Here is a 56741-nt window from a genome sequence, read left to right on the forward strand (position 1 = left end):
AGCCATGAACGCCTCCGCATCGTCGTCGCCGGCTCCGCGGAGGGCGGGGCCGATCCGTATCGCCATCACCACCGGCGAGCCGGCCGGCGTCGGCCCCGAGTTGACCGCCGCCGCGCTGGCGGGCGCCTCGGCGCACTGGCCCGACGCGCAGTTCGTCGTGCTCGGCGACAGCGCGCTGCTCGAGGCGCGTGCGACGGCCGCGAGCGTCGACTGGAGTGCCGTGCTGGCCAACCAGCCCGTGCAGGTCGAGCATGTGGCACTGGCCACGCCTGCGAAGCCCGGCAAGCTCGACGCTACGAACGGCCGCTATGTGCTGGCGCTGCTCGACCGCGCCATCGACGGCGCGCTGGCGGGCGAATTCGACGCGATCGTCACCGCGCCGCTGCAAAAGAGCACCATCAACGACGCCGGCGTGCCCTTCACTGGCCACACCGAATACCTCGCCGAGCGTACGCACACGCCGCGCGTGGTCATGATGCTGGCAGGCACCGGCGCGCGCCCGTTGCGCGTGGCGCTCGCCACGACGCATTTGCCGCTCAAGGACGTCTCCGCGGCGCTCACGGTGGAGAGCCTGGTCGAGACTCTGCGCATCATCGACCATGACCTGCGCCATCATTTCGGCGTGCCGCTTCCGCGCATCCTCGTGACCGGCCTCAACCCGCATGCGGGTGAGAATGGCTACCTGGGGCGCGAGGAGATCGACACGATTTCGCCGGCGCTGGCCGCCGCCGCCGCGCAAGGCATCGACGCGCGCGGCCCGTATCCCGCCGACACGCTGTTCCAGCCACGCTACCTCAAGGACGCGGACTGCGTGCTGGCGATGTTCCACGACCAGGGCCTGCCGGTCCTGAAATACGCGACGTTCGGCGAAGGCATCAACATCACGCTCGGCTTGCCGATCGTGCGCACCTCGGTCGATCATGGCACCGCGCTCGATCTCGCCGGCACAGGCCGCGCGGACGCAGGCAGCCTGATCGCCGCCCTCGACACCGCCGTTTCGATGGCGCGCCACCGGCGCGCTATCTGATTGATTCCAGAGAAGATGTCCAATAGCAGCAGACAGCACCAGGGCCACTTCGCGCGCAAGCGCTTCGGCCAGAACTTCCTCGTCGACACGGGCGTGATCGACTCGATCGTCGACGTCATCCGCCCGCAGCGCGGCGAGCGCATGGTCGAGATCGGGCCGGGTCTCGGCGCGCTCACCGAGCCGCTCATCGAGCGCCTCGCCACACCCGAATCGCCGCTGCATGCGGTCGAACTGGACCGCGACCTGATCGCGCGTCTCACGAAGAAGTTCGGCCCGCTGCTCGAACTCCATGCGGGCGACGCTCTCAAGTTCGACTTCGGCTCGCTTGCGGCGCCCGGCGAAAAGCCCACGCTGCGCATTGTCGGCAACCTGCCGTACAACATTTCAAGCCCGCTGCTGTTTCATCTCGCCACGTTCGCCGACCGTGTGATCGACCAGCACTTCATGCTGCAGAACGAAGTGGTCGAACGCATGGTGGCGGAGCCGGGCAGCAAGGACTTTAGCCGCCTCACGGTGATGCTTCAGTATCGCTATGTGATGGACAAGATGCTCGACGTGCCGCCCGAATCGTTCCAGCCGCCACCCAAGGTGGACTCGGCGATCGTGCGCATGATTCCCTACGCACCGCACGAACTGCCGAAGGTGAACGACGCCTTGCTCGGCGAACTCGTGACGGCCGCCTTCTCGCAGCGCCGCAAGATGCTGCGCAATACGCTCAGCGATTACCGCGAGCGCCTCGACTTCGACGCGCTTGGCTTCGATCTGGCGCGCCGCGCCGAGGAAGTGCCCGTCGAGGAATATGTGGGCCTTGCGCAGGCGCTGGAAGGAGCAGGCGGCGCTTGATATGCGTGTGGCGCGCCGCCTTGCCGGTGCGTTGTTAGCCGCCGCTCAGGCCCCCTCGCCGCGCTGCGCCTCGTAGGCCTTGAGCTGGCTGTAGACGACGCGCAGCACCGAAAGCTCGTTCGATGCGTGCTGCGCCGCGCCACCGCGCTTGATCAGATCGCCGAGCACGTGATCGGCCTCGATGCGCGAACCGTTCTGCACGTCGCGCAACATCGAGGCGGTGAGCGACGAACCCTTGGCGAACAGCATCCCTCGCGAACGTTCGAGGAAACTGTCGCGCACGGCGTGACCGTGTTCGGCGGCGATCGCACGGCATTCGGCGAACAGACGCTCGATGACTGCGGCGCCGTCGGGCGTGGCGAGAATCACGCCGATGGGCGCGCGGAAAAGACATGTGCTGCCCGCGAGCGACGCGAGAAACACCCACTTCTCCCACATCTCCTGAAGGATGTGATCGCTTGCCTTCACGTGGAAGCCGGCATTGCCGAACTGATCCGCCACGGCTTGCGCGCGCGCCGAGACGCCACCGCCGAGTTCGCCGAACGTGATCGCCTGCACGTCGTTCAGATGCACGATCTCGCGCTTCGCATTGAGCGTGGACGCGATCAGGCAGACGCCGCCCAGCACCGCCTGCGTGCCGAAGCGCGCCTGCAGGATTTCCAGATGGCGCATGCCGTTGAGCAACGGCAGGATCAACGTGTTTGGGCCGACAGCTGCGGCGAACGAATCGATGGCGTTGTCGAGGTCGTAGGCCTTGCAACTGAGCAGCACGAGATCGAACGGCCGGTCGCCTTGCGACTCGAGCGATTCGCGCGTGACCGTTTTGACGTCGCGCAGCGTGAGATCGCCCGCCGGACTGCGGATCACGAGACCGTCTGCCTGCAGTTGCGCGGCGCGCGCCTCGCGCACCAGAAACGTCACGTCACGGTCCGCGGCGGCGAGCCGGCCGCCGAAATAGCCGCCCGTCGCACCCGCACCGACTACCAGAATTCGCATGTCTACTCCTCGTTGCTTGCGTTCATTGCTTACGCGCTTTGCTTACGCTTAGCTGGCGAAATTGCCGCGGCAATTTCGGGATGGCGTCCATGCTAGATCAAATCGGCGCATCTTGCCGGCGCCGGCAGGGCTGGCGGGTTTTTGGTACAGTCCGTTTTTTGACGACGGCAAAACGGAGTACACAATGCGCCTGCTGCACACGATGATCCGGGTCGGCGACCTCGATCGCTCGATCAAGTTCTATACCGAATTGCTCGGAATGAAACTGCTGCGCCGCGAGGACTACCCCGATGGCAAGTTCACGCTGGCCTTCGTCGGGTACACGGACGAGCGCGACGGCACCGTGATCGAGCTCACGCATAACTGGGATACGGCTTCTTATGATCTTGGCGCGGGGTTTGGGCATCTGGCGGTTGAGGTCGAGGACGCCTATGCCGCTTGCGCGAAGATCAAGGAGCAGGGCGGGACGGTGGTGCGTGAAGCTGGTCCGATGAAGCATGGGACGACAGTGATCGCGTTCGTGACCGATCCGGATGGGTACAAGATCGAGTTCATTCAGAAGAAGTAAGGTTGTTCCTGGGGTGGTGCCAGAGGATTCTGATGCCACCTCTTGAAGTTCATTGAGCTTTAAGTCGAATTAACAAACGTCCGAAAATTAAAAAGAAAATACTGGGCGATTTGTGGGAATTTAAATATTCCGCTATCTGTATCTCGTTCTGGATATTGGTGCGGCTATTTTTCGATTGCGTAAATCATTTCCATCGATGATCGATTTCACGCGTCGTCGCAAGTCCGTAATGCTCTGAAACAAATAGTTTGTACTGCAAATTATGAGATATCGCGGAACGGGAAATAGCTTGTTAAGGTGCCTGCTTTCAGTGAATTCGAGATATCTGGGGTAGTCTGGGTGCCATCTATTACGAGTCCATTTCGGACTCTTCCTATATACGAAAAAGTATCAGCGGACGAAACTTTCTCCGCTGTCTTCAGACAGGAAACGGATTCGGCAAGACGCCCCCACGCGAAAGTTGACGCATGAGGTATCCACCTTCAGGTCGGCACATAGAGGGTGTGCGTATCCGCGCGAGCGACATCGAACTCATTGAACGAGTGCAGCGTGCAGGCAAGCATCCAATCTTCGCGTAAATCGTCTCTTATTGTTGGCGGATCCACGACGTGGCTGGCTATTTCAAGAATAAATCTGCAGTAACCGGAGGCAATTGGCGTGCGCCAGCGGCGACGAACCACGTCTACAGGGACGCGGCTATCAATCCATTCGTGGATAACCTAATGCATCTGCCAACTCAAGGAAACCGCATTACATCAAGGCGCCGCTCCAGCCCGTTAATGCGTTTGCTGGACATTGTTGTGATCGTAGTGTGCGCGTACTTTGCCTTGCGGTTAGAGACGACGGCGGCCCAGCCCGGCTATGACAACGCACTTGTCGCGTTCGCGCTCCTGGCGGCGGTCTTCCTCTTCCCGCTCTTTGGCCTGTATCGGACCATTCGTAGCCACATCTTCTGGTGCTGCGTTTGCGCGCCGGTAGTCGCTTTGGTGCTCGCGCTCGCTGTCGCATTGCTGGTCGCAATCATTCTGCTCGATCCCTATCGTCCGGCGGGCGAATGGTTCGCGCGATGGATGTGTCTCTCCGGTCTGGGCCTCGTAATTTGCAGGATCGTCGAACGCAGCCTTTGTCTGCGCCGCGAGGAGCAGGGCGCACGCACACGCCCCGTCGCAATCGTAGGCAGCGGTGCGCATTGCCGCCACCTGCTGCGCAAGGTCGAAACAACGCCAAACTCAATCTACGCCGCGTCGACCATCTTCGACACCGGCCCTGAAAATTCCACAGCGCCGGGCGTCGTACCGGCGTTTCGTGACCGGGCAGGGTTTGCCGAATTCGTGCGCCGTTATCACGTCGCGGAAGTCTGGCTTGCGTTGCCGCTCTCGGAAGAGAACACGATTCGCGAATTCATCGACCTGTTTCGCAACGACCTCGTGAACATCCGGTTCGTTCCCGATGTCAGTGGCCTGGCGCTTTTCGAAGGCGAAATGGTCAACCTCGATGGTACGTCGGCGATCAACCTCGTGGGCTCGCCGCTTTCGTCGGACGCCCTCGTCTCGAAGGACATTTTCGACCGCGTGTTTGCGTTGCTGGCTGTCATCGGGCTTTCTCCGGCGCTCCTGGCAGTCGCGCTCGCCGTGAAACTCTCATCGCCGGGGCCGGTGCTCTTCACGCAGCGCCGTAAGGGGGCAAACGGCAAGGTCTTCAACATATACAAGTTCCGCAGCATGCGAGCGCATGAAACGGTGCACGGCGTCGTCAAGCAGGCGACCCGTAACGATCCCCGCATTACGCGCGTTGGTGCTTTCCTGCGCCGCACGAGTCTTGACGAGCTACCGCAATTCCTCAACGTCCTGCGAGGCGAAATGTCGGTAGTCGGGCCGCGCCCGCATGCCATCGAACATGATGCGCTCTATCAAAACATCGTGGACGACTATGTCCACCGCTATCGCATCAAGCCGGGAATTACCGGCTGGGCGCAGGTGAACGGCTTTCGCGGCGAAACGGATTCGGTCGACAAAATGCGGGGCCGCGTCGAACACGATCTCTATTACCTCAGCAACTGGTCCTTCTGGTTCGACATGCGCATCGTCGTCGCAACGATCTTCAAGGGACTGGTACATCGCAACGCGTATTGAATAGCCGGAATGTAGACGTGCTGAAACGAATCAATCAATCCTCAGGTCGCGGCGCTCGCAGGCAGTGGCACGACACCGCCGCCCGGCTTGCGAGTGGCGGCATCGCATTCGCCCTTTGCATTGCACTAGGCGCGTGTGCCGTAGCGCCGGGCATGCGCATGTCGGTTTCGCGGGGAACGACGCAGGCCGCGCCGAACGACGTCACTGACGCAGATGCTGAGACGACCTCCGCTGAGGGAACTGCGGCCGGTAGTTCGGGGGCACAAGTGGTCAATGCTAGCTCCGCCACGCCCGAAGTGCCCATCACGGAACTCAATGTCGATACCGTGAAACGCTTCCAGGAAGCGCGACTGAAGTGGCAGCAACAGCAGATCGATTTGCTTTCGGCGGTTCCTCAGCCCTACACGATCGGCGCTGGCGACGTGTTGCAGATCGTCGTGTGGGACCACCCCGAACTTGCCGCGGCGCTTGGGAGCGCGCAATGGCAGGGATCCACGCGTCCCGGTGATCCCAACGCCGGCTTCGTTGTCGATCAGTCGGGTGACCTCACGTTTCCCTACGCGGGCACGACGCGCGTCGCAGGACTTCGCGCGGAGGACGTGCAGCGACGCCTGACCGCTGCGCTCGGCCGCTATTTCATCAAGCCGCAAGTCACGGTGCGGATGGCTTCCTACCGCGCCCACGAAGTCTATGTGGACGGCGAGGTGCGCAGCCCTGGCGTGGTCGCGGTGAACGACGTCCCGATGTCGCTGTACGAAGCGGTCGCGCGCTCTGGTGGCTTCTCGGACACCGCCGATCAAAGCGACCTCGTGCTCGTGCGTGAAGGCAAATCTCACCGCATCAATCTTACGCAAATGGTCGCGAGCGGCCTCAGTCCGTCGCGCCTGTATCTCAAGCCGGGCGACATGCTGCGCGTCGTCGCTCGCGACGAGAACGACGTCTACGTGATGGGCGAAGTCAACAAGCCGATCTCGGCCATTCCGCGTCGCACCGGTCGCATCACGCTAGCCGATGCCATCGCTCAGGCTGGCAGTGTGAACTCGTCCACCGCCGACGCGGCGCAAATGTTTGTGATTCGTGGCGCGTTGAACGGCAAACCTGAGGTCTTCCATCTGGATGGTCGTTCGCCAGTGGCCATGCTGGTTGCCAAGGAATTCGATCTTCAGCCGAAAGACGTCGTGTATGTGGATGGCAATGGCCTCGTTCGCTTCAATCGCGTCCTGACGTTGTTGATTCCCGCGATCAACGCGGGCTTGACCGCTGGTTTGGTGGCGAAATGATCGAGAGCGTTCTGGTTGTTTGCGAAGGCAACATCTGCCGCAGTCCGTTGGCGTGCGCGATGCTCGCGCGTTCGCTGCCTGCTATCGGATTTAGTTCGGCGGGTACGCATGCGTTAGTTGGCGAGGGGGCGGACTCGCTCATCGTCGAGCTGGCGCGCGATCGTGGCGTGGTGCTCGAGAATCATGTGGCGACACAGCTCACCGATGCGCGCGTCCGCCATGCCGACTTGATTCTCACCATGACGAAGGTGCAGCGGGAGCAGATCGAGCGCGCCTGGCCATTCACGCGCGGCAAGGTGTTTCGATTGATCGAAACGGAAGGTCTTGACGTTGTCGACCCTTATCGCCGGCATCGTGCAGCGTTCGACCTGGCGGTCGCGCAGATCGAACATGGCGTCGCGCACTGGCGTGGCGTCCTCGCAGGACAGCAGGTTCATTGAATCATGACTCTTCTTAAGAAAAACTCGTCGGCCAATACAGCGGACGACGATGAAATTGATCTCTCCGAGCTCTTCGCCGTTCTTCGGGAGAACGTCACCCTGATTGGTATTGTCACGGCGGCCGTGTTCGTCCTGGGGGCGTTCTATGCGTTTCTCGGCACGCCCGTGTATCGCGCCGACGCCGTGATTCAGGTGGATGACGACTCCGGTGTGGGATCGATCAACGACAAGCTTGGCGACCTGGCTTCGCTCTTCCAGTCGAAGGCGACGGCTGACGCCGAGATTGAGTTGATCCGGTCGCGCATGGTGGTTGGGGAGACGGTTGACCGCCTCCATGTGGATATCGACGTTCGGCCCCACTATTTCCCGCTCATTGGTGCTCCCATTGCGCGTAGTCGCTTGCGGAACAGCGACGGACTGTTGCCACCGGTGCTCGGGATGAGCAAGTACGCCTGGGGCGGTGAGCGCATCAGCGTCGCACAGTTCGATGTACCACGGGAGCTATATCAAAAGAAGTTCAAATTGACGGCGCTCGACGCCGAGCGGTTTGAACTTGAGGATCCCGCTGGCGACGTCGTGACCCAAGGGCGCGTGGGGACCGTTGCACGCGGAGAAACCCAATACGGCCCGGTCACGTTAAAGGTGACGTCGCTACTCGCACACCCTGGCGTGCGCTTCGATTTGAAGCGATTGTCGACTCAACTGACCGTCGCCGAGCTCCAAAAGAAGCTTGATATTGCAGAGAAGACGAAGCAGTCGGGGATCATTGGTGTGAAGCTGAACGGAGTCGATCCGCAGCGTATAACGGCAATCGTCAACACGATCGCCAGCCTCTACGTGCAGCGCAACGTCGATCGAAAGTCTGCGCAGGCTCAGCAAATGCTCGGCTTCCTCGGCGAGCAGTTGCCGCAACTTCGCGCTGACCTCGACCAGTCGGAAGCACGCTATAACGCATTTCGGGCGAAGTCCGGCGCAATCGATCTCGATGCGCAGGGCAAGCTTCTCCTGCAAACGGTCGTCGACACGCAAACGCGTTTGACTGAGCTTCAGCAGCAGCGCGCCGATCTCGTCCAGCGATATACCTCATCGCATCCCGCGGTCGCGGCTGTGGATGCGCGGATTGCCGAACTCGAGCATCAGCAGACGCAATACGAGAAGCAAGTGACCGCGTTGCCCGACACGCAGCAGCAGGCGTTGCGGCTTATGCGTGATGTGAAGGTCAACACTGATCTTTACATGAAGCTGCTCGACAGCACGCAGCAACTGCGCGTGCTGAAGGCGGGGCAGCTCGGTAACGTACGGACCGTCGACTACGCAGTTGTGCCTGAAGAACCGGTTCGTCCGTTGAAACTACTGGTCTTGCCGCTTGCCCTGGTCCTTGGCCTGTTGCTCGGGTGCGGGATTGCACTTGCACGCCGCATGTTCAACGGTGGGCTCGAAACACCTTCGGAAATCGAGCACGCGGTCGATATTCCAGTGCACGCGATCATCTCGCACAGCGAGAAGGAGCTGACACTTCGGGAGTCCGTTCGCCGTCATCCGACGCGGCCTGCCGTCCTTGCAGCCGTCTATCCGGATGACGTGGCGGTGGAAGGCCTGCGCAGTCTGCGTACCGCTATGCAGTTCGGCGTGCTCAAGCCGGAGAACAATATCGTGATGCTTACAGGGCCGCGTCCGGGTGTCGGCAAATCGTTTGTTTCCGTGAATCTTGCCACGGTGCTGGCGGCAACTGGCAAACGGATTCTGCTCATCGATGCCGACATGCGTCGCGGTGACATTCACTCGTACTTCTCTATCAATCGCAAGCCCGGGTTCTCCGATCTCCTGATTGGTCGTGAACCTAAAGAAGTCATTCATCGCGAAGCGCTGCCGAACCTTGACGTGATCATGTCGGGCGCAATACCCGACCGTCCGGCGGAGCTCCTCGTTCGGGATCGGCTCGGAGAAATGCTGAATGCGTTGGCGTCGTCTTACGACATGGTCATCATCGATTCGCCGCCGGTCCTCGCGGTTACCGACGCGGTGCTGATAGGTAAGCATGCGGGTGCGACTTTGATGGTCGTGCGGCACGGTCGCCATTCCGCCGCGGAACTGCGTGAATGCACGCGCCAACTCGCGAGTGCGGGAGTCGATGTGGATGGTTTGCTGTTGACCGATGTGCCGGAACGTGGCGCGTCCTACGGAGCTTATTCGAACTACAGCAAGAGGTCAGACTGAGGCCGTATGAGATCCCTGCAGGGCACATTTTGCACAGAGCGGTGTAAATGAAAAAAAATGTACTACTAACCTTTGGAACGAGGCCAGAAGCAATCAAGATGGCCCCGCTTGTCACGCGTCTTCAAAAGGAACAGGGAATTCGATGCCGGGTGTGCGTGACTGGGCAGCATCGAGAGATGCTCGATCAGGTGCTCAAACTGTTCGCGATCCAGCCTGATTTCGACTTGAACATCATGAAGCGAGGTCAGGACCTCTACGACGTAACAACGTCCATTTTGACTGGCATGCGTGATGTGCTTGCGCGGGACAAACCTGATCTGGTGCTCGTACACGGCGATACGACCACGACGATGGCGGCCACGCTAGCCTCGTTCTACAGCCGCACGCCGGTCGCGCACGTCGAAGCCGGTTTGCGGACCGGGAACCTGCTCTCACCATGGCCGGAAGAGGCGAACCGCAAACTGACCGGCGCGCTCGCGTCGCTCCACTTCGCGCCCACCGCAACGGCGCGGGAGAACCTGCTGCGTGAGGGCGTACCGCCGCATTCAATTGTCGTCACGGGCAATACGGTCATCGACGCGCTGCTGCACGTAAGGGGCCGCTTCGCGACGGACACAGAACTGCGTGAGCAAGCGCAAAGTGTGCTGCCGCAACTCGACCCCTCACGCCGGCTGATTCTGGTGACAGGCCACAGACGAGAGAGCTTCGGCGATGGATTCGAGCGCATCTGCACCGCGCTCGCGCACATCGCGCGTGCCCGGCCGGACGTGTACATCGTCTATCCGGTGCATCTGAATCCAAGTGTGCGTGAACCGGTCAATCGCCTTCTGACCGCAATCGGAAACGTGCATTTGATTGAGCCGCTCGACTATCTCCCCTTCGTTAGCCTCATGGACCGCGCTCATTTGATCTTGACGGATTCGGGCGGAATTCAGGAAGAGGCCCCCTCGCTGCGCAAGCCTGTGCTCGTGATGCGGGAAACGACCGAGCGGCAAGAAGCCATCGAGGCAGGAGTAGTGCGGCTCGTCGGCACAGACGTTGACGCGATTGTGCAGGGCGTGACGCATTTGCTTGACGACGACGCTGCATATGCAGCGATGAGCCGCGGCGAAAACCCCTACGGCGACGGGCAAGCGTGCGACCGCATTGCAAGCGCGCTGAACGGCTGGTGGGGCACCGCGGCTCGCGCGGCATGAGGATATCGAGAATAAAGGCTTGGCTACTATGAACTTCGAAACTATCTCGGTTGTTGGACTGGGTTATATCGGACTCCCTACGGCAGCGGCATTCGCCGCGCGCCGCAAGAAAGTGATTGGCGTTGATGTCAACCAGCACGCAGTCGATACCATCAACCGAGGCGCTATCCATATCGTCGAGCCGGAACTGGACATGCTGGTCCACGCAGCGGTATCGCAGGGGTACCTGCGCGCGACGACGAGCCCGGAACCGGCGGACGCATTTCTTATCGCCGTTCCCACTCCGTTTTCGGAAGGGCACAAGCCCGACTTGTCGTATATCGAAGCAGCGAGTCGCGCCGTTGCGCCGGTGTTGAAGAAGGGCGACCTCGTGGTGCTTGAGTCGACCTCGCCGGTTGGGGCGACCGGGAAAATGTCCGAATGGATGGCTGAGTTGCGGCCAGACCTGACCTTTCCACAGCAAATGGGAGACGCGTCCGATGTTCGCGTTGCACACTGCCCTGAGCGTGTGCTTCCCGGACACGTGATTCGAGAACTCGTCGAGAACGATCGGGTGATTGGTGGCATGACAGCGCGTTGCAGTGACGCGGCGCGCGAACTCTACCAGGTGTTCGTGCGTGGCGATTGCATCATTACCGACGCTCGAACCGCCGAGATGTGCAAGCTCACCGAGAACTCGTTCCGCGATGTGAATATCGCGTTCGCGAATGAGCTTTCGCTGATCTGTGACCGACTGGACATCAATGTGTGGGAGCTCATCAAGCTGGCTAACCGGCATCCGCGCGTGAATATTCTCCAGCCGGGGCCGGGAGTGGGTGGGCATTGCATCGCCGTGGATCCCTGGTTCATCGTCGATTCAGCGCCTGAGCAGGCGCGACTCATTCGTGCCGCGCGCACGGTGAATGACGACAAGCCCCATTGGGTTATCGAGCGTGTGGAGCGCGCTGCGAAGCGCTTCAGGGAGCCGCTTATCGCGTGCCTTGGTCTTGCGTTCAAGGCCAATATCGATGACTTGCGCGAAAGCCCGGCGGTAGAAATCGCCAAAGAACTGGCCGACCGTTTCCCTGGCCAGGTTGTTGCGGTGGAGCCAAATATTCGCAAGCTTCCGGATGAGCTTGATGGGCGTATTGGGCTTTGTGATCTGCGTACCGCAATGGCCGAGGCGGACGTAATCGTGATTCTTGTCGATCACGCGCAGTTCAAGCAGGTCGATCCGATTCGCTTGCAGGCGAAGGTCGTGATTGATACGCGTGGGGTTTTGGCGTGATCGGTGCGGCTGCACTTTCACTGCGCAATTGGGTTGCAAATGGATAGGGCTGAAAGCTCGATGCGAATCCTGGGTGCGGCGAGACGGATGCCGCGCGCGCCGCGCCTCGGCCGCAACCTGTTTGCGATGGTCGCGTGGCAGGTCGGCAATTACCTCGTACCGTTGGCGACGTTCCCGTATCTCACTCGTATTCTTGGGCCGACGAATTTCGGCATCCTCGGCTTTGCGTCAGCCATTGCTGTCTACGGTGTGCTATGGACGGACTGGGGCTTTAACCTCAGTGGGCCACGCGCGATCGTCGAATGCCACGGCAACAAGGTCGCGATCAACCATCTCATCTGGTCGACGATTTTCGCGAAGGCGCTGCTTTGTCTTGTTTCACTGCTCGTGCTGGGCGTCGCGATGCGCTTCGACAGGCACGCGGCCGCTGCGCTACCGGTCGTGCTGATGTCGTGGATCGCTGTCGTGAGCAACGTGTTCACGCTCAACTGGGTGCTGCAAGGGTTGGAGCGATTCTCGCTGTTCGCGGCCGTGTCGCTGGTGGGACGCTTCGCGACACTGCCGCTGATCTTCGTGTTCGTCAAATCAGCTGACGACATCGCGATCGCTGCAGCGATCCAGGCGTTTGCGCCTTGCCTGACGGGTCTCTTCTCGCTTTTGATGGTACGCAGTCTCGGCTTGCTGGGTCCGCCGGGGCGAGCATGGCGCTCGGCGCTGCGACGCCTCGTTCAGGGTGCCGACATGTTCCTGTCGACGATCTCGGTCAGCCTGTTTGGGGTGACCAATACCGTGCTACTCGCAACGCTCAACGGTCCCTACCAGGTGGGGCTCTATGCGGCCGCCGATCGCATCAAGACCGTGGGAAACATGGTGCCTGCCCAGATCAATACCGTGCTGTATCCGCGGGTGTCGGCGCTGATGCTGGATAGACCGAGCTCTGCGGCGAAGCTCACGGCGCTCGGCGCTGCCGCAACGCTCGCCATCACGGGCGTGGGCGTACTTGCAGTCATCGCTCTCTCCGGCTACGTGACGAGCGTAATTCTAGGGCGCGGCTTCGCGGAGGCGGCACCGGTGCTGACGTTGCTGTGTCTTGCGACGATGTTTGGAAATCTGGCATATCTGCTCGGCCTCCAGGTGCTGGTGCCGTTCGCTCACAGCAAGTTGAGGTCGATCGTCATGCTGCTCGCGGGCATCCTCAATATTGGATTGTCGTTCGCGCTGATTCCCCGTTTCGGCGCCCGCGGTGCCGCGTGGGCGTTCCTGATCGCCGAGGCGGTGATCTTCGCCGTGTTCGTTCTCGTAATCGCGAGATCGAGCCGAATGCGGGCACATTTCACACAATTGCTGAGGGCATGAATGGCGGCAGGATTTTCGGTCATGATTGTTTCGCTCGCGCGCTCGGGGCGTCGTGAACGCATCGCGGAAGTGATGTCGATGCACGGCGTAGATTTTTCCTTTGTAGACGCGATCGATGCGCAGCGCTTCGAGAGCGGCGAACTCGCCTGTCTGTACGACGACTCGGCGGCGCGCTCGCGTTACGGGTGGTCGTTGACTAGGGGCGAGGTAGCGTGCTTCCTGAGTCATCAGCTGCTTTGGCAGCGCGTCGTGAGTAGTGGCAGGAGCGTGATCGTGCTCGAAGACGACGCCCTGCTGGATCCCGCGTTTTTTTCCAAGGTTCTGACCTGGCGCGAAGACGCGCTTGCGCGCTTGGCTGACATCGTGCTGCTGGGGCAGTCGAAGCTGAGCCGCTCGCGCGCGGCGCGGGAGTACCTCTACGAGCCGCTCAAACGCTCCAGTCGCATCGACGGCATGCGCGTTGGAACGCCCTTCAAGCAATGGACGTCGGGTGCGGTCGGCTACTGGATTTCCCCGCGTGGCGCGATGCTTGCACTGGCCCATACGGAAGGGCCAGTGCGGGCGCTGCTCGACGACTGGCCGTGGCATCGTGACGACGGTGGAATGATCATCAAGGAACTGCGGCCCTACGTGGTGTGGGAGGCGTTCGAATCCATGGCGAGCGACCTTGAAGGCGAGCGCAGCCAACTCGCACCAGCGAGAGTGCGGTGGCGCGATTGCCTGCTGGAGCCCATTCGCGTTGGACGGCTCGTCGCGCGCTGGAGCGTCGCGGCCGCGATTCGCGTTGCAGAGTTGATCGGTAGAGCCGGCGAGAAACAGGACTGTGCGAGATGAGTGACTCGGCAATCTGGGAGCGCGAATCACCTACGCGCACATGGGACAGTTCGGCGAGAGCGATGATCTGGCTCGTCCTCTTCGTTGGTATCGCGCTGTCGCCGCTTGCCGACTTCCTCTCCGTTTATGCGCTCAAAGGCCAGGTAGGCGGCGATATGGGCGCCCGCTATTCGCTCTTCGTGCGAGGTGCGATGGTTGCTGGTCTGATTGCCGCAATGTTGCTCAGTGGACGGGCTCGACTCTCGAACTGGCGCATCTGTCTGCTTGCGTTGGTGGCCGTCATCATGTCTTGCGCGTCGCTCGCGTTCGACGGAATGAGCAGCGGTGAATTCCTCGAGGAAGTTATCGCGATTGCGAAGGTCTTTTCCCTCTTCGTCTATGTCGCGGCATTCTCCGAACTGAGGGACGCTCAACTGGAGAAGGTCGAAGCCCTGATGCGCGTGACGTTGCTGGTATATGCACTCGCGATTCTCGCTGGCGCCGTGTTCTCGATCGACATCTTCCGCAGCTATCGGGGCGACACACAGATCCGCGCAGGCTACAAAGGCATCATCTATGCGCAGAATGAGGCGTCGGCGTTGCTGCTCTCGGGCTTAGCACTGGCATACCTCCACGTCGTCCGGTACGGCTGGCGCGCGAGGTACGTTGTGCTGGTCGGGACGCTATTCATGGCGGCGCTCCTGCTGGGTACGAAGGGCGCGCTGGCTGCCGGTTTCAGCGTCATCTCGGCGTACTCCTATGCGCGATATGGTGTCGTCAAGGCGAGTGTCCGGCTCGGCGCCGTCGTCGTGGTGATATTGCTAGTTGCGCTCGCAGTCTATTTCCTCGCGCCGTCCGTGCACCAGGCGGTCGATCTCAGCATCCAGTACTTCAGCTACCAAGGCGATCGTGCGGGCAGCGAGAAGTTCGCCACGGTACTCATGTCTGGCCGCAACGTGAAATTCTCGAACGTGTGGGACGAACTCACCAATCGTGACTTCCTGCCTCTGCTGATAGGCGGCTACCCGACCGTTCGTTACCCTGTCGAAATGGACGGGCCCGACCTCACGTTGATCATGGGGATCCCGGTGTTTTGCCTCTACTTGCGAGATCTCTTCAGGCTGTACGCGCGACCCGGAAACGGGCGTATCGTGCACTACGGTAAATATTTCTTCGTCGTGCTACTGATAATTGCCTGTTCTGCGGGTCACGTGCTGACGTCTGCGATCGTCGCGCCCTATCTCGCAGTGATCTCGGTTCTCGTGCACCGGTGGGCCGACGAGGAGCGCAGGCCGAATCAGAGCGGGCAATAAGGTTATGAAATACGAGTGTCAGCGTTATGAGTAAAGCAATGTGCGTACTTCACGTGGGTCCGGGATTCGGCCAGCGAGGCGGCGTTGCCTCCGTGCTCGACGAATTGCGAACTGCAAATGCGTTGTTCGAGAAGAGCGCGGTTCGGCTCGAATTCTTCGAAACGCGCGGCTTCAAGACAATGAAGGACAGGCTGCTCTTCTTCGTGCTGGATCTGCCACGATTCTTCCTGCGTGTGTTGAATGGCGTTGACGTCATCCACTTCCATGTTTCGGCGCGCGGATCGGCGCTCAGGAAACTGATGCTCTATCGCGCCACACGCATGCTGCGGCGAAAGGTGATCTTTCACTGGCACTCGAATAATCTTGCCGATTGCGTCGAGCAGCGAAACAGATGGGTCAAGGCGGCCTTGCGGGAGTTTATCGAGTCGTCCAGTGACGCGATTGGTGTATCAACCGAAATGGCTGTGGACATCAGCCGATTCAGGAGAGGGGGGGGCGTTCGCGTGATCGGGAACTGCGCGCTCAAGGCGGAGCGAATCGCGTCGCTCGGGCCGGCGAAGGCCATGAGCGCGCGTGCTCCCGAGCCGTATGTCGCGTTCTCGGGGCGGTTCGTCGAAGAGAAGGGGTTGTCCGAGTTGTTTGCTGCAGTCGCAATCCTCAAGAAGAAACAACGTCACGTTCACGTAAAGCTTGCTGGTACGGGTCAAACGGACCGGTGGATCGAACTTGCTGGGCAGTTCGACATAGAGGATTGCATAACGTTTGCCGGCTGGCTGCGTGGCGACGAACTGATGGACTTCTACCGCAACGCCCAGGCGTTCTGCTTGCCCAGTTATCGAGAGCCATTCGGCATCGCGACACTCGAAGCAATGTTTTGCGGCGTTGCGGTCGTCGGTACGAGGAAGGGGGGATTTCTCGATCTCGTCAAAGAAGGAGAAACGGGATATTTGGTCGACTCGCGCAATGCCGCACAGCTCGCCGATGCAATCGAGCAGGTTTGCGGTGATAGGGGTGTGGCCTGGCGGATGGGCGAGGCGGGGCGTCGGTACGCACTCGAGCGTTACTCGGTTAAGAGCGTGTGTGATGAATACGTTCTGTGTTATCGCGAACTGCAATCGTGATTGATCTGTACGGGATATCAAATAGATCTGGGATGCGTATGAAATCTGTGTCGTTGAGATTGTCGCTTTCCAGCATACGCCGGGTGATGCTGCTCGCGTGCGCGCTGCTGGCGCCGGCTCTGTCGACCGCCGATCCACTGGCGGTACCATCGGACGATTCGGTCTGGACTCGCATGGCTCAGGTGGATTGGCGCGATGGATTGAGCAGCGCAGTGTCGCCGCAGGCAAATCCTGGAGATATCGAGTTCGTGCCCGACCCTGACGATTCGTCGCACCAGGTCCTCGAGGCAACGATCGCGCGGCGCGAAGACTATACGCATGTCGCGAATGGTGTGCCGCGAGCCGAGGTGCTGTTCCGCGAGCCGGCGACGTTCGCACAGGGTTCCGATTACCTCGTGCGATGGAGCACCTATATTCCGCGCGATTTCGAGTTCGACGGCAAGCAAATGGTGATCATTTCGCAGATTCTTACGTCGGCCAAGGTGAGGGGGCATGGGCCGACGGTCGCGCTGACTTTGCTGGGGACGAACTACTACATCTCGACGCGCGGCGGAATGCAGGTCCAGAAAACTAGCGCTGGCGCGAAGCTGTGCTGCGCCGATAGCGACAAAGGAACGTGGGTCCACTGGACGCTTCGCTATATCCCGGACGACTCCGGCCAGCATTCGCTTACGCAGCTCTGGAAGAACGGCGAATCGGTTTTTCGTTCTGAGCACGTGCCCAATGCGTATCTCGGCGATCAGCATGCTTATTTGAAGATCGGCCTATATAAAGCCGGGTGGGAGAAGGAGCCATCCGACGCGGAAGTGCAAACTTTGCTTTTTGGTCGTATGTCGATTTTCAAACGACAAGCGAGTTTAATTCGCAATCCATAGCATATGGGTGGTCACATCGAGGAATTAAATCCGAGAAAATCGCGGGGCGGTTCGAGGTAAATTACTTGACATGGACTCAGGTATGGATCTTTTGCGCCTGAGTCCTAACGGCGCCGACGTAAAGCGGCGCGTGCGAGATGCGCTTTGAAGAGAATAGAGTTGTTTTCCTGTCCGATGGACGTGGCGACCGGCCGCGAGACGGTAGAACTGATCAGAAGCCGGGTCGAGGCCAGGCAGTTTACCCAGCACGTCGTTGTCAACGTAGCAAAGGTCGTGCATATGCAGCGCGATAGCGCGCTCGCGGCGTCGATTTGTGCATGCGACATCATCAATATCGATGGCATGGGCGTAGTCTGGGCCGCGCGCTTGCTTGGCGTAGACGTGCCGGAGCGAGTCGCTGGGGTCGATCTTTTTGACGACCTGCTCGCGATGGCAGCCGAGCGCGGCTTTCCGGTCTTTCTACTTGGCGCTACGCCCGAGATAGTGCAAGCGACTGCTGAGAGCGTTGGCCAGCGTCATCCCAGTCTGATCGTGGCGGGCTATCACCACGGCTACTTCTGGGACGACGAGCCCACGATCGTCGAGAAGATCAGCGCGTCCGGCGCACGGCTTTTGTTTGTCGCGATTACGTCGCCGAAGAAAGAGAACTTCATCAATCGCTGGCGTGCGCAACTTGGCGTGGATTTCGTCATGGGAGTGGGCGGTACGTTCGATGTCGTCGCGGGGAAAGTGCGCAGGGCTCCGGTATGGATGCAGCGTTGGGGTCTCGAATGGCTCTTTCGTGTCATTCAGGAGCCAGGTCGCATGTGGCGTAGATACCTGACTACGAATCTGCAATTCGTCGGCCTGCTACTCAAGAGCATCCTGCGCACGTCGCGCAGCCAGGCACATTAATCAGGGATTCCTGTAATGCGATGTCCGGTCGGTCGCGGACGCCGCAACCCGAGCGCGCTTTCGACGCGCGGAGCGGGCATTTTGATATTTGATTAACGTGACTTAGGGAACGTATGCTTTATTTCTATAGACTTTCAAGGTTCTTCTACCTGCTTCATATTCCGCTTTTGCCGTGGATCATCAAGGTTTTGAATCGAATTCTTTTCTCAGTATCAATTCCGCCTTCAGTCAAGGTCGGGAGGAACGTGACATTCGGTTACCAGGGCTTGGGTATCGTGGTGCATCGCCACGCAGTCATCGGTGACAACGTCATAATTTCACCGAATGTCGTCATCGGTGGACGGAGTGGCAAAGCTGGCGCTCCATTCATCGAAGACGATGTGTTGATTGGGGCGGGTGCTTCTGTGCTGGGGCCGATTCATATCGGACGTGGCGCCAAAATAGGGGCGAACGCGGTTGTTTTGGCTGATGTCCCGGCTGATTCAATTGCTGTCGGCGTCCCGGCGCGGATTTGCAATCGCCACGATTAACTTTGCCCCCTCACACCTCCGGCATCATCTCCGGCGGATGCTGCTTCAACTGCTTCCTGGCCTCGCGAAACTCCGGAAAAATCGACTCCACGGTCTGCCAGAACCTCGGACTATGATTCATCTCGCGCAAATGCGCGAGCTCATGCGCAACCACATAGTCCACTACGGAGAGGGGAAAATGAATCAACCGCCAGTTCAAGCGAATCCTCCCTTCGCTTGAACAGCTTCCCCACCTTGTAGCGGCCGAAGAAAGCGCATAAGACCGAAACGAAACCCCAAGTTTCTCGGCATACACCTCAAGCCGCTCACCGAAAACCCGCGTCGCTTCACCCTGAAGCCACCCCGTCACGCGGTCCTTGATCTGCTGCGCCTCAGCATGCGGCGGCAGTGGCAGCGCGAGCACGCGAGTCGCTTCGTCAAAGGCAAGCACAGAAGCCCCAAGCTTTACCGTAATCGGTTTGCCAAGAAACGGCAGTTCAGCCCCATCACGCCATTCCACGCGCGGCAACGCGCGCTGCTCCGTGCGCGTTTGCCACTCAGCAATCTTCGCGAAGATCCAACGCTGCTTCTCGGCAATAGCGGCTTCGATATCGGCGATGGTGACCCACCTGGGCGCAGTGATGCTAAGCCCAGTCCCGTCGATCACGAACCCAATCGATTTGCGCGACGAGCGCTTGAGCCGGTAATGCAGTGTGCGCGCGCCAAGCACGACGGTGCGCAGCCGCGTGCCATCCGGTGCAAGCGGTGCCTTGCCGGGCGCCTCCGGCGAGGGCGAAGGCGCAGGCTGCGGTGTGAGGGAGGGGGAGGTCGCATCAGGCGCCACGAGCGGTGCCGCTTCAGCAAAGAGCGGCAGGTCGAGTTGCCGGTTGTCGAGTGCCGCGTTTGGGCGCGGCGTGGGGGACTTCTGCATCGTCAGGCCTGGTGCGGATGGGCGTGCGCGGCGTGGGCGTGTGCCGTTTTTCGCGGGGCGTTTGCGTGGGGCTTTTGGCGCAGTGTTGCGCGGCGCGCTCAACCGTGCGGCAAGGAGCGCCAACACTCGCGCGCCAATCCTGCGCGCAACGCGAGCCAGCGCTTCAAACACCGGCGCCTCAAATCCGCGCTGCTTTCGCCGCTGCGCCATCCGTTTCGCGATATGCCTCAGGATCGATTCGGCGCATTTCCGTTTCGATCCACTGTTCCACGCGCGTGTTCACTTCGTCGGGCGTGAGTCCGGTCGTCTCGATCGGCTTGCCGATCGACACCGTGACTATACCCGGATATTTAATGAACGAGTTTCGGGGCCAGACGTGGCCCGCATTGTGCGCGATCGGCACCACGGGCGCGCCCGTTTCGATGGCGAAGCGCGGTCCGCCGGTCTTGTACTTGCCCGTCTTGCCCACCGGTATGCGCGTGCCTTCGGGGAACATGATTACCCATGCGCCTTCGGCCATGCGCAGCTTGCCCTGGCGTATCACCGAAGTGAACGCGTTCTTGCCTTCCTTGCGGTTGATGTGAACCATCTTCAGCATGCCGAGCGCCCAGCCGAAGAACGGCACGAACATCAGCTCGCGCTTGAACACGTAACACAGCGGCCGCGGCATGAGCGCGGGAAAGGCCAGCGTCTCCCATGCGGACTGGTGCTTCGAGAGCAGCACGGCCGGCCCGTTGGGCAGGTTCTCCATGCCCTCGATGCGGTAGCGAATGCCATTGAGGTAGCGTGCAACAAAGAGCGTGGAGCGGCACCAGCCCACGGCCATCCAGTAGCGTCGCGTCGCGTTCATGAACGGGAACGCGATAAAGCACGCCGTTGCATACGGCATCGTGTAGACGATGAAGTAGATGAACAGCAGCAGGGAACGGAGAAAGCGCATCGGTCGAGCCGGTTTAATGTTCGCGTGAACCGCCTGCGCCTTCACGCAGGGGCATTCGAGAGAAAGTCGAGCGCGAAAGCGCGCAGGTCGTCGTGGATCAACGTGCCTTCGGGCAAGCCGCCCGCGGCAAGCGTTTTCTCGCCCTTGCCCGAGCGCACGAGGTGCGTGCGAAAGCCGAGCGTCGCACCCGCTTGCAGGTCGCGCAGCGAGTCGCCCACCACCGGGGTATCGGCGGGTTCGATCTCGAAGCGTTCGGCGATCATCTTGAGCATGCCCGGCTGCGGCTTGCGGCACTCGCAATGATCCTGCGCCGTGTGCGGGCAGAAGAACACGGCGTCGATGCGCCCGCCCACGGCTGCCGCCTGGCGGTGCATCTTCGCGTGCATGGCGTTGAGCGCGGCCATGTCGAACAGTCCGCGCCCGATGCCCGACTGGTTCGACGCCACCGCGACGCGATAGCCCGCCTGGTTCAGGCGCGCAATCGCTTCGAGGCTGCCGGGTATCGCGACCCATTCGTCCGGCGACTTGATGAACGCGTCGGAGTCGACGTTGATCACGCCGTCGCGGTCGAGGATCACGAGTTTTCTGGTGGTGCTGTTCGGCATGGCGTCTCGCTCAGTTCAGCTTAAGCGGCGAGCCGCGAGATGTCCGCGACGCTGTTCATCTGGCGATGCAGCGCCTTGAGCAGCGCGAGGCGGTTCGCACGCAGCGCCGGGTCTTCGGCGTTGACCATCACGTCGTTGAAGAACGTGTCCACCGTTTCGCGCAGGGCCGCGAGCGCGGTCAGCGCGCCCGTGTACTCGCGTGCGGCGAGTTGCGTTTCCACGCGCGGCGCGACCTGTTCGAGCTGCGCGTAGAGCGCCTTCTCGGCCGCTTCGACGAAAAGGGCGATCTGCACGCCGGCGTCTTCGGCACCCTCGGACTTCTTGAGGATGTTCGAAATGCGCTTGTTGGCCGCCGCGAGCGAGGCCGCTTCCGCGAGCGCCGCGAATTCGCGCACGGCGTCCAGACGGGAGACGATGTCGTCGAAGCGCGTGGGGTTCAGCGCGAGCACCGCGTCCACTTCGGTGGCCGCAAAGCCGCGTTCGCGCAGCATGCCGCGCAGGCGGTCCATGCAGAACTCGTAGATGGCCTGAGTCGATTCCGTCACGGCCTCGATGCCTGCGAATTGCGCGTAGGTGGCGCGCAGCAGCTCGACGAGATCGAGCGGCAGTTGCTTCTCGACGAGAATGCGCAGCACGCCCAGCGCGTGACGGCGCAGCGCGAACGGGTCCTTTTCGCCCGTGGGCGCGAGGCCGATGCCCCAAATGCCGACGAGCGTTTCCAGCTTGTCCGCAAGCGCGACGATCGTGCCCGTCGTGGTGGCGGGCAGGGCGTCGCCGGAGAAGCGCGGCTGGTAGTGCTCGGAGCAGGCAATCGCGACTTCTTCTGGCTCGCCGTCGTGGCGAGCGTAGTAGGTGCCCATCGTGCCCTGCAGCTCGGGGAACTCGCCCACCATGTCGGTGAGCAGGTCGGCCTTCGCAAGGCGCGCGCCGCGTTCCGCGAGCGCGATATTGGCGCTGCACATCAAGGCGATCTGGCCGGCGAGCGCTTCGAGTCGCTCCACGCGTTGCAGCGTCGAGCCGAGCTTGTTGTGATAAACCACGTTCGCGAGCAGCGGCACACGGTCGGCCAGCGGCTTCTTCTTGTCCTGCTCGAAGAAGAACTTCGCGTCGGCCAGACGCGGGCGCACCACGCGCTCGTTGCCTTCGACGATCTCGTCGGGCGTTTGCGTCGCGATATTCGAGACGATCAGGAAGCGCGAGCGCAGGCGGCCGTGGTCGTCGGTGAGCGCGAAGTACTTCTGGTTCGTCTGCATCGTGAGGATCAGGCACTCCTGCGGCACTTGCAGGAATTCGTCCTCGAACTTGCACGCGTACACGACCGGCCATTCGACGAGCGAATTCACTTCGTCGAGCAGCGACTCGGGCATCACGACCTTGTCGCTGCCAGCCTGTTCGATGAGCTGCGCGCGGATCGACTCGCGGCGGTCGGCGTAGCTCGCGATCACGAAGCCCTTGTGCTGGAGCGTGTGCGCGTACTCGTCGGCGTGCTGGATGGCGATCAGGCCTTCGGAGAGGAAACGGTGGCCGCGCGTGGTGTCGTCGGCGTCGACGCCGAATGCCGTGACAGGCACGATCTGCTCGCCGTGCAGCACCGTGAGGCGATGCACCGGGCGCACGAACTGCACGTTGCTGCCGTCCGGGCGCTGGTAGGTCATGACCTTCGGGATCGGCAGTTTGCCGAGCGCTTCGTCGAGCACGGCTTGCAGGCCGTCGGCGAGCGTGGCGCCAGGCGCCGAGTAACGCAGGAAGAACGCTTCGTTCTTGCCGTCGCTCGCGCGTTCGAGGTCGCTAACCGGAAAGTCGGGGAAACCGAGCGCCGCGAGCTTTTTCGCGAGCGGCGCGGTGGGCTGGCCATTGGCGTCGAGCGCGACCGAAACGGGCAGCACTTTTTCGCGCACCTGCTTTTCGGGCGCAACGCTGCGCACGTTCTTGATCGTGACGGCGAGGCGTCGCGGCGTGGCGTAACGTTCGAACGAGAGATCGCCTTCGATCAGGTCGCGCGCGGCGAGGCGCTGCGCGATGCCTTCGGCGAACGCGTCGCCCAGGCGCGCGAGGGCCTTCGGCGGCAGTTCCTCGGTCAGCAGTTCGACGAGGAGAGTGGCGTGATGAGCTTGCGTCATTGTTCTTGAGATCCGGTCATGCCTCGTCGAACTTGCGTTCGACCTTCAGCGGCGGCGCCCAGGCGGGCATCGCGGCGTCCTGTTCGTCGGTGGTGAGGCCGGGCACGCCGTGCACGGGGTTGCCGAGCATCGGGAAGCCGAGCTTTTCGCGCGACTCGTAGTACGACTTCGCCACATCGCGCGAGAGCGCGCGGATGCGGCCGATATACGCCGCGCGTTCCGTGACGGAGATCGCGCCGCGCGCGTCGAGCAGGTTGAACGTGTGGCCGGCCTTGAGCACGAGTTCGTACGCGGGCAGCGCGAGCTGAAGCTCGATCATGCGCTTCGCTTCGCTTTCGTACGCGTTGAAGAACGTGAACAGCAGGTCGACGTTCGCGTGCTCGAAGTTGTACGTCGATTGCTCGACTTCGTTCTGGTGGTAGACGTCGCCGTAGCTGAGGCGGCGGATCTCGGGGCCGTTCGGGCCTTGCTCTTCCCACTCGGTCCAGACGAGGTCGTAGACGTTCTCGACCTTCTGCAGATACATGGCGAGACGCTCGAGACCGTAGGTGATTTCGCCGAGCACCGGCTTGCAGTCGATGCCGCCCACCTGCTGGAAGTAGGTGAACTGCGTGACTTCCATGCCGTTGAGCCACACTTCCCAGCCAAGACCCCAGGCGCCGAGCGTGGGGTTTTCCCAGTCGTCTTCGACGAAGCGCACGTCGTTCTGCTTCAGGTCGAAGCCGAGCGCCTCGAGCGAGCCGAGGTACAGGTCGAGAATGTTCTCCGGCGCGGGCTTGAGCACCACCTGGTACTGGTAGTAGTGCTGCAGACGGTTCGGGTTCTCGCCGTAACGGCCGTCCTTCGGGCGGCGCGAAGGCTGCACGTAGGCCGCGCGCCACGGCTCGGGGCCGATTGCGCGCAGGAAGGTGTGGACGTGCGAGGTGCCGGCGCCGACTTCCATGTCGATCGGCTGGAGCAGTGCGCAGCCCTGCTTGTCCCAGTAAGACTGGAGCGTCAGGATGATTTGCTGAAACGTGAGCATGTGTGCCTGCAGTGTCTTTCGGGCTTTCGGGGGCGGAATGTGGCGGCCGGAGCCTGGGCGATCGCCGGCGGGGCGGCCACTCCAGCGGTTCTCGGCCTTGCCCCTTTCCCTTGCGTGGCCCGGGCCGGGAGGCGGCCAGGTGCTAAAACGTTGAATTTTACCGGATTGCCGGAGCCTTGAGACCTGGACGGGGTTCGGGCCGCCGGCGACGGTGCGGTTGTGTCGTCAATGGGACGTTGCGCGCGCCTTATTTTCCGTTTGCCGGCTTGCGTTCCTTCGCGCCCTTGAAGGCCGGCCCGAACGCAAAGCCGAGCGCCAGCAGCAGCAACGAAATGGCGATCACCGTGTTGTTGCCGCTCGTCACGTAGGGCGTGAAGCCGCTCGTGCCTTCCACCTTCACGTCGAGCGAGCCCGCTGTGAACGTGGGCAGGCGCGCGATCACGCGGCCTTTCGCGTCGATGGCGGCGGTCGCGCCCGTGTTCGTCGCGCGCAGCATCGGCCGGCCGGTTTCGAGCGAGCGCATGCGCGCGATCTGCAGGTGCTGGTCGAGCGCGATGGTGTCGCCGAACCACGCGAGGTTCGTCGAGTTGATGAGGATGCCCGGCGAGGTCGGGCTCTCTCGCACGGTGCGGGCGATCTCCTCGCCGAAGATGTCCTCGTAGCAGATGTTCACGGCCACGAGCTCACCGTGCACGCGGAACGGCGGCTGCACTGGCGCCCCGCGCGCAAAGTCGCCGAGCGGGATGTTCATGAGATTGACGAACCAGCGGAAGCCCCAGGGCACGAACTCGCCGAAGGGCACGAGGTGATGCTTGTCGTAGCGATAAAGGCCGTTCTGGCCCGGGGTGATGCCGAAGAGGCTGTTGGTGTAGTCGATCACGCGTCCGTCGGAGGTAATCGTGCCCCCCACGGCGCCGAACAGGATGGCCGTGTTCGTGCCGTCGGCGAACGCGCGGATATCGCGGCCGAACTTCTCGGGAATTTCGTGCACGAGCACCGGCACGGCGGTTTCGGGCGTGACGACGAGATCGGCGGGCTTTTCGGTGATGAGCTTCTGGAACTCGTTGAGCGCGTCAGTAAAGCCTGCCTCGGAGAACTTCATGTCCTGCTTGACGTTGCCTTGCAGCAGACGCACGTTCAGCGGTGTGCCGGACGGTTGCGTCCACGAGACGAGCGACAGCAGCATGCCCGCCGCAATTACGGCGACCGCGAGCAGCGCCGGCGTCGCGACCGCGCCGCGCCGGGGCGCTGTGGGAGCCAAGCGATTCACGTCGCGCACACGCAAGAGCGCCTGCGCGATAAGCGCTGCGACGAGCGCGAGCACCCAGCCCACGCCGTATACGCCGACGATTGGCGCAAAACCGGCAAGCGGACCGTCGACCTGCGCGTAGCCGCTCGCAAGCCAGGGAAAGCCGGTGAACACATAGCCGCGCGCCCATTCGCCGAGCGCCCAAGCGCTTGCGAACGCGAAAGCGCCGTGCCACGTGGGCGAAAACGGCAAGTCGCCGCTGCGGCCATTTTTCGCATGTCCCGCGCAGAACGACCAGATGAGCGCGGCGAGCGCCGGATACACACCGAGATAGAGCGAAAACAGCACGAGCGCCGCGCCCGCGAGCACGGCGGGCATGCCGCCATAGAAGTGCATGCTCACGTAGAGCCACCACACGCCGCTCACGAAGTTGCCGAAGCCGAAGGCCCAGCCGGTGAAGAGCGCGCTCTTCCAGCCGGTGGTGCGCGTGAGCCAGAAGTAGAACAGCGCGAAGATCGCAATGGCGAGCCAGCCGCCGTGCGGCGTGGGCGCGAACGACAGCGTGTTGAGCGCGCCCAGCGCGGCAGCGGCGAGATAGTGCCAGAAGGGCAGCGCGCGGCGCTCGGCGCCGTTGGGTGCATCGGCGGTTTCGGGCGCGCGCGTCTCGGTGCGCGTGCGGGTATCGATCGGTTCGGCCATGCGGTGCTGTTGAATGCGGTGAAAAGCGCGAGCGCGGATTGCGCGACGAGCGCAACGATAGCACTTTCGTGCGTCGCTACCGGGACACGCTCAGGGGACGGATCGAAACCGGATCCCAACTTCGGCGCGCTCGAAGGAAAAACGCCAGCCGCAAGGCTGGCGTCATCCGCACATGCGAGGCGCGCTCGCGTTGCGTCAGGTGCCCGGCGGCTGCAGCGCGGCTTCGCGCTGTCCTGCCATCGGGTCGCGTCGCACCAGCAGCATGTGAACCTGGCGAGCGTCGGCGCGCAGCACCTCGAAAATCAGGTCGCCGATGCGCACCTTTTCCCCGCGATGCGGCACGTGCCCAAAGTGGTTCGTGACGAAGCCGCCGATCGTATCGACTTCCTCGTCGGAGTAATGGGTGCCGAACGCCTCGTTGAACTGCTCGATCTCGGTGAGCGCGCGCACGCGGAAGCGCCCGTCGGGCGAGGCGATGATGTTGCCGCTTTCCTCGTCGAAGTCGTACTCATCCTCGATGTCGCCCACGATCTGCTCCAGCACGTCCTCGATCGTGATGAGACCGGCCACGCCGCCGTATTCGTCCACGACGATGGCAATGTGATTGCGGTTCTGGCGAAAGTCGTGCAGCAGCACGTTCAGGCGCTTGGACTCGGGAATGAACACGGCCGGGCGCAGCATGCCGCGCACGTCGAATTCCTCTTCGGCGTAGTAGCGCAGCAGGTCTTTCGCGAGCAGCACGCCGATCACGTTGTCGCGGTTGCCGTCGTACACGGGGTAGCGCGAGTGCGCTTTCTCGAGCACGAACGGAATGAATTCGTCAGGACTTTCGGCGATGTTGATCGCGTCCATCTGGGCGCGCGGGATCATGATGTCGCGCGCGCAAAGCTCGGACACCTGGAACACGCCTTCGATCATCGAAAGCGAATCGGCGTCGATCAAGTTGCGCGCGTGCGCGTCCTGGAGGATTTCGAGAAGCTCGCTGCGCGAGTCGGGCTCGGGCGAGATGAAGTCGGTCAGCCGCTCGAGTAGGGAGCGCTTTTCCTGCGGTTTGTCGGTCTGGCGTCGACTGGGATAGGAGTCGTTCATGGTGGTGCGCCCTTCGTCGCTTGGGGACAGGGCGCGCTGTTGCGGAGGGTTAAGGATACAACATGGCTGTGGCGTGACCGTGTCATGGCACACGCATGTCACACACCGGCAGACCAATCCTAACGCAGATGCGGCGTGCCCGCGCGGTGAACGAAAAAGCGGCGCGCCGTTACACGAAGCTTACGCGCAGCGCGCGAGCAGCCGCTCAAGCGCCCGGTCGCGCATGCCGCTTTCGCGCAGCGCGTCCACGGTGCGCCGCACGTAGTCGAGCGTCGTGCCATAACGGCCCGACGCGCAGCCGAACACGGTGCGCACCGTCGCTTCGGAGAGCTTGCCGGTGTAGGACGCCACGTCGCGCCGCATGACGAAGGCAAGCGCGTCGACGCGGCGGCCGTCCGCGAGCACGCAGGGCAGCCAGGCGGGGCGGTACGAGCCCATCGGCATCTCGCGGCGCCAGAGCGCTTCGAGGTGCGGCATCACGCCTTCGGCAGCGAGGCGAAACGCGACGCCCGCGCACGAGCCGCCGCGGTCGAGCGCGAGCACGAGGCCCGGTTGCTCGGGCGTGCCGCGGTTCACGCGCGACCACAGGTAAAGGCCGCGATGGTAGCCATGCACGCGCGAGCGCACATTCTCGACGGTGGGCAGCCCAGGGTTCCAGATCAGCGAGCCATAGCCGAAGAGCCAGATGTCGCTTGCGCCGTCCCAGCCTTGCGCTTTCAGCGTGCAGGCGAGCGAGTCGCGCAATTCGTCTTCGCTCAGAAGACGCGACTCGCCAAGCGCCGGCGGGTAGCCGGGGCAGGGCACGCCCGCATCGCCCGCCTCGGGCAGTGCTGAGGGTTCGGCGAAATCGGGCGTGCGTTTGTCGTTCATGGCGGGGGCCTACTTGTACGGATCAGGAAAGCCGAGAGAGTTGAGTACTTCGGTCTCGATGCCTTCCATCTCTTCGGCTTCGGTCTCGTCTTCGTGATCGTAACCCTGCGCGTGCAGCGCGCCGTGCACGAGCAGATGCGCGTAGTGCGCGGCGAGCGGCTTGCCCTGCTCGGCGGCTTCCTTTTCCACCACGGGGCAGCACAGGATCAGATCGCCCGTGACGGGATCGTCCTCGCTCTCCGCATAGGCGAAGGTGAGCACGTTGGTCGCGTAGTCCTTGCCGCGATACGTGCGGTTGAGCGTGCGGCCTTCGTCGGCGTCGACGAAGCGCACGGCCAGTTCCGCGTCCGCGAAGAGCGCGGCCTTGAGCCACGCCGCGACGGTTGCGCGCGGCAGCGCGGCCTTGTGCTCGGGGAACGCCTTTGCGGCGGGGAACTGCACGGTCAGTTTGAGTTTCGGTGCGCGGGGCATGGGCTCAAAGCAATGAAACGACGCAGGCGGCGGCGTTACCGCCCGTCGCCCACGCCTTCGTCCTTTTTCGAATGCGCGTCGTAAGCTTCGACGATACGCGCGACGAGCGGATGGCGCACCACGTCGGCACTCGTGAAGTGCGTGACGGCGATGCCGCGCACGTTGGCGAGCACATGCTGCGCCTCGATCAGGCCGCTCTTGTGGCCGCGCGGCAAGTCGATCTGCGTGGTGTCGCCGGTCACAACTGCCTTCGAGCCGAAGCCGATACGCGTGAGGAACATCTTCATCTGCTCGGGCGTGGTGTTCTGCGCCTCGTCGAGAATGATGAACGCGTGATTGAGCGTACGTCCGCGCATGTAGGCGAGCGGCGCGATTTCAATCATCTGGCGCTCGAACATCTTCGCGGTCTTGTCGAAGCCGAGCAGATCGTACAGCGCGTCGTAGAGCGGACGCAGATACGGATCGACCTTCTGCGAGAGATCGCCCGGCAGGAAGCCGAGACGCTCGCCCGCTTCCACAGCGGGACGCGTGAGCACGATGCGCTTCACTTGATCGCGCTCGAGCGCGTCCACGGCGCAGGCCACGGCGAGATAGGTCTTACCGGTGCCCGCGGGCCCGATGCCGAACGTCACGTCGTGCGAGATGATTTGCTTGAGGTACTCGCGCTGTGCGGGCGTGCGCCCGCGCAGATCGGCGCGGCGCGTGTAGAGCTTCGGCCCGAGTTCCTCGACATCGACCCCATCGCGCGCGGGTTCGTCGAACGGATGATCGGGGTCGCCGCGAAAACGTGGGTCGATTTCAGAGGCGTCGTTGCTGCCGCCGTTGCCGCGCACGCCGCCGTTGCCGCGCGGATCGTTCGCCGAATTGCTGCCGAAGCTCGCAGGATGACGTGCTTCCACGAGCGCGAGTTGAATGTCGTCGACAGAAAGCGGATCGCGCGCCTGGTTGTAGAAGTTTTCGAGCGCCGCAAGCGCCAGCTTGGCGCCGCGCCCGCGAATCGTGATGCGATGGCCGCGTCGCGCGAGCGTCACGTCGAGCGCTTGCTCGATCTGCCGCAAGTTTTCGTCGAGCGGGCCGCAGAGGTTGGCGAGCCGCGCGTTGTCGTCGCGCGGCGCAGTGAATTCCAGATGCTGCTGATTGGGCTTCAAGGTGTCTCTGAACTCCTGAATTCCGATGCTGGTACGCGCTGAATGCGCTATTAATGCGCGAGCGTCGAAGCGTCTTCGTGCGCGAGCACGAGTTCGCCGCGCAGCGAGTGCGGGTACGCGTGGTTGATCTTCACGTCGATCATCTGGCCGATCAGGCGCGCGTGCGAAGCGAGCGGCGCCGGGAAGTTCACCACGCGGTTGTTCTGCGTGCGGCCCGACAGTTCGCTCGGGTCCTTGCGCGAAGGGCCTTCCACGAGAATGCGCTCGACCCGGCCGACCATCGACTGGCTGATGCGCGCCACGTTCTCTTCGATCGTGGCCTGCAGGTGCTGCAGGCGCTTGAGCTTCACTTCGCGCGGCGTGTCGTCTTCGAGATTCGCGGCGGGCGTACCCGGGCGCGGGCTGTAGATGAACGAGAAGCTCGTGTCGTAGCTCATCTCGTCGACGAGCGCCATCATCTTCGCGAAGTCCTCTTCGGTCTCGCCGGGGAAGCCGACGATGAAGTCCGTGGAGAGCGACAGGTCCGGGCGGATCGCGCGCAGCTTGCGGATGATCGACTTGTATTCGAGCACGGTGTAGCCGCGCTTCATCGCCATGAGCACGCGGTCCGAGCCGTGCTGCACCGGCAGGTGCAAGTGGCTCACGAGCTTGGGCACCTTGGCGTAGGTGTCGATCAGGCGCTGCGTGAATTCCTTCGGGTGCGAAGTCGTGTAGCGAATGCGCTCGATGCCGGGGATCTCGGCGACGTATTCGATCAACGTGGCGAAGTCGGCGACGTCGTGTGCGCCATTCGTGAGCGCGCCGCGATAGGCGTTCACGTTCTGGCCGAGCAGCGTGACTTCACGTACGCCCTGGTCGGCGAGACCGGCGATTTCGGTGAGCACGTCGTCGAGCGGACGCGAGACTTCCTCGCCGCGCGTGTAAGGCACGACGCAGTAGCTGCAGTATTTCGAGCAACCTTCCATGATCGAGACGAATGCGCTCGGGCCTTCCACGCGCGCGGGCGGCAGATGGTCGAACTTCTCGATTTCAGGGAAGCTGATGTCTACCTGCGCGCGGCCCGAGGCGCGGCGCGCGTCGATCATCTGCGGCAGGCGGTGCAGTGTTTGCGGGCCGAACACGAGGTCCACATACGGTGCGCGCGCGACGATCGCCGCGCCTTCCTGGCTCGCCACGCAGCCGCCCACGCCGATCAGCAGGTTCGGATTCGCTTCCTTCAGCTCGCGCACGCGGCCGAGGTCGGAGAAGACCTTCTCCTGGGCCTTTTCGCGCACCGAGCAGGTGTTGAAGAGAATGACGTCCGCGTCTTCCGGGGTGTCGGTCTTCACGAGGCCTTCGGCGGCGCCAAGTACGTCGACCATCTTGTCGGAGTCGTACTCGTTCATCTGGCAGCCAAAGGTCTTTACATAAACTTTCTTGGTCATCGGGTTTCGCCGTTCGCAGTGGTTGACCTGGGGGCGTCGTCCGCTTGATGCACGCGCTTGAGGCGCGGTTCGCACGTCAGGACTACGGTGTTTTAAGGGGCCGAATCAGGGTGCGGCGAAGCCGGCTATGGAGCGGCTTGGCATCCTGTTCCTGGCATTGCGTTGGGGACGGTCCGCTTTGCTTTTCGCTTCTTTTTGCCGACGCATTTGCCTATGCTCATGCGTCTGCGGATCGCTTTCTGCGCAATCCAACATTATATCCGTTTGCGTCTGTGGCTTTGCGTCGCTTCGGCAGGATCCGTGCAGGGCACGAGCGCTTCCAGCTCGCCCGAAGTCTGCGCGAAGCGCTCGGTGAGGAAATCGAGCAGCGCCCGCACGCGTGGCGCGAGAAAGCGGTTGCGGTGATAGAGCGCGTGCAGCGGCGCGTCGGGGTAGCGCCACTCGGGCATCACCGTCTTGAGCCGGCCGGCGCGCAGATCGTCTGCTACATCCCAGATCGACTTCACCGCGAGGCCGTAGCCGCACAGCGCCCACTGCCGTGCCACTTCGCCATCGGTGGATTCGAGCGCGCCGTCGAGCGGCACCGTGTAGGTCTGCGTTTCGGTCTGCGATCCGCCGCCGCGCGTGAAGCGCCATTCGTTCACCGGCCCCGCCGCCGAGCCGATCACGATGCAGTCGAAACGGGCCAGATCGTTCGGCTCGCGCGGTTCGCCGCAGCGCGCGAGGTACTCGGGCGAGGCGCACAGAACACGGCGGTTCGGCGCGAGCCAGCGCGCCACGAGCGAGCTGTCCTGCGGCGTGCCGAAACGGATCGCCAGATCGATGTCTTCGAGCACGAGGTTCGAGAGCGAGTCGGTCAGCATCAGCGCGAAACGCACGTCGGGGTAGAGGCTGCGGAATTCGTCGAGCCAGGTCATCAGCAAATTGCGGCCGAAATCCGAGGTCGCCGAAATGCGCACCTTGCCGCGCACCGCGTTCTGGCCCTCCTGCAAGGCCGCCTTGGCGTCGTCGAGCGAGCGCAGCGCGTGCTCGCTGCAGGTGAGGTAGACGCGGCCTTCGTCAGTGAGGCGCAATTGACGGGTAGTGCGGTCGAACAGACGCGCATGCAGCTCCGCTTCGAGCCGCGCGAGCCGGGCGCTGGCCGCCGCGGGCGTGAGGCCGAGCTTGCGGCCCGCCGCAGAAAGGCTGCCGAGGCGTGCGGCCTCCACGAAAAGGCGAACGTCGCCGAGGTTGTCCATCGCGCGATTATTAGAAAGCAATTGAAAATGATTCAAATGCTACGCCAATTATCAAATTTGAGCGCAGCCGCGACAATGCGCCTGTTTTCAGGACAACCGCCTCGGCCCGCACGCCATGCAACTCGATCACGTCACCCTCGTCACGCCCGACCTCGAAGGCACATGCCGCTTTTTTCACGACATCGTCGGCCTCGAAGACGGCCCGCGTCCGCCGTTTCGTGTGGACGGTCACTGGCTCTATGCGAACGGCCGCCCGGTCGTCCATCTGGTCGATGCAACCTTGCCCGCGCGGTTGTCGGGCGGATCGTCCGCGCTCGTGGCGCCGCGCATCGACCACGTCGCGTTTCGCGTGGCGCCCGGCGACGAGTGGCGTGCGCTCGTCGAGCGGCTTGCCGAGCATCGCGTGCCGTACCAGCAGGCCGAGGTGCCCGCGAGCGCGGAAGTGCAGCTTTTCGTTGCGCTTGCGCCGGGTGTCGTCGTCGAGTTCGTGACGTCGATGCCCGCTGGCGCGGCGGTTTGATTCCCCAAGTAATTCCAATCCAGGCTGATTTTCGGAGATTGCGATGCCTATCCCCTTGCTCGCGCTGGCCATCAGCGCCTTTGCCATCGGCACCACCGAGTTCCTCATCATGGGCCTCTTGCCCGACGTCGCGCGCGATCTGCACGTGACGATTCCCGCCGCGGGCCTGCTCGTGACCGGCTATGCGCTCGGCGTGGCAGCCGGCGCGCCGCTGCTCGCCGCGCTCACGAGCCGCATGCCGCGCAAGCTCGCGCTGCAACTGTTGATGGCCGTGTTCATCGTCGGCAACGTGATGTGCGCCGTCGCGTCGAACTATTCGCTGCTGATGGTCGCGCGCGTCGTGGCTTCGTTCGCGCACGGCTCGTTCTTCGGCATCGGCGCCGTGGTGGCCGCCTCGCTCGTGCCGCAGGAAAAGCGGGCGAGCGCCATTGCGCTGATGTTCACCGGGCTCACGCTCGCCACCGTGCTGGGTGTGCCGTTCGGCACGGCCATCGGCCAGCAGTTCGGCTGGCGCGTGGCGTTCTGGATCGTGAGCGGCTTTGGCGTGATTTCGCTGATCGGCGTGACCGCGCTGGTTCCCAACCATCACGACAGCGGCCCGGCAGGACTCGGCCACGAAGTGCGTGTGCTGCGCGACCCGCAGGTGTGGCTCGCGCTCGGCATGACGGTGTTGGGCTTTGGCGGCGTGTTTGTCGTGTTCACCTATATCGCGCCGATTCTCGAACAGGTGGGCGGCTTCTCGCCGCGCGGCGTGACGCTGATGCTCGTGCTGTTCGGCGTCGGCCTCACGCTTGGCAACACGCTGGGCGGCAAGCTCGCGGACCGCGCGTTGATGCCTTCCCTCATGGGCATTCTCGTGGTGCTCGCCGTGGTCATGGCCATCTTCACGAAGACGAGCCACGCCATGTGGCCAGCCGCGATCACCGTGTTCGTGTGGGGTATCGCCGCGTTCGCGACCGTGCCGCCGTTGCAGATGCGTGTGGTCGCGAAGGCCGCGGCGGCGCCGAATCTCGCCTCGACGCTGAACATCGGCGCGTTCAATGTCGGCAACGCAATGGGCGCGTGGATGGGCGGTCTCGCCATTGCGCATGGCGTGGCGCTCGACTCGCTGCCGTGGGTGGCCGCGGCGGTTTCGGTGGCGGCGCTCGTGCTCACATGGGCGGCGGCGCGGCTCGACACGCGCAACGCACCGGTGCGCAATGCGAGCGTGGCGGCGCGGCAGAACACGTGAGCGTCTTATGAGGCCAATGCGCCTTATGCGCAGGGCGCGAAAGCAATCCCGGATTCGCGCTCTGCAATGCTGATAACAGTGTGAAGATAACTTCGTTGGGCGCGGCAAATCGCGATGCTAGTCTTGCCTCCATTCATGCTCTTGCGCCGCAATCAAGCGGCGCGCCCGGAGGCAGCCATGCATTCACCTCTCGCGCTCGTGCGCGATGTACAGCCCAATATTGCGCACACCGAAGCATCTTTCGAAGCGCTCGAGCATCTCGTCGGCGTGAACCTCGCCCGCCTGCGCGCCGAGCGCCAGCTTTCGCTCGATGCGCTCGCACGCGCCTCGGGTGTTTCGCGCGCGATGCTCGCTCAGGTCGAGTCGGCGCGCAGCGTGCCGTCGATCAAGGTGCTGTGCAAGGTGGCGGCGGCGCTCAAGGTTTCGGTCTCGGCGTTTCTGCGGCGCCACGCCGTGAACGGCTTCGAGCATTTGCCCGCCGAGCGCGCGTCGCGCCTCGTTTCCGCCGATGGCCGTTATTCGGCGCGTGCGCTTTATCCGGAAGGGGAGCCCGCCGCCGCGGAGTTTCACGAACTGCGCATCGCGCCGCTGCACACCGAGCCCGGCGTGCGCCGCGCGCCCGGTACAACGGTGAACCTCGTGGTGAGCGAGGGCACGCTCGAAGTGAGCGTGCACGATCGGCGGCAACTGCTCGCCACCGGCGACGCGATCGTATTCGACGCCGACCAGCCGCACAGCCTGCGCAACCCCGGCGACACCGAAGCACGCGTGTTTCGCGTGACGCTCAACGCCGAGACGCCGCCGCGCTGGGACGTGCCCGCCGCGCCGGCTGGCGGCGAGGTTGCATCGGCAGTCGAAGCGGTCAGGGCGGTGGATGCGGTCGCAAACGTGGCGCCGCAGCCGGCATGAGCCGTGCTGGGTCTCGCGTGCCGATGCGGCATCGCACAAAGCCCGTTTCGAGAAAATTGTCTAGTCGTACTTTTTCGCGCTGCACGGTTGCGCAGCCTGTTGTATCCTTTGCCCGCCGGTTGATCCGGTAATCAGTGCGTCTTCAGGGCGGGGTGTAATTCCCCACCGGCGGTATGCCGGCCGTGCCGAAAGGCCTGGCCGACGAGCCCGCGAGCGCCTGCGCGAGCCTCATTGTGTCGTGCGCAGGGTCAGCAGATCTGGTGCGAAGCCAGAGCCGACGGTCATAGTCCGGATGAAAGAAGATGTGCAGATGGTCATGTTTGCCCATCCGCCGCGGCGTTTCGGCCGATGTGCGTGTGTCCCCATTTTGGGGGCGTACCGCATGTCTGCCGAATGGCGTGTGCCGGGGATTCCTGTCTGTTTGCAATGCCCTGAAACGTTTTTCGCCTAACTCTTGCGAGGAGCGTTTCACATGTCCCTTACTGCTAATACTTCATCCCTTGGCGCGCCGCTCGACGCCGCCGCCGATCTCCCGTTCATCGATTCCGAGCCGGTACCCCCGCGCATCGCCGCCGCGTTGCAAGCCATGCGCGAAGGCCGCCCGGTCGTGCTGCAGGACGACCACGACCGCGAGGACGAGGCCGACCTGATCGTCGCCGCCGAACGCCTCACGCCTGAAACGATGGCGCTTTTCATCCGCGAATGCAGCGGCATCGTGTGCCTGTGCCTCTCCGACGAAAAAGTGCGCGCGCTCGAACTGCCGCCGATGGTGGCCCACAACGAGAGCCGCAACCGCACCGCGTTCACGGTCTCGATCGAAGCGCGCGACGGCGTGAGCACGGGCGTTTCGGCCGCCGACCGCGTGACGACGATCCGCGCTGCGATCGCCCCGAACGCGAAGCCTGCCGATATCGTGCGCCCCGGCCACGTATTTCCGCTGCGCGCGCAGCGGGGCGGCGTGCTGGCGCGCCGCGGCCATACGGAAGGCACCGTCGATCTGGCGGTGCTCGCGGGCCTCGCGCCCGCTGGCGTGCTGTGTGAGCTGATGAACCCGGATGGCACGATGGCGCGCGGCAAGCAGGTCGACGACTTCGCGAAGCTGCACAACCTGCCGATCCTCTCGATTGCCGAGCTGGTGGCGTTCCGCGAGTCGCTCGCCGTAGCGCGCGAGCGTTGTGCCGAACCGGCCTGAGGCGCTGAAGTAGCGTGGTGAAAAATGAGGCGCCGATGGGCGCCTCGTTTCGTTTTCTTCGCGGCTGGTGCACCTGTTGGGCGCGCTGCCTTACGACTGCACGTCGCCGAATTCGCCGCGCACGCCGGCCTCGACGAGCGCAGGCAGTTCCTCCATGTGCGCCATGATGCGCGTGATGCCCATCTCGCGCAGCACGTCGGCGTAGCCCGAAGGAATGTGGCTCGCGCCCACGAACGCAATCGTCTTCATGCCCGCCGCGCGCGCGGCGTTCAAACCCGAAATGCTGTCCTCGACGACGATGCAGCGCGCCGGCTCCACGCCGAGCTGCTTCGCCGCGTGCAGGTAGACATCCGGATAAGGCTTGGGCCGCGCGACCTGCTCGGCGCTGAAGATGCGCTCGCCGAAGATCGTATCGAGCCCGGCGCGCCGTACCGAAGCGTGCACGCGCGTGAGCCGGCTGTTCGAAACGACGGCGGCAGGAAGCGTCACCTGGCGCAAGGCGTCGCGCACGCCGTTGATCGGACTCACCGAATCGGCAATGGCGGCTTCGCAACGATGTTCGATGGTCTCGAGAAAGTCTTCGGGCATCGTGAGGTCGAAGCGGGCGGCCACGTCGGCGAGAAAGCGCGAGGTTTGCTGGCCGAACGCCGCATTCACGGCGGCGTGAAAATCGATGCCGGGAAAGGTGCTGCTGAGCGTTTCGAACAGAACGCGGTCGGCGATGACTTCGCTGTCGACGAGCACGCCGTCACAGTCGCAGATGAGATGGTCGATCATGCGTGAAACGAGAGGCCGGGCAGCGCAGGGCTTGGGGCCGTGTGCGCCTGAGCCAGGCAGGCGGGAGGGTGGAAACCCCCAATCATACGTGCTTTTGCTTTTTGGACGCAGCGCATTCGCGGGCCGCCGGGCTCAGCCGTCGTGCGCTGCGTTTGCCTCGCCGGCGTCGGCCCACGCTTTTGCCGCGCCGATCGCGCGTTGCCAGCCGGCCAGGCGCCTTGCAACATCGTCGCGCGGCATGGTGGGCATGAAGCGGCGCTCGAGGCTCCAATGCTGCTGGAGTTCGTCGATATCGCGCCAGAACCCCACCGCGAGCCCGGCCAGATATCCCGCGCCCAGTGCAGTGCTCTCGCTCGAGCGCGGCCGCAACACATTCACGCCCAGCAGATCGGTTTGAAACTGCATGAGCAGATCGTTTTTGCTCGCGCCGCCATCCACGCGCAGCTCGCTCACGCGCATGCCGGAATCGGCTTCCATGGCGGCAAGGACATCGAACGATTGGTACGCGATGGATTCGAGTGCCGCGCGTGCGATATGCGCCGCGGTCGTGCCGCGTGTGACGCCGAACAACGTGCCACGCGCGTGCGCGTTCCAGTGCGGCGCGCCGAGCCCGGCGAATGCGGGCACAAGGTACACGCCGTCGCTGTGCGGCACGCTGGCCGCGAGCGATTCGATTTCCGCGGCGCTGCGAATGATGCCGAGTCCGTCGCGCAGCCATTGCACCACGGCGCCTGCGATAAAGATGCTGCCCTCCAGCGCGTATTGCGTTTGCCCGAGCGCTTGCCACGCGATGGTGGTGACGAGGTTGTGGCTCGACTCGATTGGCTGTGCGCCGGTATTCATCACGAGAAAGCAGCCGGTGCCGTAGGTGTTCTTCACCATGCCGGGCTGCAGGCACATCTGCCCGAAGAGCGCCGCGTGCTGGTCGCCTGCTACGCCCGCAAGCGGGATTTCGGCCGCGAAGAGCGACGCTGCCGTGCGCGCGTAGACCTCCGACGACGAACGCACCTCCGGCAGCATGCTGCGTGGGATGTCGAAGAGCGCGAGCAGGTCGTCGTCCCAGCGCAGCGTATGGATGTCGAAGAGCATCGTGCGCGCGGCGTTGGTGACGTCGGTGGCGTGCAGCGCGCCTCGCGTGAAGTGCCACAGCAGCCAGCTGTCCACGGTTCCGAACGCGAGCCGCCCGCCGCGTGCTTTTTCGCGCGCGCCCTCGACATGATCGAGAATCCAGCGGATTTTCGTGGCCGAAAAGTACGCATCGATCGGCAGGCCGGTTTTCGCGCGCACCGTCGGCTCGAGGCCGCTCGCTTTGAGTTCGTCGCAATAGCCGGCTGTGCGGCGGTCCTGCCAGACGATGGCGTTGTACACGGGCTGACCCGTTGCACGTTCCCACACGATGGTCGTTTCGCGCTGGTTCGTGATGCCGATGCCCGCAATCGCGGCAGCCCCGACGCCCGCGCGCGTGAGCGCCTCCGCCGCGACGCCTGCCTGGCTCGACCAGATATCGCGCGGGTCATGCTCGACCCAGCCGGGCCGCGGGTAAAGCTGCGCGAACTCTTTCTGCGCGAGCGCGGCGATTGTGCCGCTGCGCTCGAGCAGCAGGGCGCGTGAACTCGTCGTGCCCTGGTCCAGCGCGAGGACGTACGACCCAGCGTGCGACTGAGGCATCGTGCAGTCTCCTTGGGAGGTCCGATACATCGAACCCAGCATAGCCCTAAAGCGAATTGCGCTCGACTCGGCCGAACGGCCAGGGTGCCGCTCGGGCGGCGCGGTGCGACAATAACCGCATCGTGATGAAGTCGTTCCAACCAGTCGAAAACGATAACGAGGCAATCATGCGTGGAATTGCGATGATCGGTGCGGCCGTGCTGCTCGCGGGGTGTCTGGGCGCGCCGCCGGGCCCGCAAGGCGGGGGGCGTGCACCGTCGCTCGCCGCTTTGCAGGAGATGTGCGGCGGCCAGGCGGTCGATTTCGGTGCGTATGCGCCGGGCGTCTACGCGGCGATGTTCGACGCCTGGGTCGCCAATCGGCGCGGCAGGCTGCCCCAGGACCAGTTTTGCGGCTTCCAGGCTCAGATCGCGCAGCAATACACCACGCTCGGCAAGAGCGGCAACGGGGAGGCGCGAGGCGAGTGGGTGAACTTCCTCAATGCACAGCGCGCGCAAGCGCTGAGCTGGCGGTCGGCGGTCGACCCCACGCTGCGAGCGGGGTAGGCGCGTAGAGGCGCGGCGGAGCGCGCGTGCATGGCACGCGTGGCGCGAGCCAAAACGCGCCGCGCGGGAGGGAATACGAACACGCAAAAAAATGGTCACGCGGGCATGAAGCGCGCGGGTCCGCGTGACCATGCACTGCAGGCGCGTACGTCTACTGCCGTGCGCCTGCATCGGGGACGTGCCCGACAAGCCGGGCTGGCGGACGACCCATGCGTCCGCGCAAATCGATAAAACTCAATGGAGCCTGTGGCTACGCGGGCGCTCGGCCCGCGGGATCAGGCTACGAACACCGTTTGATGGCGCGCAACGCAGAGTCGCCGATTTCGGTTAGTCGCCATTGCTGAAGGCCGGACGCAAGGCGCTCCAGTTGGACGAGCTGTCGTTCGAGCAAGGCGTCCAGTTCTTCTCGCTCCATGTCGAGCTGGTTGGGGGCGTCCTGTACTAGCAGCAGGGTGGCGAATTCATGCGGACTCAGCATCGTTCTCTCCGTGTTGCCGCATCAGAGGTCGCTGGTTGCGGCCCGCGGGGCGGCGCAGCGACAAACATGCGGTGGTGTGAGCGAAAGCCTGCGACCGTGCAGATCGAATGGCCGGAGGGACCGGCCGCCTCGACCGCCTGTGCGCGGTCAAAACGGCATCCAGCCCGGGATCTACCTCGGGGAACTGGAGTGTAGTCAACGCCGCTGCGTTGTACAAACCACGCCCCGAAAATTTTCCCTTTGACATTCGAGCTTGCACGCAGCGGTGGTGCGAGCCGTCCTGATTCGCGAAATTACTTGAGGTTCGTACCGCACCGCGTCACGCAGCGAGCGAATCCGGTTCGATCCGTTACGCATCAGGCGGGTAGCTCCCACGGGTATCGCGTCTGCGCCTCGGCCCGCGAGCGTCATATGACGTAATGGGGAGAAGCCGTCGACTCCCGGAACTGTGGGAGCCGGGCCCGGTCTGTGCTTAGTCGCTGCAGCTATGCGAAACAACGGCTAAGATGGAAATAGGGATGGCTGGTAATGCTCGTCACGCGTGACTGGCGCAGTTCGCCGGGCCTCGAGGCTTCCGGCCAGGCGCCGCGCGTCGTGAGCGTAATCGCCGCTTCGGGAGTAGGACACAATGCGTAACGACAACGAGCCTCGCCATGTGATGCCCTGGCGCATCGAAGACATCGATCTCACGCGTATCGACCGTCAACGTGCCGCGGCCAACGAAGACCTCATGCTGCTTCTCGCCGCCTCTTCGTTCATCGAAAGCGGTTCCGACCTTTACACCAGTAACCTGAACGTATTCTTCAACGGCGACCCCGAGGTCTCCGAGTGGCTCAACCGCGAATGGGAGCCCGAGGAGCTTCAGCATGGGCGCGCACTGAAGACGTACATCCAGTATGTGTGGCCCGAGTTCGACTGGGACGCGGCGTTTGCGACCTTCATCGAAGAGTATTCGAAGACCTGTTCGTTCGAGGAGTTCGAGAAAACGCGTGCGCTCGAAATGGTCGCGCGCTGCGTGGTGGAAACCGGCACCGCCACGCTCTACCGTGCGATCGGCGAGTACTCGGATGAGCCCGTGCTCAAGGAAATTACCGACAACATTCGCAGCGACGAAGTGCGCCATTACAAGCACTTTTTCCGCTATTTCAAGAAGTACAACCAGATAGAAGGGCACGGGCGTCTCGCCGTACTCGGCGCGCTCATGCGTCGCGTGATGGAGATCAAGAACGAGGATTCCGCGATCGCGCTGCGCCATGTGTACGCAGGCCGCTACCCCGACCGCGTGCGCGACGAAGCCTATAGTCGTGAGCTCACTGCGCGCGTGAACTCGCTGGTGCGCCACAATCTTTCCGCCGACATGTGCGTGAAGATGCTGCTCAAGCCGCTCAACCTGCCTGCGAAGATCCTGCCTGGCGTGCACTATCCGCTCGCGAAGATCACGCAACACGTCTTCTTCCGCTAGGGCGTCGGCGCGCGCGAAAACAAAAAGCCCGCTGCTAGAGCGGGCTTTTTCGTTTCCAGGCGATGAGATCAGCGATCGCGCTGGCCGTTGCCGTCGCGGCGCGAATTGCCGCCTGGGCGGCCGCCAAGCAGTGCGCCCGGATTGCCTTGCGGCTTGCGTTGTTGCGGGCGGCCCAGTGCGCTTTCGTGCGAAACGCCGCGCTGGCTTTCGCGACGCGTATGTTCGCCGCGCGCGCCTTGTGCGCCGTGATTTGCGCCTTGCTGTTTCACGGGCTTGGCAGTGCGCACGCCGCCGTTCGAGGCCGGCTTGGCCGGGCGTTGCCCGCCGTTGCCGCCGCCGTTGGCAGCATTAGCACGGTTGCCTTCGCGGCCACCGTCACGTCCACCTTCGCGGTTGCTATCACGGCCACCTTCGCGATTCCCGCCGCGCGGCTCACGCGATTCGCGTGCCTGCGCGGGCCGGCCGCCGTTCGCGGCATTCGCGCCATTCGACGCACCGCGGCCCTGTCCTTGCCCTTGTCCCTGGCGCGGCGAGCGGCCTTGCGGCTGGCTGCGGCGCTGGATCGGCTCGGGCTTCGCGTTCGGGTCCGGCTCGAAGCCCGGAATGACCTCTTGCGGCACCGCGCGCTTGATGAGCTTCTCGATGTCCTTGAGCAGTTGATGCTCGTCCACGCACACGAGCGACACGGCTTCGCCCGTCGCGCCCGCGCGGCCGGTGCGGCCGATGCGGTGCACGTAATCTTCGGGCACGTTCGGCAGATCGTAGTTGACGACGTGCGGCAACTGGTCGATATCGATCCCGCGCGCAGCGATGTCGGTCGCAACGAGCACCTGGAGCGTGCCGTCCTTGAACTCGCTCAAAGCGCGCGTGCGTGCCGACTGGCTCTTGTTGCCGTGAATTGCGAGGGCGCTGATGCCGTCCTTCGTGAGCTGCTCGGCGAGGCGGTTCGCGCCGTGCTTGGTGCGCGTGAACACGAGCACCTGGAACCAGTTGTGCTGGCGGATTAGATGCGTGAGCAGGTCGCGCTTGCGGTCGCGGTCGACGGGATAGATCCTCTGCGCCACGGTTTCGGCCGTGGTGTTGCGGCGTGCGACTTCGATGAGCGCGGGCGAGTCGAGCAGGCTGTCGGCGAGCGCCTTGATCTCGTCGGCGAAGGTGGCCGAGAAGAGCAGGTTCTGGCGCTTGGGCGGCAGCTTCGCGAGCACGCGCTTGATGTCGTGGATGAAGCCCATGTCGAGCATGCGGTCGGCTTCGTCGAGCACGAGAATCTCGAGCTGCGAGAGGTCGATCGTCTTTTGCTGCATGTGATCGAGCAGGCGCCCCGGCGTCGCGACCACGATATCCACGCCGCGCCTGAGCGCGTCGATTTGCGGATTGATGCCCACGCCGCCGAACATCACGGTGGATTTGAGCTTCAGATATTTGCCGTAGGCGCGCACGCTCTCTTCGACTTGCGCGGCGAGCTCACGCGTGGGCGTGAGGATCAGCGCGCGCACCACGCGCTTGCCATTCGCTGCCGGCGGCATGTCCGTGAGGCGTTGCAGGATCGGCAGCGTGAAGCCGGCGGTCTTGCCGGTGCCGGTTTGCGCGCCGGCGAGCAGGTCGCCGCCGCCGAGCACGGCGGGAATCGCTTGCGCCTGGATAGGCGTGGGCGTGGTGTACCCAAGTTCGTTGACTGCGCGGACCAGCGGTTCGGACAAGCCGAGAGAATCGAAAGACATAAACACCTGTTGTATTGCAGTAGCGCGGACGACGCTTCGCGGCCCGAGGGCGCGCTGCGCAGCCAAAGCGGTGTTGCCGGGTTCGAATGCGCCCGGTGAAGCCGCCTTTACGCGTTGTTCGGACGGCGCGCCAGTGCGCGCGCCGCGTTTTTTCTTCATGGAACGGACGGGTCTATCAAGACACGTCGTCTGGCGTTAAGTTGCATCGAGCGGCCGCGGACACTGCGGCGGCCGTGCGATGTCTTCGCATTGACGCGTCACGCGACGTAGCGCGCGACGCTCACGAATTGACAGACGCTCCCGGCGAGCACGAACAGATGCCAGATTCCATGTCCGTGCCGGATGCGCTCGTCATTGACGAAAAAATAAATACCGACGCTGTAAATGACGCCGCCGGCCAGCAACCACGCCGTGCCCGCGGCCGGCAAGGCTTCGACGAGCGGGCGAACCGCCACCACCGCGAGCCAGCCCATCACCACGTAGAGCACCATCGAAAGCACTCTCGTGCGCCGCCCGAGCGTGAGTTCCTGGACGATGCCGAGGACCGCGAGCCCCCAGCTCACGCCGAAGAGCGACCAGCCCCAAGGCCCGCGCAGCGTCACTAGCGTGAACGGAGTATAGCTTCCCGCGATGAGCAGATAGATCGCGGCATGGTCGCACTTTTGCAGCACCGCCTTCAGGCGTATGCCGCGCACGCCGTGATACAGCGTCGAGATCGTGTACAGCGCGCACAACATCGCCCCGTATACCGCAAAGCTCACGACCTTATACGCATCGTGATCCAGCGCCGCGAGCGTCACGAGCGAGACGAGGCCCGCTACCGACAACATCGCGCCCACGAGGTGAGTCATGCTGTTCAGACGCTCACCGGCGTGCATGACGACCACTCCTTCTTCTTCTTGAGCGCAACGCTCGCGGGTGGAACATTGTTCCAACCCTCACGGCGCAGTGCTCGACTGCAGCGTTCAAAACCAGGCCTGACGGGCCACGGAACCGCCTTCACCGCACGGCCCGGCGCCAAATAGCGAAGGGCGCAGCCCGCGCTTTCGCGGACTGCGCCCTGATCAGGCAACCGCTACTATAGCAGGCGTGCGTCAGTCAAGCGGAGACGAGCGCAGGTCCGCGACCTGCTGCGGCGACACCGGCGTGCCCTTGTTGCCCCAGGACATGCGGATGAACGTCACCACCGCTGCAACCTCCTGGTTCGAGAGCGCCTGCGCGAACGGCGGCATGCCGTACGGGCGCGGGTTGCCCCCCGTGCTCGGCGGATAGCCGCCGTTGAGCACCATGCGGATCGGGTTCACAGCCGAATGCATCTGGATCGACTGATTGTTCGCAAGCGGCGGGAAGTTCGGCGGCATGCCGAGACCGTTTTCCGCGTGACACTTTGCACACTGGTCATGGTAGATCTTCTGACCTTGCTGCAAGAGTTCGCCGCCGAACGCTTCCGACGTCTCCATCTGCATCGTTTCGGGCGCTTCCTTCTTCTGCGGGATGGTCTTGAGGTACGAGGCCATCGCGTGGATATCGTCGTCCGAGAGGTATTGCAGACTGTTGTGGATCACGTCCGCCATCGGGCCGAACACGGCGCCGCGCTCGGAAACGCCGGTCTTCAGGAGGCTCGCGATGTCCTTGATGTCCCAGTCGCCGAGGCCGCCTTCGCTGCCTGTGAGCGACGGCGCGTACCAGTTCTGCAGCGGGATCAGGCCGCCCGCGAAGGCCGCCGAGTTGACCGGGCCGCCCACCGCGTTGATGGACGTGTGGCACATGCCGCAGTGGCCGAGGCCTTCCACGAGATACGCGCCGCGGTTCCATTCGACCGACTTGGTCGGATCGGGCTTGTATTCGCCTTCGCGGAAGAACAGCGTGCGCCAGCCGATCAGCAGGTTGCGGTTGTTGAACGGGAACTTGAGTTCGTGCGGACGGCTAGGCACGTTGACCGGCGGGACCGAGCGCAGATAGGCGAAGATCGCGTCGGCGTCGGCGCGCGTGACCTTGGTGTAGCTCGCGAACGGGAATGCCGGATAGAGCAGGCTGCCGTCTTTCGAGCGGCCCGTGTGCATGGCGCGATAGAAGTCGTCGGCGCTCCACTTGCCGATGCCGTACTGGTCATCGGGCGTGATGTTGGGCGTGTAGAGCGTACCGAACGGCGTGGCCATCGGCAGGCCGCCCGCGAACATCTGGCCGCCGCGCACCGTGTGGCAGGCGATACAGTCGCCGGCGCGCGCGAGGTACTCGCCCTTCTTGATGAGATCGGCCTGGTCGACGGGCGTCGCGGCCTGCGCCGCGCCATTTTGCAGATAGTGAGTGCCCGACCAGAGCACCGGTACGAGGGCCGCGGCGGCGGCCACGACGACGGCGGAAAGTGCGAACAGGGACTTGCGGTTCATATTGGCTGTCTCCCCGGCGCCTTATTGCGGTTCGCTGCCGCAAGCAAGCGGCGTCTTGAGTGAGCCAGCCGGCGCCGGCACGGGGTTCTGCGGCGCGCTCTGCGTCGAAAGCCATGCTGCGACCGCGTTCACGTCCTGGTCGGTGAGGCGCGTGGCGATCTCATGCATGCAGTCCGGCGCCTTCGCATGCCGCGAGCCCGAGCGCCAGGCGCCGATCTGCGCGCTGATGTAGTCCATGTGCAGACCGACCAGACCCGGAATGGCCGGCTCCATGCCGGTGAGCTTCGCGCCGTGGCAGGCCGCGCAGGCGGGCACCTGCTTGGCCGGATCGCCGTGCAGGACGATCTGCTGGCCGCGCGCGAGCGTGTCGCTGCCGACCGAAGGCTTCGCGGGCGGCGGGTAGGGCGGCCGCTGCTGCGAGAAGAACGTCGCGATCTCGTGCAGGTAGTCGTCGGAGAGATAGGTGACCAGATAATTCATCGGAGGGTACTTGCGGCGACCCTCGCGGAAGTTCATTAGCTGGTTGAACAGGTACTCGGCCGGTTTGCCGGCGAGACGCGGGAAGTAGTCGTTGTCGGTGCCCTGCCCGTGCGAGCCGTGGCACGCGGTGCAGCCCTGCACGCGTGAGGCGATCGTGTCGGGGGCTTTGGGCTGCGGCGCGGAGGCGGACTGTGGTGCCGAGGCCGCCGTCTGGGCATATGCAGCGCTGAGAACGCCGGTCGACCCGAGCAAAAGTGCTGCTGCCAGAGGCGCGACGAGCGGAATGAGCGGTCGGAAGATACGTCTTGGGGACACGCGTAACTCCATCTTTATCGTGGACCTGACCAGGCTTCGAACGGCCCGGCTTCCAGGCTGCGCGCGATGAAAGCAGAAGACTGTGCGCGCTGCGGCGGCGACGCCGCAGATTCTAGCATCGGGAACTCATAGTGACCATTTGCCACATGCGCCACAAGCGCCCTCCGATATCGTCGAGTCGCCAGCGCGACGTGCTTGCGGCCGTTCGTCGCGGCGGTGCCGGTTATGATTCTGCACCTGTTCGCCAATCGGTGACACGGGGTTGTCCCGCACCCGCGCCACACTCGGCGAGCCGGTTGTTCCTGGCTCGTAGCCGTGTTTATGCCGGGCTCATGCCGCCGCCGCGTTCGGTCTTGTGGGCGGGCTCGATGCTCGTGCATGGAATGCGCATCGAACCTGCGGTGAATCTGAGGGGAAACTGCATTGAACCGATTGGCGCGGCGGCTATCGAAGCAGGCACCCTTGCGGGACGCGCGATGCGCTGCTGCCGTTGTTTTCATGTTGTTTCCTTGCCACTTGTCTCGATGACTCCAATTGCACTTTCCTTATCGTTGCATCAAGCCGACCGTTCTCCCTCACGCGCAGTCCGCGCGACCCGCAACACGCGGGAGGGCGAGGTCCGATGAAAGCTGACTGGCTCTGGATCGGTCAGGTCGCCATGGCGGCCATCGTCAACATTGCCTACGCGTTCGCGCTCGGCTCGGCGTTTTATGGCGCATGGCTCGACAAGGACGGCCGCACGGCTATCGCCCCCGCGCGCCTCGCATGGCTGCGTGCGCAACGCTCGCTGCGCGCCTCGGCGGTCGTGCTCGTCGCGGCGCTCATCATGTGGATGCTGTACGAGAGCGCGTCGGTCAGCGGCGAGTCGTTGCCCAGCGCGTTTGGCGTGGTCGGCACGGTGCTCTCGCAAACGCATGTTGGTCACGCGTGGACCGTCGCGTTCGCGGGCGCACTCGTGCTGCTGGGCTGCGCGTTCGCGGCCTCTAGCGTGGCGCGCGATGGCGTGCTGTGGCTCGCGCTCGTTGCCATTGCTGCGGGGCGGGCAGGGCTCGGGCACGCCGCCGACGCGGGCTTCGCCTCGGCTGCGCTCGGCCTCCATACGCTGCATGTGCTGAGTGCGAGCGCGTGGGGCGGCATCGTCATGGCGGGCGGCCTGGCTGTGCTGCCGGCGCTCGGCGCGTCGACGGCGCGCGGCGTGTTGATCCGCACCGCGGGCCAGATCTCGAACGTGGCGTTCTTCGCAGTGGGCTTCGTGATTGCGACGGGCGTGTTCAATGCCTTGCGCGGCAGCGGCGGGTCGTTCGACGCCGTCATGGACAGCACCTGGGGGCGCGTGCTGCTGCTCAAGACTGCGCTCGTCGTGCTCGCGCTGGCAATGGGCGCCTTCAACCGGCTCGTGGCGATGCCCGAGTTGCGGCGCGCGGCGTCGACCGCGGCGGCGCGCCGCTTCGTCAACGTGATCCATCTCGAAGCGATCGTGATGATCGGCGTGCTGGTGACTGCGGCCGCGCTCGCACACAGCGTGCCGGCCTACGTGTTGCAGGGCTGAAACGTCGTCGATGTCGCTTATTCGTAGCCGAGCCGGTGACTCAGGATCGGCGCGAAGAAGAGGGCGATGGCGCACCCAATGGCGTTACCTTCGAGCTCCGCGAACGCGGCCACTGACGACGGGTTCGCGACTAGCGCGATCAGTTGCGGCGCGCACCACAGCGCTGAGGCGCCGATCATGGCGTACTCCACCCAGCCAATGCGCCAGCCGCGCGTGAAGGCAACGGCGGCAGCGAGCACGCGCAGGAAGCCGAAGGTGACGAGTGCGCCTACGGCGGCTTGTTCGCGGATCAGATAGTCGGGAAGCGACGCGTCCATGGAATCCTTTGCAATACCAAGGTTGGGTTGCAAGGGAATCAGCAAGGAGCAGGCCAGCGGGTGGCGTTCGCCGGCAGCGAGGGTGTTCGATGATGACCGCGCAAGGCGCTGCGCGGCTTTCCATGAACTGGCTGTGTGCGCAAACGACATAGGCCGTCCGCGCGGTATGCGAGTGCGCGCGTCGGAGCGCGCAAAGCCTCACGAAATGTTACGTCGCCGAAACGTGCGGCGTCGAGTGCGTAACGTTACGCCGCGCGTTTGGCGTTCAGCTTTGCATCACCATTCGGCGACGCTGCCATCTTCGTGACGCCACACCGGGTTGCGCCAGCGGTGACCGGTCTTCGCCATCTCGCGCACCTTCTCCTCGTTCACGTCGATGCCAAGACCCGGGCCTTGCGGAATCGAGACGAAGCCGTCTTCGTACTTGAATACCTCAGGATTCCTGATGTAGTCGAGCAGGTCATTGCCCTTGTTGTAGTGAATGCCGAGGCTTTGCTCCTGGATGAACGCGTTGTAGCTCACCGCGTCGATCTGCAGGCAGGTGGCGAGCGCGATCGGCCCGAGCGGGCAGTGCAGCGCGAGCGCGACGTCATAGGCTTCGGCCATCGCGGCGATCTTGCGGCACTCGGTGATGCCGCCCGCGTGCGAGGCGTCGGGCTGGATGATGTCCACGTAACCGCCCGCGAGAATGTGCTTGAAATCCCAGCGCGAGTAGAGACGCTCGCCCAGCGCGATCGGCGTGCTGGTCTGGTTGACGATGTCGCGCAGCGCTTCGACGTTCTCGGAGAGCACCGGCTCTTCGATGAACATGAGCTTGAACGGATCGAGTTCTTTCGCGAGCACCTTGGCCATGGGCTTGTGCACGCGGCCATGGAAATCCACGCCGATGCCGACGTTCGGGCCCACAGCTTCGCGCACGGCCGCGACGTTGTTGATGACGCCCTGCACCTTGTCGAAGGTGTCGATGATCTGCAGTTCTTCGGAGCCATTCATCTTCACGGCTTTGAAGCCGCGCTCGACCACGGCGCGCGCATTGTTGGCGACGTCGCTCGGGCGGTCGCCGCCGATCCACGAATACACCTTGATCTTGTCGCGCACCTGGCCGCCGAGCAGCGCGTGAACGGGCACGCCATGATGCTTGCCCTTGATGTCCCAGAGCGCCTGATCGACGCCGGCAATCGCGCTCATCGTGATCGGGCCGCCGCGGTAAAAGCCCGCGCGATACATCACCTGCCAGTGGTCTTCGATGAGAAGCGGATCCTTGCCGATCAGATAGTCCGCGAGTTCATCGACGGCGGCGGCCACCGTATGCGCGCGGCCTTCGACAATCGGCTCGCCCCAGCCGACGATCCCTTCGTCCGTTTCGATCTTCAGAAAGAGCCAGCGCGGCGGGACGACGAAGGTTTCGAGCTTGGTGATTTTCATGCGGTGTCTCCATGACCTTGAGCGGTAGGGCGGCGCTCGCGCCATGCGCGAGCGGCAACGTCTTCAAGCGCACATGCTACTGCAAAATTCGCCTTTAAGTGCTATTAATAGTATTATTTCGCAACGCTTCCCAATATCCAGGAGAACGGCGATTCAACGCGATCTGCATGGCACCGTGGCCTACGAACTCGGCAGCGCGATCCTGCGCGGCGACTACCCGCCCGCGACGGTGCTGCCGCGCGAGGCCGAACTCATGGCAACGTTCGACGTGAGCCGCACGGTGCTGCGCGAGGCGCTGCGCACGCTGACCTCGAAAGGGCTCGTGGAGTCGCGCCCGCGCGTGGGCACGCGGGTGCGTGCTCGCGAAGCGTGGAACCTGCTCGATGCCGACGTGCTCGACTGGTACGCGCGTGTGGCGCCGCCGCTCGCTTTCGCGCTCAAGCTTCAGGAAATGCGCGAGATGATCGAACCGTTCGCGGCGGGACTGGCCGCAAACGCGCGCGATGACGATGCGCTTGCATCGATCGCCGCCGCGCACGAGGCCATGGCCGAGGCGCGCAACGTGGATGAATGGGTGCGCGCTGACCTGCGCTTTCATCTCGCGGTGCTGGGTGCTTGCCGCAACGAATTACTGGTGCCGCTCGGCACGCTGATCGAACGCACGCTCGAAGGCCAGTTGCGCGTGAATGCGAAGCGCGCCGACGTGTTCAACGCGGCGCTGCCCGACCACACCCTCGTGTACGACGCGATCGCGCAACGCGACGCGCGTGCGGCGAGCCTTGCGATGGCGGCGCTGCTGCGCGTGACGCGCGAGCGCATCGAGGGCTGAGCGCGTCTTCCCAATAGGTGCGCTCGCAACGAATCGCAAAAGCTTGGCCGGATTGAGAATGTGAAGCGTTTGCGTGAGCGCAATCAACAACGTTTGCTATGCTTTATGCAATCCAATGGCGCTGTGGCTTTCAGTGCTGTCAGAAAGTCAAAGGCGAGGCTAACGGTTAAGCGATGAAGAAGAACGAAGCGAAAGACACGCAACTGGACAACGCAACCCTGCTGGAGATCATCAAGGCGCAGTCGGACATCGCGAAGCTCGGGCTCGATCTCGGCGGCGTGATGGCCTACGTGGCCGAGCGCACCGAGCAGCTCACACGCGCGCAAGGCGCGGTCGTCGAGCTCGCCGAAGGCGATGAGATGGTGTATCGCGCGGCCTCGGGCAGCGTCGCGGACCTGCTCGGTTTGCGCCTTGCACGCGAGACCAGCCTTTCGGGCATGTGCGTGCGCGAAGGTGAGATCCTGCGCTGCGACGACTCCGAAACCGACCCGCGCGTGGACCGCGAAGCCTGCCGCCGCGCCGGGCTGCGCTCGATGATCGTCACGCCGCTCAAGCACCTCGAGACGACCGTCGGCGTTCTGAAAGTCACGAATTCGGAAGTCGACGCCTTCAACGACGAGGACATCCGCACCCTCTCGCTGATGTCCGAGCTGATCGCCGCGGCGATGTTCCATGCCGCGCGGCACGAGACGAGCGAACTCTATCTGCGCGCGACGCATGACGCGCTCACGGGTTTGCCCAATCGTGCGCTCTTTTACGATCGCCTGCGGCAGTCGGTGGATCTCGCGGTGCGCTCGTCGGGCGGACTTGGCGTGCTCAATCTCGACATGGATGGCCTCAAGCCGATCAACGACCGCTACGGCCACCGCGCCGGCGACGCGGCGATCCGGGAGACGGCGACGCGCATCGCTCGCCAGAGCCGCCGCGTGGACACAGCGGCGCGCGTGGGCGGCGATGAGTTTGCCGTGATTTTGCCCGGCATCGCGGGGCGCAGGGACGCCGAGACGTACAGCCGCCGGCTCGTGGAAACGGTGGGCGAGCCGTTCGAGTTCGAAGGACACCGCATCGATCTCGGCGTGAGCGTGGGCGTGGCCATCCTGCCGGAGGACGGCACCGAGATGACGGCGCTGATCGAATACGCAGATCGTTCGATGTACGAAACGAAGCGGGAGCGCAAGCAGATGCGGTGAGTGACGCAGCCTGATGGACTTCGCGCGTTTTCGGTTCGCCAGGCGCGAACACCGAACCCGGAAATGAAAAAAGCCGCTGTCCTTGTGGGACAGCGGCTTTCTTTTGCAACTGGTGGCGAATCAGGGATTCGAACCCCGGACCTGCGGATTATGATTCCGTCGCTCTAACCGGCTGAGCTAATTCGCCGAAGAAGAGAATTATCGCTATACCGGCAGAAGCTGTCAACCCCCTTCGTCATCTTTTTTGCAGAGAAGGCGGCCGCCGGGCGAGAAGCCCCGCCCGGCGGCGCTCGCAGTCTTAATCCTGCGCGTAGATATCCGAGTCCTTGGTTTCTCTCACGAACAGCATGCCGATCACAAAGGTGCCCAGCGCGATGATGATCGGATACCAGAGGCCCGAGTAGATATCGCCTCGCGCCGCCACGATCGCGAAGGCCGTCGCTGGCAGGAAGCCGCCGAACCAGCCGTTGCCGATGTGATAGGGCAGCGACATCGAGGTGTAGCGGATGCGTGTCGGGAACATCTCCACCAGCATCGCCGCGATCGGCCCGTACACCATGGTCACGAAGATCACGAGGATCGTCAGCATCACGATGGTCATCGGCCAGTTAAGCTGCGCGGGGTCGGCCTTGAGCGGATAGCCCGCCGCCTTCAGCGTGGCCGCGAGCGTCTTCTCGAACGTCGCACCGGCTTCCTTCGCGCCCGGAGCCCGGCCATCAAACGTGTCGATGGTCGTGTCGCCCACCTTGATCTGCGCGAGCGTGCCAGCCGGAGCGGCCACGTTCTCGTAGTTCAGGCCAGCCTTCGAAAGCGCGCTCTTGGCGATGTCGCACGAGCTCGTGAACTTCGAGGTGCCGACCGGGTTGAACTGGAACGAGCATTCGGCCGGGTTCGCGATCACGACGATCGGTGCGCGCGCGGTCGCGGCTTCGAGCGCCGGGTTCGCGTAGTGCGTGATCGCCTTGAAGATCGGGAAGTAGGTGAGTGCCGCGATCAGGCAGCCGGCCATGATGATCGGCTTGCGGCCGATCTTGTCCGAGAGCGCGCCGAAGAACAGGAAGAACGGCGTGCCGATCAGGAGCGCCACGGCGATCAGGATGTTGGCGCTGGCGCCGTCCACCTTGAGCGTCTGCGTGAGGAAGAAGAGCGCGTAAAACTGGCCCGTGTACCAGACCACGGCCTGGCCGGCGGTGATGCCGAAGAGGGCGAGCAGCACGACCTTCAGGTTCTTCCACTGGCCGAAGGCTTCCTTGAGCGGCGCCTTCGAGATCTTGCCTTCCGCCTTGATGCGCTTGAACGCCGGCGATTCGTCGAGTTGCAGACGGATCCACACCGAAACGGCGAGCAGCAAAATCGAGGCGACGAACGGAATGCGCCAGGCCCATGCGGCGAATTGCTCTTCGCCGGTGAAGGTGCGCACGCCGAGGATCACGAGCAGCGAGAGGAACAGGCCGAGCGTGGCGGTCGTCTGGATCCACGAGGTGTAGAAGCCGCGGCGACCGGCCGGCGCATGTTCTGCGACGTAAGTCGCGGCGCCGCCGTACTCGCCGCCGAGCGCGAGGCCCTGCAGCAATCGCATACCGATGAAGATCACCGGCGACGCAATGCCGATCGACGCATAGCCGGGCAGGAAGCCGACCACGAAGGTCGAAATACCCATGATGACGATCGTGACGAGGAACGTGTGCTTGCGGCCCACGAGGTCGCCGAGGCGCCCGAACACGATAGCGCCGAACGGACGCACGGCAAAGCCGGCGGCGAAGCCGAGCAGCGTGAAGATGAAACCTGCGGTGGGATTGACGCCGGAAAAGAAGCTCTTGCTGATGAAGGCCGCAAGCGATCCGGCCAGGTAGAAGTCGTACCACTCGAACACGGTGCCGAGCGACGACGCGAAGATCACGCGTTTTTCGTCGCTGGTCATCGGCGCGTGCGTGGCTTGTCCGCCAACGGTTGCCATATATGTCTCCAGTATTGATATGCGTGTGGTCCGTCGGGCAGGGAGGCTTAGGCCCGCGGTCCTGCGAAGCATTATTGGAATGGAAACTTACGGGCTTCTGACGCGTGCGTGGGTTTCTGAGTGGCGTATCGGAGTGGGGTGCAATCAGCTATCGACGTCGAAAGTGACGGCAAATGCGTTTATTGAGCGAGCAATGTCTTTTAACGTGCGAATTTAGGATCGCGTATTGCATATCGGGTAAGGGTAAGTCCCATCCCCGTTTTCTGACGCAATTCGTCAGTTTCGCGGTGGCTTCGCTGCCAAAGCGCCGGCGACGCCGCTCAAGCTTGCGCGCGCAGCCGCAGCGTCACGCGCACGAGCGTGCCGGCGAGGCGCGGCGTCTCCTGATAAACGTGGTCGTCGATGGCGAGCGTGCCGCCGTGCATCGTGGCGATCTCGCGCACGATCGCGAGGCCGAGCCCGCTGCCTTCGCCGTCGCGCCCGAGAATGCGGTAGAAGCGCTCGAGCACGCGCTCGCGCTCGGCGCTCGGAATGCCCATGCCCGTGTCTTCCACTTCGAGATGGACCACGCCCGCCGCGGGCTCGGGCCGCACGCGCACGGTGATGCGCCCGCCCGCCGGCGTATAGCGGATCGCGTTGTCGATGAGATTCGAGAGCATCTCGCGCAGCATCACCGGGTTGCCTTCCACTTCGACGCGCGGCGCTTCGCCGCCGTCCTCCTCGCTCCCGTAGGCCGTTTCCGGGCCTTCGTAGCCGAGGTCCATCTGCTTGGCGAGCGCCGGCTGAACCCAGTCGCGCACGGCGTGGCGCGCCACGTCCGCCACGTCCACCGGCGTGAAGACCTGCCCGGACATGCGGTTTTCCGCGCGCGCGAGCGCGAGCAGCTGCGTGACGAGCCGCGCGGCGTGCTCGGAACTCGTCGCGATCTGCTCGAGCGAGCGGTGCACTTCGGCGGGCGCGTCCTGGCGCAGCGCGAGTTCGGCCTGGGTGCGCAGGCCCGCGAGCGGCGTTTTCATCTGATGCGCTGCGTCGGCGATGAAGCGTTTTTGCAGCTCCATGTTCTGTTCGAGCCGCGTGAGCAGGTCGTTGAACGAGGTGACGAGCGGCTCGATTTCGGGCGGCGCGCGGCGCGCTTCGAGCGGCGAAAGGTCGTCGGGGCGGCGCATGCGGATGTTCGACTGCAGCGCGTGCAAGGGCGCGAGGCCGCGCGAGAGACCGAACCACACGAGCAGGATCGCCAGCGGCAAGATCACGAACTGCGGCAGGATCACGCCCTTGATGATGTCGTTGGCGAGCTGGCGGCGCTTGTCGAGCGTTTCCGCGACCTGGACGAGCACGGGCTGACCTTGCTGGTTGCCGGCGCTGAGATGCGTGGGCTCCACGGTCGTATAAGCGACGCGGATGTCGATGCCGCGCAGCGTGTCGTCGCGGAACTCGACGAGGCCCGGCGGCGGGCGGTCGTCGTCGTGCGGCAGCGGCATGTCGCGGTCGCCGCCGATCAGCTCGCCACGGCTGCCGAGCACTTGATAGAACACGCTGTCGACGTTGTCGGCGCGCAGGAAGTCGCGCGTGGAGGCGGGCAGTGTCAGCTCGGCCACGCCGTTTACGGGCTGGATCTGGCGCGCGAGCACATAGGCGTCGGTTTCGAGCGCGCGGTCGAATGGGCCGTTGGCGATCGACTTCGCCACGAGATACGTGACCGCGATGCTCATCGGCCAGAGCAGCAGCAAGGGCGCGAGCATCCAGTCGAGAATTTCGCCGAACAGCGAGCGCGGGCGCGCCTCGGCGGCGGCTTCGGCTTCGTCGGGCGGGGCGAACGGGTTGGCGTAGCGGGCGTCGCGCGCGTCGTCGTCGAGGGCGTCGGCCGCGTGTGCGGACGCGCCCGAGGGGTTTTCTGCGGCGACGCTCGCGGCGCCCTTGGGCGGCACGGCGCGCGCGATGGGAGGACGCCCGGCCATCGTCGACTCCGCCTACTTGAAGTAGTGGCTGGCGGGCATCGCCGGCGCGGCGTCGGGCGCACTCGCCTCGGTCCGGGCGTTCGGCTGGCTGGCGCCGGCCTGCGCCTCCTTCGCCTCTTTTTCGAGGCAGTAGCCGAGTCCGCGCACGGTCACGATGCGCACGCCGCCCGCTTCGAGTTTCTTGCGCAGCCGGTGCACGTAGACCTCGATGGCGTTGTTGCTGACTTCCTCGCCCCATTCGCACAGGTGATCGACGAGCTGTTCCTTCGAGACGAGCCGCCCGAGACGCTGCAGCAGCACTTCGAGCACGCCCAGTTCGCGCGCCGAAAGATCGAGCACCTGCTCGTTGATGCGCGCGATTCGCCCCACCTGGTCATACGAGAGCGCGCCATGACGCACGACGGTCGGGCCGCCGCCCGCGCCGCGCCGGGTGAGCGCACGCACGCGGGCTTCGAGTTCGTTGAGCGCGAAGGGCTTGGCCATGTAGTCGTCAGCGCCGAGGTCGAGGCCTTTCACGCGTTCGTCCACGCTGTCGGCCGCGGTGAGGATCAGCACGGGCAGGTTTGAATTGCGCGCGCGCAAACGGCGCAGCACTTCGAGGCCCGGCATTTTCGGCAGGCCCAGATCGAGGATCAAGAGGTCGAACGACTGCATCGACAAGGCGGTATCGGCGTCCACGCCGGTACGCACGTGATCAACGGCATAGCCCGATTGGCGGAGTGATCTCACGAGCCCGTCCGCGAGTATGCTGTCGTCTTCGGCAATGAGGATTCGCATGTTGCGCCAGCGTCGCCTTCGAGGCTTTTTTGCCTCGTAGCACCCGCGCCGCGCCGCGTCTTTGAGGGCGCGGTCAGGCGACGCGCGGCGGTCTCCCGAAATTCGCGGTTCTGGTTCGCCAGAAGGGCTTGCCAAAACCACTGTTTTTTTATACAGTGTCTGCGTTCGTGTGCATTAGCCCGAATAAGGCGTGCGCATGGTCACGAGACGCCGTTCATCATAGCAAAGGACGATTCATGGAAGATAGCAAGAAAGGCTCGGCTGGGCTGACTGCTGAAAAGAGCAAGGCGCTGGCCGCCGCGCTCGCGCAGATCGAAAAGCAGTTCGGCAAGGGGTCGATCATGCGACTCGGCGACGGCGAAGCGGTCGAGGACATCCAGGTAGTCTCCACCGGTT

51 protein-coding genes, 1 tRNA gene and 1 riboswitch (1 of these 53 cut by a window edge) are annotated in these 56741 nt (G+C 63.7%); of the genes, 26 read left to right on the forward strand and 26 right to left on the reverse strand.

Annotated features, from left to right (window positions below):
• Positions 1–4 precede the first annotated feature (4 nt).
• Complete coding sequence (pdxA, locus tag VSR72_RS19860; RefSeq protein WP_342954049.1) at positions 5–1027, forward strand: 4-hydroxythreonine-4-phosphate dehydrogenase PdxA; 1023 nt, start codon at positions 5–7, stop codon at positions 1025–1027.
• A 15-nt stretch (positions 1028–1042) separates the two neighbouring features.
• On the forward strand, positions 1043–1870 hold the full coding sequence (rsmA, locus tag VSR72_RS19865; RefSeq protein ID WP_342954050.1) for a 16S rRNA (adenine(1518)-N(6)/adenine(1519)-N(6))-dimethyltransferase RsmA: 828 nt from the start codon (positions 1043–1045) through the stop codon (positions 1868–1870).
• A gap of 45 nt (positions 1871–1915) precedes the next feature.
• Here the strand turns inward: rsmA and panE are convergent, their stop codons facing one another.
• On the reverse strand, positions 1916–2866 hold the full coding sequence (gene panE, locus VSR72_RS19870) for a 2-dehydropantoate 2-reductase (protein ID WP_342954051.1): 951 nt from the start codon (positions 2864–2866) through the stop codon (positions 1916–1918).
• A 184-nt stretch (positions 2867–3050) separates the two neighbouring features.
• On the opposite strand from panE, the gene gloA reads away from it, so the two are divergent.
• From gloA to VSR72_RS19940, 14 genes are all read left to right on the forward strand, one after another.
• A complete protein-coding gene (gene gloA, locus VSR72_RS19875) occupies positions 3051–3434 on the forward strand; it encodes a lactoylglutathione lyase (RefSeq protein ID WP_342954052.1) in 384 nt (127 codons plus the stop codon).
• Positions 3435–4042: 608 nt separating this feature from the next.
• Positions 4043–5566: an undecaprenyl-phosphate glucose phosphotransferase gene (locus VSR72_RS19880; RefSeq protein ID WP_342954053.1), complete on the forward strand. Its 1524-nt coding sequence runs from the start codon at positions 4043–4045 to the stop codon at positions 5564–5566.
• A 266-nt stretch (positions 5567–5832) separates the two neighbouring features.
• Complete coding sequence (locus VSR72_RS19885; RefSeq protein WP_342954054.1) at positions 5833–6846, forward strand: polysaccharide biosynthesis/export family protein; 1014 nt, start codon at positions 5833–5835, stop codon at positions 6844–6846.
• Positions 6843–7286, forward strand: a complete 444-nt coding sequence (locus tag VSR72_RS19890) for a low molecular weight protein-tyrosine-phosphatase (protein ID WP_342954055.1) — start codon at positions 6843–6845, stop codon at positions 7284–7286. The genes VSR72_RS19885 and VSR72_RS19890 overlap by 4 nt, the downstream gene beginning before the upstream one ends.
• A 3-nt stretch (positions 7287–7289) precedes the next feature.
• Complete coding sequence (locus VSR72_RS19895) at positions 7290–9503, forward strand: polysaccharide biosynthesis tyrosine autokinase (RefSeq protein WP_342954056.1); 2214 nt, start codon at positions 7290–7292, stop codon at positions 9501–9503.
• 47 nt (positions 9504–9550) lie between these two features.
• Complete coding sequence (gene wecB / locus VSR72_RS19900; protein ID WP_342954057.1) at positions 9551–10699, forward strand: UDP-N-acetylglucosamine 2-epimerase (non-hydrolyzing); 1149 nt, start codon at positions 9551–9553, stop codon at positions 10697–10699.
• Positions 10700–10727: 28 nt separating this feature from the next.
• The gene (wecC, locus tag VSR72_RS19905) at positions 10728–11966 is read left to right on the forward strand and encodes a UDP-N-acetyl-D-mannosamine dehydrogenase (protein ID WP_342954058.1); all 1239 of its coding nucleotides are present in this window, start codon (positions 10728–10730) and stop codon (positions 11964–11966) included.
• A 60-nt stretch (positions 11967–12026) separates the two neighbouring features.
• On the forward strand, positions 12027–13322 hold the full coding sequence (locus tag VSR72_RS19910) for a flippase (protein ID WP_342954059.1): 1296 nt from the start codon (positions 12027–12029) through the stop codon (positions 13320–13322).
• Positions 13323–13343: 21 nt separating this feature from the next.
• Complete coding sequence (locus VSR72_RS19915) at positions 13344–14156, forward strand: glycosyltransferase family 25 protein (RefSeq protein ID WP_342954060.1); 813 nt, start codon at positions 13344–13346, stop codon at positions 14154–14156.
• Between the two features lie 62 nt (positions 14157–14218).
• Positions 14219–15448, forward strand: coding sequence for an O-antigen ligase family protein (locus VSR72_RS19920; protein WP_342954061.1), 1230 nt, complete (start codon positions 14219–14221; stop codon positions 15446–15448).
• Between the two features lie 92 nt (positions 15449–15540).
• Positions 15541–16569, forward strand: coding sequence for a glycosyltransferase family 4 protein (locus VSR72_RS19925; protein ID WP_342954062.1), 1029 nt, complete (start codon positions 15541–15543; stop codon positions 16567–16569).
• Positions 16570–16607: 38 nt separating this feature from the next.
• Positions 16608–17444, forward strand: coding sequence for a heparin lyase I family protein (locus tag VSR72_RS19930; RefSeq protein WP_342954063.1), 837 nt, complete (start codon positions 16608–16610; stop codon positions 17442–17444).
• A gap of 174 nt (positions 17445–17618) precedes the next feature.
• Entirely contained in the window at positions 17619–18338 is a 720-nt protein-coding gene (locus VSR72_RS19935; protein WP_342954064.1) for a WecB/TagA/CpsF family glycosyltransferase, read from the forward strand.
• A 113-nt stretch (positions 18339–18451) separates the two neighbouring features.
• Positions 18452–18868, forward strand: coding sequence for a DapH/DapD/GlmU-related protein (locus VSR72_RS19940; protein WP_342954065.1), 417 nt, complete (start codon positions 18452–18454; stop codon positions 18866–18868).
• A gap of 10 nt (positions 18869–18878) precedes the next feature.
• Here VSR72_RS19940 and VSR72_RS19945 read toward each other — a convergent pair whose 3' ends face one another.
• The 12 genes from VSR72_RS19945 to VSR72_RS20000 form a co-directional block, all read right to left on the reverse strand.
• The gene (locus VSR72_RS19945; RefSeq protein WP_342954066.1) at positions 18879–19778 is read right to left on the reverse strand and encodes a SprT family zinc-dependent metalloprotease; all 900 of its coding nucleotides are present in this window, start codon (positions 19776–19778) and stop codon (positions 18879–18881) included.
• A gap of 178 nt (positions 19779–19956) precedes the next feature.
• The gene (locus VSR72_RS19950; protein WP_342954067.1) at positions 19957–20718 is read right to left on the reverse strand and encodes a lysophospholipid acyltransferase family protein; all 762 of its coding nucleotides are present in this window, start codon (positions 20716–20718) and stop codon (positions 19957–19959) included.
• Between the two features lie 41 nt (positions 20719–20759).
• The gene (gmhB, locus tag VSR72_RS19955; protein WP_342954068.1) at positions 20760–21323 is read right to left on the reverse strand and encodes a D-glycero-beta-D-manno-heptose 1,7-bisphosphate 7-phosphatase; all 564 of its coding nucleotides are present in this window, start codon (positions 21321–21323) and stop codon (positions 20760–20762) included.
• Positions 21324–21343: 20 nt separating this feature from the next.
• Positions 21344–23443, reverse strand: coding sequence for a glycine--tRNA ligase subunit beta (gene glyS, locus VSR72_RS19960; RefSeq protein ID WP_342954069.1), 2100 nt, complete (start codon positions 23441–23443; stop codon positions 21344–21346).
• A gap of 16 nt (positions 23444–23459) precedes the next feature.
• The gene (gene glyQ, locus VSR72_RS19965) at positions 23460–24467 is read right to left on the reverse strand and encodes a glycine--tRNA ligase subunit alpha (RefSeq protein WP_342954070.1); all 1008 of its coding nucleotides are present in this window, start codon (positions 24465–24467) and stop codon (positions 23460–23462) included.
• Positions 24468–24714: 247 nt separating this feature from the next.
• Positions 24715–26415 carry an apolipoprotein N-acyltransferase gene (gene lnt / locus VSR72_RS19970; RefSeq protein WP_342954071.1) on the reverse strand — a complete coding sequence of 567 codons (1701 nt, stop codon included), beginning with the start codon at positions 26413–26415 and terminating at the stop codon, positions 24715–24717.
• Positions 26416–26610: 195 nt separating this feature from the next.
• Entirely contained in the window at positions 26611–27504 is an 894-nt protein-coding gene (locus VSR72_RS19975) for an HlyC/CorC family transporter (RefSeq protein WP_342954072.1), read from the reverse strand.
• 180 nt (positions 27505–27684) lie between these two features.
• Positions 27685–28374: a gamma-glutamylcyclotransferase gene (locus VSR72_RS19980; protein WP_342954073.1), complete on the reverse strand. Its 690-nt coding sequence runs from the start codon at positions 28372–28374 to the stop codon at positions 27685–27687.
• Positions 28375–28383: 9 nt separating this feature from the next.
• Complete coding sequence (gene ybeY / locus VSR72_RS19985) at positions 28384–28845, reverse strand: rRNA maturation RNase YbeY (RefSeq protein ID WP_342954074.1); 462 nt, start codon at positions 28843–28845, stop codon at positions 28384–28386.
• Positions 28846–28880: 35 nt separating this feature from the next.
• Positions 28881–29993 carry a PhoH family protein gene (locus VSR72_RS19990; RefSeq protein ID WP_342954075.1) on the reverse strand — a complete coding sequence of 371 codons (1113 nt, stop codon included), beginning with the start codon at positions 29991–29993 and terminating at the stop codon, positions 28881–28883.
• A gap of 50 nt (positions 29994–30043) precedes the next feature.
• Positions 30044–31417, reverse strand: coding sequence for a tRNA (N6-isopentenyl adenosine(37)-C2)-methylthiotransferase MiaB (miaB, locus tag VSR72_RS19995; RefSeq protein ID WP_342954076.1), 1374 nt, complete (start codon positions 31415–31417; stop codon positions 30044–30046).
• A 254-nt stretch (positions 31418–31671) separates the two neighbouring features.
• Positions 31672–32655 carry a LysR family transcriptional regulator gene (locus VSR72_RS20000; protein ID WP_342954177.1) on the reverse strand — a complete coding sequence of 328 codons (984 nt, stop codon included), beginning with the start codon at positions 32653–32655 and terminating at the stop codon, positions 31672–31674.
• A gap of 115 nt (positions 32656–32770) precedes the next feature.
• On the opposite strand from VSR72_RS20000, the gene VSR72_RS20005 reads away from it, so the two are divergent.
• From VSR72_RS20005 to ribB, 4 genes are all read left to right on the forward strand, one after another.
• On the forward strand, positions 32771–33175 hold the full coding sequence (locus VSR72_RS20005) for a VOC family protein (RefSeq protein ID WP_342954077.1): 405 nt from the start codon (positions 32771–32773) through the stop codon (positions 33173–33175).
• A gap of 43 nt (positions 33176–33218) precedes the next feature.
• Complete coding sequence (locus VSR72_RS20010; RefSeq protein WP_342954078.1) at positions 33219–34406, forward strand: MFS transporter; 1188 nt, start codon at positions 33219–33221, stop codon at positions 34404–34406.
• 177 nt (positions 34407–34583) lie between these two features.
• On the forward strand, positions 34584–35315 hold the full coding sequence (locus tag VSR72_RS20015) for an XRE family transcriptional regulator (protein WP_342954079.1): 732 nt from the start codon (positions 34584–34586) through the stop codon (positions 35313–35315).
• 134 nt (positions 35316–35449) lie between these two features.
• Positions 35450–35623: riboswitch (FMN riboswitch) on the forward strand.
• 164 nt (positions 35624–35787) lie between these two features.
• Positions 35788–36507 (forward strand): 3,4-dihydroxy-2-butanone-4-phosphate synthase, encoded by a 720-nt coding sequence (ribB, locus tag VSR72_RS20020; RefSeq protein ID WP_342954080.1) that lies wholly within the window; start codon positions 35788–35790, stop codon positions 36505–36507.
• Between the two features lie 90 nt (positions 36508–36597).
• On the opposite strand, the gene VSR72_RS20025 is transcribed toward ribB, so the two are convergent.
• Both VSR72_RS20025 and glpK read right to left on the reverse strand, forming a co-directional pair.
• Entirely contained in the window at positions 36598–37284 is a 687-nt protein-coding gene (locus VSR72_RS20025; RefSeq protein WP_342954081.1) for an HAD family hydrolase, read from the reverse strand.
• Between the two features lie 132 nt (positions 37285–37416).
• A complete protein-coding gene (gene glpK, locus VSR72_RS20030; protein WP_342954082.1) occupies positions 37417–38952 on the reverse strand; it encodes a glycerol kinase GlpK in 1536 nt (511 codons plus the stop codon).
• 167 nt (positions 38953–39119) lie between these two features.
• On the opposite strand from glpK, the gene VSR72_RS20035 reads away from it, so the two are divergent.
• A complete protein-coding gene (locus tag VSR72_RS20035; protein WP_342954083.1) occupies positions 39120–39497 on the forward strand; it encodes a hypothetical protein in 378 nt (125 codons plus the stop codon).
• Positions 39498–39777: 280 nt separating this feature from the next.
• Here the strand turns inward: VSR72_RS20035 and VSR72_RS20040 are convergent, their stop codons facing one another.
• On the reverse strand, positions 39778–39975 hold the full coding sequence (locus VSR72_RS20040) for a hypothetical protein (protein ID WP_028205977.1): 198 nt from the start codon (positions 39973–39975) through the stop codon (positions 39778–39780).
• A gap of 628 nt (positions 39976–40603) precedes the next feature.
• Between VSR72_RS20040 and VSR72_RS20045 the strand changes: the two genes are divergently transcribed.
• Positions 40604–41437 carry a ferritin-like domain-containing protein gene (locus VSR72_RS20045; protein WP_342954084.1) on the forward strand — a complete coding sequence of 278 codons (834 nt, stop codon included), beginning with the start codon at positions 40604–40606 and terminating at the stop codon, positions 41435–41437.
• A gap of 68 nt (positions 41438–41505) precedes the next feature.
• Here VSR72_RS20045 and VSR72_RS20050 read toward each other — a convergent pair whose 3' ends face one another.
• The 4 genes from VSR72_RS20050 to VSR72_RS20065 all read right to left on the reverse strand — a co-directional run bounded on the left by VSR72_RS20050 (position 41506) and on the right by VSR72_RS20065 (position 46355).
• Positions 41506–43158 carry a DEAD/DEAH box helicase gene (locus VSR72_RS20050; RefSeq protein WP_342954085.1) on the reverse strand — a complete coding sequence of 551 codons (1653 nt, stop codon included), beginning with the start codon at positions 43156–43158 and terminating at the stop codon, positions 41506–41508.
• A 257-nt stretch (positions 43159–43415) separates the two neighbouring features.
• Positions 43416–44036, reverse strand: coding sequence for a hemolysin III family protein (locus VSR72_RS20055; RefSeq protein WP_342954086.1), 621 nt, complete (start codon positions 44034–44036; stop codon positions 43416–43418).
• 216 nt (positions 44037–44252) lie between these two features.
• A complete protein-coding gene (locus tag VSR72_RS20060; protein WP_342954087.1) occupies positions 44253–45548 on the reverse strand; it encodes a cytochrome c in 1296 nt (431 codons plus the stop codon).
• Positions 45549–45569: 21 nt separating this feature from the next.
• Positions 45570–46355, reverse strand: coding sequence for a c-type cytochrome (locus VSR72_RS20065; RefSeq protein ID WP_342954088.1), 786 nt, complete (start codon positions 46353–46355; stop codon positions 45570–45572).
• Positions 46356–46965: 610 nt separating this feature from the next.
• Between VSR72_RS20065 and VSR72_RS20070 the strand changes: the two genes are divergently transcribed.
• The gene (locus VSR72_RS20070; RefSeq protein ID WP_342954089.1) at positions 46966–47892 is read left to right on the forward strand and encodes a CopD family protein; all 927 of its coding nucleotides are present in this window, start codon (positions 46966–46968) and stop codon (positions 47890–47892) included.
• Between the two features lie 17 nt (positions 47893–47909).
• On the opposite strand, the gene VSR72_RS20075 is transcribed toward VSR72_RS20070, so the two are convergent.
• Positions 47910–48209 carry a hypothetical protein gene (locus tag VSR72_RS20075; protein WP_342954090.1) on the reverse strand — a complete coding sequence of 100 codons (300 nt, stop codon included), beginning with the start codon at positions 48207–48209 and terminating at the stop codon, positions 47910–47912.
• A gap of 276 nt (positions 48210–48485) precedes the next feature.
• A complete protein-coding gene (gene dgoD, locus VSR72_RS20080) occupies positions 48486–49634 on the reverse strand; it encodes a galactonate dehydratase (RefSeq protein WP_322047822.1) in 1149 nt (382 codons plus the stop codon).
• Between the two features lie 73 nt (positions 49635–49707).
• Between dgoD and VSR72_RS20085 the strand changes: the two genes are divergently transcribed.
• Both VSR72_RS20085 and VSR72_RS20090 read left to right on the forward strand, forming a co-directional pair.
• The gene (locus VSR72_RS20085) at positions 49708–50463 is read left to right on the forward strand and encodes an FCD domain-containing protein (RefSeq protein WP_342954178.1); all 756 of its coding nucleotides are present in this window, start codon (positions 49708–49710) and stop codon (positions 50461–50463) included.
• Between the two features lie 173 nt (positions 50464–50636).
• A complete protein-coding gene (locus VSR72_RS20090) occupies positions 50637–51653 on the forward strand; it encodes a sensor domain-containing diguanylate cyclase (RefSeq protein WP_342954091.1) in 1017 nt (338 codons plus the stop codon).
• Between the two features lie 110 nt (positions 51654–51763).
• On the opposite strand, the gene VSR72_RS20095 is transcribed toward VSR72_RS20090, so the two are convergent.
• The 4 genes from VSR72_RS20095 to VSR72_RS20110 all read right to left on the reverse strand — a co-directional run bounded on the left by VSR72_RS20095 (position 51764) and on the right by VSR72_RS20110 (position 56345).
• Positions 51764–51840: transfer RNA gene (locus VSR72_RS20095), tRNA-Met, on the reverse strand.
• Between the two features lie 111 nt (positions 51841–51951).
• Entirely contained in the window at positions 51952–53610 is a 1659-nt protein-coding gene (locus VSR72_RS20100; RefSeq protein ID WP_342954092.1) for an MFS transporter, read from the reverse strand.
• Positions 53611–53930: 320 nt separating this feature from the next.
• Positions 53931–55568: a sensor histidine kinase N-terminal domain-containing protein gene (locus VSR72_RS20105; RefSeq protein ID WP_342954093.1), complete on the reverse strand. Its 1638-nt coding sequence runs from the start codon at positions 55566–55568 to the stop codon at positions 53931–53933.
• Positions 55569–55580: 12 nt separating this feature from the next.
• Complete coding sequence (locus VSR72_RS20110; protein WP_342954094.1) at positions 55581–56345, reverse strand: response regulator transcription factor; 765 nt, start codon at positions 56343–56345, stop codon at positions 55581–55583.
• Positions 56346–56581: 236 nt separating this feature from the next.
• On the opposite strand from VSR72_RS20110, the gene recA reads away from it, so the two are divergent.
• On the forward strand, positions 56582–56741 hold the 5' portion of the coding sequence (gene recA, locus VSR72_RS20115; RefSeq protein ID WP_342954095.1) for a recombinase RecA. It continues 917 nt past the right edge of the window; the window shows 160 of its 1077 coding nt (coding positions 1–160); it begins with the start codon at positions 56582–56584; its stop codon lies beyond the right edge, outside the window.

It is taken from the genome of Paraburkholderia sp. JHI869 (assembly GCF_038900775.1).
Taxonomy (GTDB): Bacteria; Pseudomonadota; Gammaproteobacteria; order Burkholderiales; family Burkholderiaceae; genus Paraburkholderia.

What these genes read in the sequence shown, in the direction of transcription:
- pdxA (WP_342954049.1), top strand. Translation starts at nt 5, where the DNA reads ATGAACGCCTCCGCATCGTCGTCGCCGGCTCCGCGGAGGGCGGGGCCG.
- rsmA (WP_342954050.1), top strand. Translation starts at nt 1,043, where the DNA reads ATGTCCAATAGCAGCAGACAGCACCAGGGCCACTTCGCGCGCAAGCGC.
- panE (WP_342954051.1), bottom strand. Translation starts at nt 2,866, where the DNA reads ATGCGAATTCTGGTAGTCGGTGCGGGTGCGACGGGCGGCTATTTCGGC.
- gloA (WP_342954052.1), top strand. Translation starts at nt 3,051, where the DNA reads ATGCGCCTGCTGCACACGATGATCCGGGTCGGCGACCTCGATCGCTCG.
- VSR72_RS19890 (WP_342954055.1), top strand. Translation starts at nt 6,843, where the DNA reads ATGATCGAGAGCGTTCTGGTTGTTTGCGAAGGCAACATCTGCCGCAGT.
- VSR72_RS19895 (WP_342954056.1), top strand. Translation starts at nt 7,290, where the DNA reads ATGACTCTTCTTAAGAAAAACTCGTCGGCCAATACAGCGGACGACGAT.
- wecB (WP_342954057.1), top strand. Translation starts at nt 9,551, where the DNA reads ATGAAAAAAAATGTACTACTAACCTTTGGAACGAGGCCAGAAGCAATC.
- wecC (WP_342954058.1), top strand. Translation starts at nt 10,728, where the DNA reads ATGAACTTCGAAACTATCTCGGTTGTTGGACTGGGTTATATCGGACTC.
- VSR72_RS19910 (WP_342954059.1), top strand. Translation starts at nt 12,027, where the DNA reads ATGCGAATCCTGGGTGCGGCGAGACGGATGCCGCGCGCGCCGCGCCTC.
- VSR72_RS19915 (WP_342954060.1), top strand. Translation starts at nt 13,344, where the DNA reads ATGATTGTTTCGCTCGCGCGCTCGGGGCGTCGTGAACGCATCGCGGAA.
- VSR72_RS19920 (WP_342954061.1), top strand. Translation starts at nt 14,219, where the DNA reads ATGATCTGGCTCGTCCTCTTCGTTGGTATCGCGCTGTCGCCGCTTGCC.
- VSR72_RS19930 (WP_342954063.1), top strand. Translation starts at nt 16,608, where the DNA reads ATGAAATCTGTGTCGTTGAGATTGTCGCTTTCCAGCATACGCCGGGTG.
- VSR72_RS19935 (WP_342954064.1), top strand. Translation starts at nt 17,619, where the DNA reads ATGGACGTGGCGACCGGCCGCGAGACGGTAGAACTGATCAGAAGCCGG.
- VSR72_RS19940 (WP_342954065.1), top strand. Translation starts at nt 18,452, where the DNA reads ATGCTTTATTTCTATAGACTTTCAAGGTTCTTCTACCTGCTTCATATT.
- VSR72_RS19945 (WP_342954066.1), bottom strand. Translation starts at nt 19,778, where the DNA reads ATGCAGAAGTCCCCCACGCCGCGCCCAAACGCGGCACTCGACAACCGG.
- VSR72_RS19950 (WP_342954067.1), bottom strand. Translation starts at nt 20,718, where the DNA reads ATGCGCTTTCTCCGTTCCCTGCTGCTGTTCATCTACTTCATCGTCTAC.
- gmhB (WP_342954068.1), bottom strand. Translation starts at nt 21,323, where the DNA reads ATGCCGAACAGCACCACCAGAAAACTCGTGATCCTCGACCGCGACGGC.
- glyS (WP_342954069.1), bottom strand. Translation starts at nt 23,443, where the DNA reads ATGACGCAAGCTCATCACGCCACTCTCCTCGTCGAACTGCTGACCGAG.
- glyQ (WP_342954070.1), bottom strand. Translation starts at nt 24,467, where the DNA reads ATGCTCACGTTTCAGCAAATCATCCTGACGCTCCAGTCTTACTGGGAC.
- lnt (WP_342954071.1), bottom strand. Translation starts at nt 26,415, where the DNA reads ATGGCCGAACCGATCGATACCCGCACGCGCACCGAGACGCGCGCGCCC.
- VSR72_RS19975 (WP_342954072.1), bottom strand. Translation starts at nt 27,504, where the DNA reads ATGAACGACTCCTATCCCAGTCGACGCCAGACCGACAAACCGCAGGAA.
- VSR72_RS19980 (WP_342954073.1), bottom strand. Translation starts at nt 28,374, where the DNA reads ATGAACGACAAACGCACGCCCGATTTCGCCGAACCCTCAGCACTGCCC.
- ybeY (WP_342954074.1), bottom strand. Translation starts at nt 28,845, where the DNA reads ATGCCCCGCGCACCGAAACTCAAACTGACCGTGCAGTTCCCCGCCGCA.
- miaB (WP_342954076.1), bottom strand. Translation starts at nt 31,417, where the DNA reads ATGACCAAGAAAGTTTATGTAAAGACCTTTGGCTGCCAGATGAACGAG.
- VSR72_RS20000 (WP_342954177.1), bottom strand. Translation starts at nt 32,655, where the DNA reads ATGGACAACCTCGGCGACGTTCGCCTTTTCGTGGAGGCCGCACGCCTC.
- VSR72_RS20005 (WP_342954077.1), top strand. Translation starts at nt 32,771, where the DNA reads ATGCAACTCGATCACGTCACCCTCGTCACGCCCGACCTCGAAGGCACA.
- VSR72_RS20010 (WP_342954078.1), top strand. Translation starts at nt 33,219, where the DNA reads ATGCCTATCCCCTTGCTCGCGCTGGCCATCAGCGCCTTTGCCATCGGC.
- VSR72_RS20015 (WP_342954079.1), top strand. Translation starts at nt 34,584, where the DNA reads ATGCATTCACCTCTCGCGCTCGTGCGCGATGTACAGCCCAATATTGCG.
- ribB (WP_342954080.1), top strand. Translation starts at nt 35,788, where the DNA reads ATGTCCCTTACTGCTAATACTTCATCCCTTGGCGCGCCGCTCGACGCC.
- VSR72_RS20025 (WP_342954081.1), bottom strand. Translation starts at nt 37,284, where the DNA reads ATGATCGACCATCTCATCTGCGACTGTGACGGCGTGCTCGTCGACAGC.
- glpK (WP_342954082.1), bottom strand. Translation starts at nt 38,952, where the DNA reads ATGCCTCAGTCGCACGCTGGGTCGTACGTCCTCGCGCTGGACCAGGGC.
- VSR72_RS20035 (WP_342954083.1), top strand. Translation starts at nt 39,120, where the DNA reads ATGCGTGGAATTGCGATGATCGGTGCGGCCGTGCTGCTCGCGGGGTGT.
- VSR72_RS20040 (WP_028205977.1), bottom strand. Translation starts at nt 39,975, where the DNA reads ATGCTGAGTCCGCATGAATTCGCCACCCTGCTGCTAGTACAGGACGCC.
- VSR72_RS20045 (WP_342954084.1), top strand. Translation starts at nt 40,604, where the DNA reads ATGCGTAACGACAACGAGCCTCGCCATGTGATGCCCTGGCGCATCGAA.
- VSR72_RS20050 (WP_342954085.1), bottom strand. Translation starts at nt 43,158, where the DNA reads ATGTCTTTCGATTCTCTCGGCTTGTCCGAACCGCTGGTCCGCGCAGTC.
- VSR72_RS20055 (WP_342954086.1), bottom strand. Translation starts at nt 44,036, where the DNA reads ATGCACGCCGGTGAGCGTCTGAACAGCATGACTCACCTCGTGGGCGCG.
- VSR72_RS20060 (WP_342954087.1), bottom strand. Translation starts at nt 45,548, where the DNA reads ATGAACCGCAAGTCCCTGTTCGCACTTTCCGCCGTCGTCGTGGCCGCC.
- VSR72_RS20065 (WP_342954088.1), bottom strand. Translation starts at nt 46,355, where the DNA reads ATGGAGTTACGCGTGTCCCCAAGACGTATCTTCCGACCGCTCATTCCG.
- VSR72_RS20070 (WP_342954089.1), top strand. Translation starts at nt 46,966, where the DNA reads ATGAAAGCTGACTGGCTCTGGATCGGTCAGGTCGCCATGGCGGCCATC.
- VSR72_RS20075 (WP_342954090.1), bottom strand. Translation starts at nt 48,209, where the DNA reads ATGGACGCGTCGCTTCCCGACTATCTGATCCGCGAACAAGCCGCCGTA.
- dgoD (WP_322047822.1), bottom strand. Translation starts at nt 49,634, where the DNA reads ATGAAAATCACCAAGCTCGAAACCTTCGTCGTCCCGCCGCGCTGGCTC.
- VSR72_RS20085 (WP_342954178.1), top strand. Translation starts at nt 49,708, where the DNA reads ATGCTACTGCAAAATTCGCCTTTAAGTGCTATTAATAGTATTATTTCG.
- VSR72_RS20090 (WP_342954091.1), top strand. Translation starts at nt 50,637, where the DNA reads ATGAAGAAGAACGAAGCGAAAGACACGCAACTGGACAACGCAACCCTG.
- VSR72_RS20100 (WP_342954092.1), bottom strand. Translation starts at nt 53,610, where the DNA reads ATGGCAACCGTTGGCGGACAAGCCACGCACGCGCCGATGACCAGCGAC.
- VSR72_RS20105 (WP_342954093.1), bottom strand. Translation starts at nt 55,568, where the DNA reads ATGGCCGGGCGTCCTCCCATCGCGCGCGCCGTGCCGCCCAAGGGCGCC.
- VSR72_RS20110 (WP_342954094.1), bottom strand. Translation starts at nt 56,345, where the DNA reads ATGCGAATCCTCATTGCCGAAGACGACAGCATACTCGCGGACGGGCTC.